Genomic DNA, 56,674 nt, shown 5'->3' with positions numbered 1-56,674 from the left:
AGGCCAGCAGGCTCCGCCGACCTGTTGCAGCGCGACCCCGACGCGGCCGACGGGCCGACCACCGTCGCAGGCCCCGCCGATCCGTGGCGTGATCCGGCCGCTGCGGCCCGTTTGGGCGCTCCCGCAGTGCCGACCCCGGAAGCCGCCCCGCTGCCGAAAGCAGAGCGACTCAGCGCCCGCGAGGTGCTCTTCGGTTCCCGGGTCGCCCCCAAGGCACTGGCCTTGCTCGGGGTGATCGCCCTCGCCATCGGCCTGATCGGCGGCCTGGTCGGCAGGCTGACCGCCGAACAGGCCTCGACTCTCACCTCACGCAAGGTCACGCTGGCCCAGGACGCCACAGACCCGGGGCAGCCGCACAACCAGATCGCCAAGGTCGCCAACGCGGTGCTGCCGTCGGTGGTGTCCATCCGAGTCACCGTCGGCGACAACGGCGCGACCGGTTCCGGCGTGGTGATGGACGGTGCGGGCTTCATCGCGACGAACAACCACGTGGTGTCGATGGCCGCCCAGGACAAGACCAACCGGGCCGCCATCCAGGTGCTCTTCTCCGACGGCACCAAGGTGCCTGCCAACATCGTCGGCCGCGACCCGAAGTCCGATCTCGCGGTGCTCAAGGTCGACGTGAAGAACTTGACGGTCGCCAAGCTCGGCAAGTCCGGCGATGTGCAGGTCGGCGACGAGGTGCTTGCCATCGGCTCGCCGCTCGGGCTCAGCAAGACCGTCACCTCCGGCATCGTCAGCGCGCTGCACCGGCCGGTGAAGCTGCAGGGCGAAGGCAGCGACACCAACGCGGTGATCGACGCGGTGCAGACCGACGCCTCGATCAACCCGGGTAACTCCGGTGGCGCGCTCGTCGACATGGACGGCCGCGTGATCGGCATCAACACTGCGATCCGCAGCGAGACAGGCGGTTCCGTGGGTCTCGGCTTCGCGATCCCGGTGGATCGGGTGACCCAGGTGGTGCAGACGCTGATCCGGGACGGCCAGGTGCACCATGCGACGCTCGGTGTCTCCACGCGGAACAAGACCGTGAGCAATGAAGTGTTCTCGGGCGCTCAGGTCGCCGATGTCGTGACCGGTGGTGCTGCGGATCGGGCCGGGATCGTCGAGAACGACGTGATCATCAAGGTCGGTGATCGGGAGGTCACCAGCGCCGAGGAACTGACGGTCGCCGAGCAGTTGAACGAGATCGGCAAAACCGTGACCGTGCAACTCATCCGGGACGGTCGCCGCGTCGATGTCTCGGCGACGCTCGGCTCCGACTGAAGCAGTCCCACACCGCGAATCCGGTACTGGCACAACATCGGCAGTGCCACAAACATTGGCAGTCGCGCGGCCCGCGCTGCGCGATAGTGTCGCTCCCAGTGAGGAAACTCTCACGTCCATGGGAGGGAATTCGACATGATTCGTGCCATTCGAGCTCTGCTGGTCGCTGCGGTCGTCAGCTCAGGTCTCCTGATGTGCTTCGCGGCACCGGCGTCTGCAGCGGTAACCAGCGTCCAATGCCGCGAAAGCGGCGGGCGCGTCATTCAGGTGCGCCACCCGGACAGCATCTGGGTCACGATCGATGTGTGCTCTGGCGGCCCGCACAACGGCGAGGAAGTGCTGGACTGGGTGTAGCCGGAATGGCTTGGCCCACCGAGCCTGCGCGTGCGGGTGGTCACCGATCCGGTGGCCACCCGCACGCGGCTGGATCCCAAGCGTCGGCGAACAACCGGTGGACTGCTGGTGACGCCGGAATCCCACGCAGCCACTGGCCCGCTGGCCGGGTAGCCTGAGACCGTGTTCAGCAACATCGGCTGGAGCGAGATGATGATCTTGCTCGTCGCCGCCCTCGTGATCCTCGGACCGGAGCGACTGCCCGGCGCGGTTCGCTGGACCACGCGCAGCCTGCGTCAGGTGCGCGATTACGCCAGCGGCGCCACCGCACAGCTGAAGGACGAGCTCGGCCCGGAGTTCGAAGACCTCCGCAAGCCGCTGGCGGATCTGAACGAGCTGCGCGGCATGACGCCGCGCTCGATGGTGACCAAACATCTTCTCAACGGTGACGATTCGATCTTCCGCAACCTGGAGGACGCGCTGCCGGACAAGAAAGATATCTACGGCACCAACAGCGGCATGCCGGATTACCCGATGCCCAAGCCGGAAAAGCCGTTGGAGCACAACGAACGTCCGCCGATCGACACCGACGCGACCTGAGTCCGCGCGACCCCTACCTGCGGAGTTCACCCCCGTCGGCAGCTATGGCCGCTCGAATACCACCCCGCCGACTCAGCCCGCGGAACTGGCGCACTCGAGTCACGAGAAGGGGTCAGTGTCAAGAAGTCTAGACACCAGGACCTGTCCAGCTGTCTAAACTTCGTCCATGTCGGCCGATGACGTGGCGCGAGTTTTCGCGATCGAAGACAAGGTCGAGCGACTGAAGGCGGCCACCGATGGAGTGGCGGCGGCCCAGCAGACGATCAACGAACTCACCAGGATCCGTCGCGCGGTGATTCGCGAGCTACACGCCGAAGGCTGGACCTTTGCCAGAATCGGTGCGGCAGCCGGACTTTCCCGCGCGCGCATCCATCAGGTGAGCACGCAGGGCCCCGCACCGGAAGGTTTGTTCTTCGGGCACGGGACGCTCACCGTGCTGGTGCCTGAGGTCAGGGCGGGGCGGGTGATCGGCGCACCGGATCCGGCCGCCTCGCATCGTCTGGTCGAGTTGCTCCGCGAACTCGGCTTCACCGCCTCGATCGAGCACTTCCTGCCGGGCCGCCCGGTCGACCTGAACCGCGACGGCGTGATCGTCGTCGGCGGGCCCGAGCTCTCCCCCAGCCTGCGCCAGCTGATCTCCGCCGATCCGCGGCTACGGCGGGCGGTGGCGCGGGCAGGCGACGCGCGCAGGGGCATCGAGGACCGGGCGGCGCGCCGGGTGTACCGGCCGGGCGGACCCGATCCGCACGACATCGCCTACCTCGCGCGACTACCGCGTCCGGATGGGCGTGGCACGGTGTTGATGATCGACGGCATGCACCCGCCTGGCTCGCTGGGCGCCATCCGTTTGCTCGCGACCCGATTGGCCACCTTGCACGAGCGCGCGGGCACCCACCTGTTCTCGGTGCTCGTCGCCTGCCGGTTCGACCGCGCGACCGGTGAGCCATTGGAGGCCGAGCTGCTCACCCCGGTCTACCGCCACGACCCCGAAACTCGGGTTCCCGCACCGGGTTTGCGGCGCTGAACCAGGTCGGCGAACGGCCACCGCACGCCAGTGGCAGTGATGACTGCCGCGAGGGCAGTGTGTCGCAGGTCACTCACCTCTTCCATTAGGGAAATCTCGGTGCAATGCTTGAATAGCTGGAAGATAACTAAGCGTTGATAGGTGAGCTCAGATGAGTGTTCCAATTTCGATGTCGGCAAGTTCGGCCACCACCGTCCGCACCACGCGTACCCGGGAGCAGACACCTGCCACCACGATCGACTCGGCGACGCCGATCATCAGCACGCATCGGGTCACCTACAGCGATCGGTTGAAGGTCTTCGTCGGCACAGGCGAGACCATCGACAACTTTCTCCGCCCGCTACGCAGGCTCGACGGCTACCACCGCTACTCGGTGCAGCTGACCCGCCTGCCTGCACCGCTCAGCCCCGCAGAGATCACCCCCGAAATCAGCTCCGCCCCCGGACAGAACTACCTGCGTTGCACCGGGTCGGCGGAGGCGCTCGAGCTCGAGCTCCGCACCACCGTCGACAGCGTGACACGCCGATTCACCGTCGGCCGTGCCGGCCACCGCGACGGCGAGCCCGGCATCTGCGTGCAAGTCCCCGACAACATGACCGCGCCGTGGATCTATCCGGACGAGGTGTTCACGGCCGAGGAAGCGGCCGGAATCTTCGCCGCCTACTTCCACTTCGGCACGGTCCCACCCGGCCTCGAGCTCCGCGAGACGGCCGACTGATGAGTTCCCCGAGGAGGCAGTGATGGACCCGTTCATCATCATCGGCGTCGCCGTCCTGGTCATCGGCCTGCTCGGCGTGGTCAGCGCCGTCCGGCGGCGGCCGAACGCGATGGACAACCAGCTGACCGTTGCCGCGGTGCGAGCGCGACTCGCCGAAGAGCAGCGGACCCCGCTGGCCGAGGAGGCGCAGGAACGCCTTGTCGCCCCGCAGCGGGAAACGGCCGGCGCGCAGTCCGGCGACTCCTGAGCGCTCCGGTCCGCCGCACGGCCGAATAGCTTCCGAATAGCTAGGCTGGCAGCAGCCGAGGTTTCTCGGCCAGCCCCGCTCGGGAGAGGAACCGTGCTGATGCGCGCAAAGCTCGAGCAACTCATCGAGCTCGTTGGTCGAGGACCGGTGGCCATGGCCCGGGTCGTCGATACGACAGGTCCCGGCCCGCGCGAAGCCGGCGCGGCCATGATCGTCACCGGCTCCGGTGCGGTCTTCGGATCGCTGTCCGGTGGCTGTGTCGAGGCCGCGGTGGTGGAGTCGGCCAGGCAGGTGCTCGCCACCGGCAACGCGGTGACCGACCGGTTCGGCTATTCCGACGGCGACGGTCTCGCGGTGGGATTGACCTGCGGCGGCGAGATCGAAGTCTTCGTCGAACCGGTGTCGAAGGAACGACTCGCCGTGCTGACGGCGCTGCAGGCGCGGATCGCGGCAGGCGAGCCGGTCGCGCTGGCCACCCGGCTTGACACCACCGCGGAATGGCGGCTGATCCGGCCCGGCACCACCGACGCCTGGCACGGCGTCGACCGCGATGCGCGGGCGCTGCTCGACGCGGGCCGCAGCGGCATCGTCGGGGCCGACGAATGCGAGGCGGACAGCTCCCCACGGCCCCGCGTCTTCGTGCACGTCTTCGCGACGCCTGCGCGGATGATCCTGGCAGGCGCGAACGATTTCGTCCGTGCGCTCAGCCGCACCGGCCGCCAGCTCGGCTATCGGGTGACCGTGGTCGATGCCCGCGAAACCTTCGCCACCGCAGCACGATTCCCGTCCGCCCACGAGGTGGTGGTGGACTGGCCGCACCGGTACCTGCGCACCGAGCACGAGGCGGGCCGGATCGATGGGCGCACGGTGGTCTGTGTGCTCACCCACGACACCAAATTCGACGTGCCGATGATCGCTGCCGCGTTGAGCATCGACGACATCGCGTTCGTCGGCGCGCTCGGGTCCCGCCGCACCCATGCCGAGCGCACCGAACGACTACGCGCGGCCGGGGTCACCGAGAGCAGGCTGGCGCGGTTGAAAAGCCCACTTGGGCTTGATCTCAACGCGCGCACGCCGGACGAGACCGCGATCTCGATCGCCGCGCAGATCCTCGCCGAGCGTGGCGGTGGATCCGCGCGGCCGTTGGAACGCCTGAACGGCCCTATCCACCACTAGTTCTCAGAGCAGGTGTTCCAGGCGAAGCGGGATGTCACGCAGGCGCAGGCCGGTGGCGTGATGGACGGCGTTGACGATGGCCGCAGCGGCACCGACCATGCCGAGCTCGCCGATGCCCTTGACGCCCAACGGGTTCACGATCGGGTCCTCGACTTCGACGAAGGAGATGTCCACCTCGGGGGCGTCGGCGTTGACCGGAAGGAGGTACTCCAGCAGCGAGGCGTTGGCCCAGCGACCGTCGCGGGCGTCGGGGATGCTGCCCTCCATGAGCGCTTGGGACAGGCCCCAATTCATGCCGCCGAGCACTTGGCTGCGCGCCAGCTTGACGTTGAGCACCCGGCCGGGAGCGAAGGCGCCGACCATCCGGCGCACCCGGATCAAGCCGAGCTCCGGATCCACCGCGACCTCGGCGAATTGCGCGCCGAAGCTCATCTTGCCGTAGGGCGCGGGTTCGGCGGCGGGGCGCCAGCTGCCGGTGGTCTCGATGTCCGAGAGCTGGTTGCGCGCAAGGATATCCGCGTAGGCGTCGGCGACCGAGGGGTCCGCGATCAACCGCAGGCGGCCGTCCACTCCTTCGATCTCGTCCGGCGTGCGACCGCGCAACGGCGAGTCGATGTCGGCGACCGCGATGTCGATCAGCTTGGCGAGCAGTTTGGTGCAGGTGGTGTGCACCGCGGAGCTGACCGCGCTTGCGCCGATGGAGCCGACGGTGGCCGCGATGTTCGGGTAGTCGGTGTTGCCGATCTCGAAGCGGATGCGGTCGAACGGCATGCCCATGGCGTCGCAGGCGACCTGCGACATCGCGGTCGCCACCCCGGTGCCGAACTCCTGGGTGCCCGCCTGGACGACCAGGGAGCCGTCCGAACGCAGCCTGGCGTGTGCGCGCTGCGGCTGCCCCGGTTCGTACACCGGGTAGCCCGCGGTGCCGACGCCCCAGCCGATCAGCCAGTCGCCATCGGTGCGCGAGCCGGGTGTCCGATCGGTGCCGTCCCAGCCGAAGCGCTCGGCCGCGAGCCGCAGGCATTCGGGGTAACCGTCTGAGCTCCACGGATTTCCGCTCTCCGGGTCGACGGCGGCGTGATTGCGCAAGCGCAGCTGCACCGGGTCAGCACCGAGTTGGGCGGCGAGCTCGTCGATCGCGCATTCCAGCGCGATCATGCCGGAGGCCTCGCCGGGCCCGCGCATGAACGTCGGCGTCATCGTGTTGCCTTTGATGAGCCGATACCGGCCCTCCCAGTGCGGAATTCCGTACGCCTTGCTCGCCACCTCCAGCGACGGCTCCGCCCAATCGTCGAAAGGTGAAGTGACGGAAAGCTTGTGGTGCCGCAGCCCGGTGAATCGGCCGTCGGCGTCGCAGACCAGGGTGACGCGCTGCTCCTGCTCTTCGCGTAACCCGGTGCCGTAGAACATCTGCTCACGGTTCAGGATCACCCGCAGCGGCCTGCCGAGCTCCCGTGCGATCAGCGGGGCCAGCGTGACATGCGGCCACATCATGGCCTTGGCGCCGAAGCCGCCGCCGACATAATCGGTGACCACCCGCACCTTGCTCGGCGAGATGCCGAGGTACGCGGCGATGGTCAGCTGGCTGGCCACAATGCCCTGGGTGGCGTCGTAGACGGTGACCGAGTCCCCGTTCCACATCGCGGCGGTGACCGAGCATTCGATCGGATTGTGGTGATTGGCGGCGAATCGGAAGGTGGCGTCGACGGTATGTGCGGCGGCCGCCGCCGCACGCGGGAAGTCGCCGCGCGACTGGGACGCCGGGATCATGCCCGCGAAGATGCGGTCGGGCGGGTACTGCTGATCGCGTCCGTCGTCCAGTCGCACCAGCGGCTGCTTCGCCTCGTAGGTGGCCTCGACCAGCCGGGCCGCCTCCTGGGCGATCTCGAAGGTGTCCGCGACGACGACGGCGATCGGCTGCCCGAAGTAGTGGATCGTGGTGTCCTGCATGGGAAAGAAAGTCTGGCCCGGCGCCGCCTGCCCGAACATGGACGGCAACAGCGGCACCGACGCGACCCGCGGCAGGTTCTCGTGGGTGAACACGGCAACCGCGCCGGATCGCATGGCCGCCGCAACGTCGAGGGATGTCAGTGTGCCGCTGCCGATCTCGGCGCCGACGAGGACACCGTATGCCGCGTTGGGCATCGGGATCTCCGCAGTGTACCTGGCCGCGCCGGTCACCTTGGCGTGCCCGTCGATGCGGTCGAGGCCCTGGCCGATCAACTTCGGCGCGGTGGGCGCACTCATTTCCGACCAGCCCGCCGCGCGATCTTCGCCGTCACCGTCTCCAGGGTGCGCACCATGGTTCGTTGTGCCAGTTCGATTTTGAAGGTGTTCATCAGGTGACTGCCGTCGGCGGGCGCGAGCTCGGTGGCGGCGGCCACCGCGAAGTTCTCCTTCGTCGGGGGCTTGCCGAGCAGCACCGCCTCGGCCATCCTGGCTCGCCACGGTTTGGTCGCTACCCCGCCGAGGCCGATGCGGACATCGCGCACCACACCGTCCACCACGTCGAGCGCCACCGCGGCGGACGCGGCGGCGAACTCATAGGATTCACGGTCGCGCACCTTCAGATAGTGCGAGTGCACTCCGAACGGCAACGGCGGCACGTCGATTCGGACGATGAGCTCGTCGGCGGTGATCGGATGTTCGCGCTGCGGCGTGTCACGGGGCAGCAGGAAGAAGTCGTCGAAGGCGATGGCCCTGGTGCCGCGCGGACCCTGCACATGCACAACGGCGTCGAGCGCGGTCAGCGGGATCGCCACGTCGGAGGGGTGCATGGCGAAGCAGTGCTCGCTGGTGCCGAGCACGGCGTTGCCGCGATGTAGTCCCTCCTGCGCACCACACCCGCTGCCAGGATCGCGCTTGTTGCACGCGAACGCGATATCCCGGAATTGTGGGCAGCGCACGCGCTGCATCAGGTTGCCGCCCATCGATGCCATATTGCGGATCTGCGCGGACGCGCCCTTCCACAGCGCCATGGACAGGAACGGAAACCGTTCGACGACACCGGGATCGGCGGCCACCTCGCTCATCCTGACCAGTGCCCCGATCCGCAGTCCGCCGTCCGGCAGGTGTTCCAGATCGGTGAGCGGGAGCCGGTTGATGTCGACGACGTTGTCCGGTTCCATCGCGCCGATGCGCAGCATGTCCACCAATGTGGTGCCGCCGGCCAGGAATACGGTGTTCGGGCGCGCGGTCACCGCCGCGAGCGCCTCGTCCACCGTCTCCGCGCGGGCAAACGCGATGGGCTTCATCGGTTTTCCCCCATCTCGGCGCTGGCGGCCTTTATCGCGTCCCTGATGTTCTGGTAGGCGGCGCAGCGGCAGATATTGCCGCTCATCCATTCGGCGATCTCCGCGTCGCTGCCGGTGTGTCCCTCTTCGATGCATTTGATCGCCGACATGATCTGTCCCGGTGTGCAATACCCGCATTGGAAGCCGTCGCAACTGATGAAGGCGCGCTGCACCGGATGCAGTTCCTCGCCGCTGGCCACGCCCTCGATCGTGGTGATCTCGCGTCCTTCGGCGCTCAATGCCAAGGTGAGACAGGACAATTCACGCTTGCCGTCGACCCACACGGTGCACGCGCCGCACGCACCCTGGTCGCAGCCCTTCTTGGTGCCGGTGAGGCGCAGGTATTCGCGAAGGGCGTCGAGCAGGCTGACCCGGGGTGACAATGCCACCGGAAATACGTGACCGTTCACGCGCAACGTCGCCAGGGTGTAATCCGGACCGGCAAACTCCGGTTGCCGCGTGTCCTGCTTGGGAAGCTCACCAATAGTCATAGACGTATCTCCTGCTCATGAGTGCGCAGCGGTAGCGACATCTCGACGTACAGAATTCGAAACTAAGACTCGCCTCCACACTAGCGTCCAGTCAGCAAACTCGCAGGACAACTAATGATGTGCGGATCGCATCCTTTGGCGGGCCGCCGAATTCGATGCCGAATGCCGCGAACCCGGGCGCCAGCGGCACCCGGGTTCGCGGATCAGCTACGGCTCAGGCCGCCGCCCATGCCGGGCGCAGCGTATTCATCGGCGGCCGATCGGCCAGCGACACCTCGGTGCTGTGCGCGGTGAAGGCGTCGCCGATCAGCGGGAACTGGGTGAGCGCCGCGCCGGAGTCCTGCACGCCGCTACGGCCGAGCGCCGTGCCGAGGATCTGCCTGCTCATCACGCCGAGATCGGCGAGCGGGCGGTTACGGTGCGCACGCACGCCCAGGTTGACCTGCCCGATCGCGGACAAGCCGAGCTGGTCATAGGTGTCGAGCAGCAGCCCGATCTCCACGCCATAGCCGGGGGCGAACGGCACCGAGGTGAGCAGCTCCCTGGTGCCCGCGTACTCGCCGCCCAGCGGCTGCAGCACCTGGGACAGCTCGGGACGCAACGCGGCGAGCAGCGGGCGGGCGACCAACTCGGTGACCCGGCCACCGCCGTGCGCGTCCACCGCGCCGCCCTGCCGCAGTGGCCTGCGGTAGTAGGCCTTGACCAGCTGCATGTCGTCGACGGTGAGCAGCGGGCCGAGCAGTCGCGGCACGAACTGCGGATCCGGGTCGATGAGATCGGAATCGACGAACGCGATCAGGTCGCCGCCTGCCACGGCCAGCGAGCGCCACAGCACCTCGCCCTTGCCTGGCACCGGGTCCAGCTCGGGCACCGCCTGTTCACGGCTGATCACCTCGGCGCCTGCGGCCGCGGCCCGTTCGGCGGTGGCGTCGGTCGAGCCGGAATCGAGCACGATCAGCTCGTCGACGAGGGTGCCGAGCAGCGGCCGAATGCTGGCCACCACGTCGGCGACAGTGTCTTCTTCGTTCAATGCGGGCAGCACCACGGAAACGGTGCGACCGTCCTTGGCGGCGACGAGCTCGTCGACCGACCAGTTCGGGGTATCCCAGGTGTTTGTCGTCGCCCAGTCGGGGCGGTATTCACGGCTGTGGGGGTGGTGGAAGTTCATACCAAACCTCGCAGGGTGCGTACTGGGGGCCGGATGCCCTGGATCGCGGCGATCATGTCCACGACGCGCCGGGTCTCGGCGACCTCGTGGACCCGGAAGACACGTGCGCCTGCGGCCGCCGACCATGCGGTTGCTGCCAATGTGCCCTCCAATCGTTCGGAAAGATCGACACCTAGAGTCTCCCCGATAAAGTCCTTGTTGCTCAGTGCCATCAGGACAGGCCACCCGGTTTTTACAAGAACGTCCACTCCACGCAATAACTCGAGACCGTGATAAGTGTTCTTGCCGAAATCATGGGTCGGATCGATCAGAATCGAATCCGCGCGCACGCCGGCGGCGGCCGCGTTTTCGGCAGCGTGCACCAAGGTATCGGTCACCTCGGCCACCACATCGGCGTACCGAACCCGGTGCGGGCGGGTGCGCGGCACCAGTCCGCCGGTGTGGCTGCACACGATTCCGACACCGTGCTCGGCCGCTACCCGAACCAGGTCCGGGTCGGCGCCCGCCCAGGTGTCGTTGATCAGATCGGCGCCCTCGCGGACCGCGGCCTGCGCTACGTCGGCCCGCCAGGTGTCGATGCTGATCAATAGCTCCGGATACTTCGCGCGGATGGCAGCGACGAACGGGATCACCCGCCGCGCCTCTTCCTCGGCATCGACCAGCGCACCAGGACCCGCCTTCACGCCGCCCACATCGACCAGATCGGCGCCTTCGTCCACCGCCCGCACGACGGCGTCCATCGCCGCGGCATCGGTGAAGGTGGCCCCTTTGTCGTAGAACGAGTCGGGAGTGCGATTCACGATGGCCATGACCAGCGCTCGATCCGTCGCCACCGGCTTGCCACACAAAGTAGGAAGCGGCAAACCGGCAGTGCTGAACATCCTCTGACTGTACCGAGTCATGTATCTGTGTCCCCAGGTGCAGCCTTGTCGCCTGATTCGCACCCGTTCTCGGGATCCGCACTGGTTACGGACCTCACGAATGGCACGGCCGACGGGGCGTGCGTCGGCTCAGTTCCGGGGCGCGCGGCCTGCGGCGACGTCCTCGGGATAGGTGGAGTAGGCGGGGATGTAGCCGTTTGCGCGGCCGGAGAGCACGTAGAGGGTGCTGTGCGGGTCCGGACTGTAGCCCTGCTTGCGCAGGTCGACCTTGCGGCTCTTGAAGGTGGAGGTGTGCTCCAGTTCCGGGACGACCCGGAGGAACAGCGGCACGGCGTACGCGGGCAGCCGCTGATAGACCAGCGCGGCGAGCGCGCGGCCGTCGAACACCGCATCGTGATGCAGCGTCAGCGCGGCCATGCCCGCCTTGCCGTCGGCGCCGGGGAGGTCGACGCCGTAGACCACGGCCTGGTCGATGGCGTCGGACTGGGTCAGCGCGCCCTCGACCTCGGTGGTCGCCACGTTCTCGCCCTTCCAGCGGAAGGTGTCGCCGAGCCGGTCCACGAACGCGATGTGATGCCAGCCCTGATCACGGACCAGATCGCCGGTGTCGAACCAGACATCGCCGTCGGTGAAGCCGTCGCGGACCAACTTGGCCTCGGAGGCGGCCTTGTCGGTGTAGCCGTCGAACGGCGAGCGGCCGGTGACCTTGGACAGCAGCAGCCCGACGCCGCCGGTACGCACCTTGCGCAGCCGTCCTTTGCTGTCCCGCTTGGCTTTTCCGGTCTCTTCGTCGTACTCGACCACCGCATACGGCAGCGGGCCGAACCCGGCGGTGCGATCGACGCTGAACGCGTTGACGAAGGCGATATTGGCCTCGCTCGCGCCGTAGAACTCGACAATGCGCCGAATGCCGAAGCGCTGCTTGAACGCATCCCAGAGTTCCGGGCGCAGGCCGTTGCCGACCGCGAGCCGGACCTTGTGCTGCCGGTCGGTCGGCTTCGGGTCCTGGGTGAGCAGGTAGCGGCACAGCTCACCGATATAGATGAACGCCGTCGCTTCCTCGCGGATGACCTCGTCCCAGAACCGGGACACCGAGAACTGCCTGCCGAGCGCGAGTGTCGCGCCGGAGCAGAGCACCGACGACAGCGCGACCGTCAGCGCGTTGTTGTGATAGAGCGGCAGGCAGCAGTACAGAGTGTCGTTGGTACGCAGGCGAATACCGAGCCCACCGAGCCCGACCATGCTCTTGGTCCAGCGCAGGTGCGACATCACGCTGGCCTTCGGCAGGCCGGTGGTGCCCGAGGTGAAGATCAAGAAGGCCCGCTCCTTGGCCCTGATGTCCGCGCAGATCGGCGGATCGGTGTCTTCCTCGCCCTGCGCCGCGGCGTGGAGATCGCTGCTGGACAACACATTCGGCAGTGGCCCAGGCAGTGAGTCCAGCGCCTCCTTGCACTCCTCGCCGACGACGTTGAGCACGCTCTGCAACAGACCGATGCTGTGTGCGAGCACCTGGTCCCGCTGATGATGGTTGAGCAGGCCGACGGTCGCGCCGAGTTTCACCGAAGCCAGTACCACGAACAAGGTTTCGGGCCGGTTGGTCATCAGCACGCCGACCACGTGGCCGCGGCGCACACCGCGCCGGTCGAGCACGCGCGCGTACTTGTTCACCTCGGCATTGGCCTCGCCATAGCTGTAGACGGTGCCTTCGAAGCGCAGGAACGGACGGTTCGGATACTTGTGCGCGGCCCGCTGGAAGTAGCGCCCGACCGACGACCTGTCGTCCGGCTTGACCAGCAGACCTGGCGCATTGCGGAGCATTCCCGGACCATCGAGCGCCATCGCGGGAAGGTGTTTGGCCAAGTCGAATAATCGCACCGTAGAACGGCCGTCGGAACTCACAGTCAGGCTCTCCTCATGAGGGGTGTAGCTCACGCCTCCAATGCCGCGAAGGCGGAAGAAAGATCGGTGACCACGGTGATGCGGTCGAGGGCGGCCTGGGGCACGAACTTACGGTCGTAGAGTTCATCGATCCACCGGAACAGGCCGCGGTAGAAGCCATCCGGGTCCAGCACCACCACGGGCTTATTGTGCTGTCCCAGATGGCCTCCGGTCCAGCTTTCGAAAAACTCTTCCAAGGTGCCAATTCCGCCAGGCAAGGTAAGGAAGGCGTCGGCCCGATCCTCCATGATCTGCTTGCGCTGCCGCATGGTGTCTGTGACAACCAGCTCGTCGGCGTCCACGTCGGCAACTTCCCTGTGCACCAGGTGTTTCGGGATCACCCCTACGGTGTTCGCGCCGCCGGTGCGCGCCGCGACGGCCACCGCGCCCATCATCGAGACGTTGCCGCCACCGGATACCAATTGCCAACCACGCCTGGCGATCTCGGCACCCACCTCGGTGGCGAGCGCCAGATAGTTCGGGTCGACGGTACTCGCGGAGCAGTAGACACACACTGCATAGGGCTGCTCGCCCATCACTTCACCTCCATCGGCGACGCACACGTCGCGGAACCACGGAATCAGACAGCTGCGGGGGCGCGCCCCCGGTCACCACAGGTCTTCGGTGCCGATCGCATCCTCCGCCGCGCCCGCCTCGGCGGTGGCCAGGATGATCTGCACCGCCTCCTCGATGCTGTCGGTCACGTGCAGCAGGCCGAGGTCGCCCGGCGAGATCTTGCCGGAGCCGCCGAGCGAATCGCGCAGCCAGTCCACCAGCCCGGCCCAGTACCTGCTGCCGAACAGGATGATCGGGAAGCGGGTGATCTTGCGGGTCTGCACCAGCGTGAGCGCCTCGAACAGCTCGTCGAGGGTGCCGAAGCCGCCGGGCAGGCAGATGAACGCCTGCGAGTACTTCACGAACATCGTCTTGCGGACGAAGAAGTAGCGGAAGTTGATGCCGAGGTCGACCCACTCGTTGAGGCTCTGCTCGAACGGCAGCTCGATGCCGAGGCCGATCGAATAGCCGCCCGCCTCGCAGGCGCCGCGGTTGGCGGCCTCCATCGCGCCGGGGCCACCGCCGGTGATCACCGCGAAGCCCGCCTTGGCCAGCGCGGCGCCGAGGGCGCGGCCCGCCTCGTACTCCGGATGATCGGGCCCGGTGCGCGCGGAACCGAAGACGGTGACCGCGCGCGGCACGTCGGCGAGCGCGCCGAAGCCTTCGACGAATTCGGCCTGAATGCGCAGCACCCGCCACGGGTCGTTGTGCACCCAGTTGGCGTCGCCGCGCTGATCCAGCAAATTCCGGTCGGCGGTGCCGACGCCGTCCATCCGCTCGCGCCGGAAGACGATCGGCCCACGGAACTTGGCTTTCGGCTTCGTCGTATTGGCGACCTCACGGTCGGCGGCGTCGGTGGACATGCCGACCACGCTACCGGGAGATCGGCACCGGCAACCTGGTGGACAGGAGAAGTCGTCCGACGTTCAGCAGGTCGATTCTGCGCCGAGACGGCGCCGCAACGTGGTGGTCAGCCGCATGTGGTCCCGGTGGCCGAGTGCCGAAGCTCATCCTGACTTTCCGGTCAGGTAGTCGCGCAGCATCGCGGTGACGGCGGTGATCTGGTAGACCGGGACGTGCTCGTCTCGCTTGTGCGCGAGGTTCGGGTCGCCGGGGCCGAAGTTCACCGCGGGGATGCCACGGGCGGCGAAGCGGGCCACATCGGTCCAGCCGTACTTGGCGCGCACGCCACCGCCGCCGTGGCTGTTCACCGAGGCGACCAGATCCTTGGCGGCCGGGGCGGACAGGCCGGGCAGCGCGCCGGGGGCGGAGTCGGTGACTTCGAAGGTGAGCTCCAAGCCGGTGAAGACCTCGCGGACGTGCTCGACGGCCTGCTCGACCGTGCGGTCAGGGGCGAAGCGGAAGTTCACCTCCAGCTCTGCGGCATCGGGCACCACGTTGCCTGCCACGCCGCCCGCGACGCGAACCGCGGACAATCCCTCGCGGTAGACGCAGCCGTCGATGTCGACCTCGCGGGCACGATAGTCGGAGAGCCGCTGCAGGATCGGGGCCAGGGCGTGAATAGCGTTGTCGCCGAGCCAGGCTCGCGCCGAGTGCGCGCGCACCCCCGCGGTGGACAGCCGAACACGCAGCGTCCCTTGGCAACCCGCCTCGATCCAGCCGCCGGACGGCTCGCCGAGCACCGCGAGATCACCGGAAAGCCACTGCGGCAGGTCGCGCTCGATGTGGCCGAGACCGTTGAATTCCGAGGCGATTTCCTCGCAGTCGTAGAAGATCAGCGTCAGGTCGTGCACCGGATCGGCGACCGTCGCGGCCAGGTGCAGGAACACCGCGTCGCCGGACTTCATGTCGACCGATCCGCACCCGTAGAACACCCGCTCCCCCGCCGGGTTCACCGCGAAATGACCAGGCACGTTGTCCGCGATCGGCACGGTATCGAGGTGGCCTGCCAGCACCACCCGCGTCGGCAACCCGCGATTCGTCCGCGCCAGCACCACATTCCCGTGCCGCAGCACCTCGAACCCGGTCGTCTGCTCGCGCAGCGCCTGCTCGACGACGTCGGTGATCTGCGCCTCGTCCCTGGACACGCTCGGGATATCGACGAGGGCAGCGGTCAACGTAATCGGATCAGCACGCAGGTCGATGGTCACGTCCCCACCCTACGACCGTGCACACGGCCGCACCTCCGATAGGCACACCGCGGGGCTGTGGTGCCGTGGCACACAGCGGAGGAGGAGGGTCACCGTCGGCGGCCGCGGGTCGGTAACCTCTGTGAACGTGAGTACTCAGGGAGCAGCAGCAGTCGGTATCGCCAACGTGACCGCGGACGGGACCGTCCTCGACACCTGGTACCCGAGCCCGGAGCTCGGTGACTTCGCCGAGACCGGGACGAAGCGGATCGACGACGCGCCCGCCGAGTACGCGGCGCTGCTCGGCGTCGACGAGGCACGCGGCGTCGACGTGGTCGCGGTGCGCACCACGATCGCCGACCTGTCCGCCGCACCCGTCGACGCGCACGACGTCTACCTGCGCCTGCACCTGCTCTCGCACCGGCTGGTCCGCCCGCACGAGGTGAACCTGGACGGGCAGTTCGGGCTGCTCAGCAACGTGGTGTGGACCAACCACGGACCGGCGGCGGTCGACGGCTTCGAAGCCACCCGCGCCAAGCTGCGCGCCCGCGGCCCGGTGACCGTGTACAGCATCGACAAGTTCCCGCGGATGGTCGACTACGTCGTTCCGTCCGGTGTGCGCATCGGCGACGCCGACCGGGTCCGCCTCGGCGCGCACCTCGCCTCCGGCACCACCGTGATGCACGAGGGCTTCGTGAACTTCAACGCGGGCACCCTCGGCGCCTCCATGGTCGAGGGCCGGATCTCCGCGGGTGTGCTGGTCGGCGACGGCTCCGACATCGGCGGCGGCGCCTCGACCATGGGCACGCTGTCCGGCGGCGGCACCACGGTCATCTCGATCGGCGAACGCTCCCTGCTCGGCGCCAACTCCGGCCTCGGCATCCCGCTCGGCGACGACTGCGTCGTCGAAGCAGGCCTCTACCTGACCGCAGGCACCAAGGTCACCGGCCCGGACGGCACCGTCGTCAAGGCCGCGACGCTCAGCGGCCAGAACAACCTGCTGTTCCGCCGCAACTCGCTGACCGGCGGCGTGGAAGTGGTGCCGCGCAAGGGAACCGGCATCGAGCTGAACGCCGCACTGCACGCCAACGACTGAGCGGCACAGCAGGTTAGGTGAGGCGTTTCTTCTGGACCTTGCCCATGGCGTTGCGCGGGAGCGAGTCGACCACGCGGATCTCCCTCGGGCGTTTGTGCACCGAGAGTTGTTCGGCCACATAGGCGATCAGGTCTTGCTCGATCGAATCGGCTGCGGCGCCGCGCAGGACGACGAAGGCGACGACGCGTTGGCCGAGATCGGGGTCGGGCAGGCCGACGACGGCTACCTCCGCGATGTCCGGGTGCCCGAGCAGGACGGTCTCCACTTCGCCTGCGCCGATGCGGTATCCGCCGGACTTGATGAGGTCGACCGATTCCCGGCCGACGATGCGGTGGAAGCCTGCCGCATCGATCACGGCGACGTCGCCGGTCTTGAACCAGCCGTCGTCGGTCCAGCTTTCCGCGGTGGCCTCTGGTCGGTTGAGGTAGCCGTCGAACAGCATCGGGCCGCGCACCTGCAGGCCGCCGATGCTTTCGCCGTCGTGCGCGACATCGGCGCCTGCTTCGTCGCGCAGCCGGGTCTGCACGCCGCGCACCGGGGTGCCGACCCAGCCGGGGCGGCGTTCGCCGTCGGCGCGGGTGGACAGGGTGATCATGGTTTCGCTCATGCCGTAGCGCTCGACAGGCGCATGACCGGTGAGTTCGCGCAGCCGCTCGAAGACGGGGACGGGCAGCGGCGCACTGCCGGACACGAGCAGCCTGGCATCGGCCAATTGCTTTGCCGCGTCCTGGTCTTCGACGATGCGTGACCAGACGGTCGGCACGCCGAAGTACAGCGTGCCGCGCGCGGCGGCGTAGGCCTGCGGTGTCGGTTTGCCGGTGTGCACCAGTGGGCTGCCGACCCGAAGCGGACCGAGCACGCCGAGGACGAGGCCGTGCACGTGGAACAGCGGAAGTCCGTGCACCAGTGTGTCGTTCGCGGTCCACGCCCAGGCGTCGGCCAGCGCGTCGAGGCCTGCCGCGATGGCGCCGCGGCTGAGCACAACACCTTTGGGCAAGCCAGTGGTCCCTGACGTGTACAGCACGAAAGCCGTAGTGGCCGAACCCGGTTCGGGGTAGGTATGCCATGACCTGGCGTGCACCCGCACCGGAATCGCAGGCAACGCGCTGTCCGCAGGCGCCTTTCCAAGCCATGCCTGCGCGCCGGAATCGGCCAGGATATGGGCGAGTTCGGCGGTCCCCGAGTCCGGCGGCACCGGAACCACGGTCACCCCGGCGATGAGGCAGCCGACGATCGCGAGCACCGTGGTCACGGTCGGCTCGGCAAGCACCGCGACCCGCTCGGCCCTGGCGACCCGCTCGGCGACCGAGGTGGCGGCGCCGAGCAGATCGCTGCGCGACAACGTCGCCCCGTCGATGGTGATGGCATTCGGGATATCCGCACCGCCTGCGACGGCGAGCGGATCCAGGGAACTGAGCAGCAGCGGCGTACCGAATGACATGCGCCCAAACTACTTCGCCCGGCCGGACACACCCAGGCAACCTCGGCCGATCACAGGTGGATCACCCTCGAGAAGTGACGGTTGACACACCCGATGAGGCGGTGAGAAGGTTCATGCATAGCCTTCTCAATGAGACAGGGGTCAACGATGACCAGGCCATATCGCGCATCGACGCACGAACCGCGAGAGAACGGCGGGCGCACGCAGCCGCCGGACGATTTCGACGTCGCGGAGCTCCTCGACGGCTTCGCCGCCTTTCTCGGCGGCACCGCGAACGTCATCATGCAGTTGAGCACCCCGCCGGTCGGCTACGGCGTGGTGGAAAGCACCGTCGACAGCGGCAAGGTCATGCTGCATCCGATCAAGCGGTTGCGCACCACCGTCACCTATCTCGCCGTCGCGATGTTCGGCACCGCCGACGAGCGCTCGGATTACCGTGCGGCGGTGAACCTTTCGCATCGACAGGTGCGGTCGACCGGGTCGAGTCCGGTGCGGTACAACGCCTTCGACCCGGCACTGCAGCTATGGGTGGCCGCCTGCCTGTACTGGGGCGCGCAAGACATGTACGAGCGCATGCACGGGCCGATGGACGAGGCGACCGCCGACGCCTTCTACCAGTTCAGCGCCCGCTTCGGCACCACGCTGCAGATGCCTGCCGAGATGTGGCCCGCCGATCGACATGCCTTCGCCGAGTACTGGGCGAAGCACCTCGCCGCCACCACCATCGACCCGCCGATCCGCGCCTACTTCAACGACCTGATCGACCTGAAGATGCTGCCGCGCCCCGCCCAGCTCGCCTTCGGCCGGGCGCACCGATTCTTCGTCATCGGCCTGCTGCCGCAGCATCTCCGCGACCAGATGGGCTGCGCATGGAGCGAGCGCGACGACCACGCGCTCGACCGCATCATGCGTGCCGTCGGCACCACCCAGGCGTTGCTGCCGCGGCCGGTGCGGCTGCTTCCGGTGAATGCCTATCTCCTCGATCTGCGCATCCGCCGCCGTCTCGGCCTGCGCCTGGTCTGAGCGCCTGGGCAGTTGATCAACAATCGCGTGTCGCGATCGCGTTTTCCCCGCCGCGCAGTGTTATCTCGAAGGGCACGAAGAACACCGTTTGTCTCGACGAGCACAGCACCCGAAGCAATGGGGGGCCGAGCCAGGAGGAAACGATGGGCTATCGGACCGTTGCGATCGCGGCAGCCGCCGCGGCGACGTGTTGCGCGTTCACCGCGGCGATCGCGCACGCGGAGAGCTATGAGCTCGACGGCGTCCCCGCACGGACCGCGATCTCGGTCCGCTCCCCCTTCGGCGCGCAGTGGAGCACCGCGAACGAGCACGAGCAACGGGCCAGCCTGTCGCTGATCAAGCTCTACCTCGCCGATTATGCGCTGCGCCACGGTGACGGGTCGCGCGCGGACCGCGACCTCGCCGAGCGGATGATCCGCTACTCGGACGACAGTGCGGCGACCACGATGGCGGCGAAGTACCCGCAGTCGATCAATGCCGTTGCGGCGGAATACCATCTGGCCGACACGCACGCGGCGGACGACTGGGGCGCCGCGACAACGAGCACCGCGGACGTGGCCGACTTCCTCGACACGAAGAAGCGCACCGAACCCGCGTCACCGATCTTCGAATGGATGGCCGCCGCAGGCGAGATCGCAGTCGACGGCACCGAACAGGATTGGGGCACCGCACGTTTGCCGTTCGTCCTCGGCACCAAGTGGGGGTGGTCCGATGTCGGCGCGCCCGATGTCGCGTCGGCCTCGTTCGGCCCAGGCTTCACAGTGGCGGCGCATAGCCACGGTTCGGCGGACGACCAGACCGCCGACCTGCTCGAGGCGCTACCGAGGGCCACGCGCGAACTGCTTGCCGCGCACTGAGTTCAGGACCGGTGCGGAGTGCTCGGCACCCGGAACGACACCACCACATGATCACGCGCGAACTGCCGGATCGCCGCATCGTCGTGCAACGGAATCACCGTTTGCGGCGTCAGTGCGAGCGACAGCGCGGTGCGGGCGATCATCTCCGCCAACGGTTCCGGGTCGTAGTCGGGCAGCTTGCCCTCCTGCTGCAACCTGCTGATGAACTCGGCCAGATAGTCCCTGCCGAGTTCGAGGACCGGCGCGCCCTTGACGGTGAGGTAGGGCAGCACCAGCTCGGGCTCGGTGGCGAGCAGCCGGTGCACGAGCTCGTTGTCGCGCAGGCCCTTGATGAACGCGGCGAACAGTTCGACGATCTGCGCTTCCGCGCTGGCGTCCCGATCGACCTGCCGTTGCAGCGCCGCGTCGACGCCCTCGACGAACTCGCGGGTCTGCCGCAGCCCGACCGCCTCGATCAGGTCCGATTTGCTGGCGAACCGCCGATACAGGGTGGCCAGCGACAGCCCACAGCGCCGGGCGACCTCGACCATGCTGGTGCGTTTGATGCCGAAGTCGAGGAAGGCCAGCATCGCGGCATCGAGCACGCGCGCCTGGTTGCGATCCTCCGGGCCGGCGTTCCGCACCAGCGGCAGCAGTTTGGTCAGCCTCGACATGCCTTCCACCCTATCCGCGTCGACGAAACGATGACACAAACATCCTCGCAGAGCTTCACGCCGGATGCCGGATATCAGGCCCATTGACAGGGATTCCGAGACAATGAGATGGTGAGGGCATAATCTTCTCACCGTTCGCTCATCGGAGAGCGGGCGGACACAGAAAGACGGGGTCGACGATGACCGCACCGCTGTACGCCGCGAACGATCCGAATTCGAGCCGGTCCGCACGCCCGGCAACCACGACACTCACGCCGGACGACGTCGGGCAGTACCTGGACGGTGTCACGGCCTTCCTCGGCGGCACCGCCAATGTCATCGTGCAGCTCAGCCTGCGCCCGGTCGGCCGCGGCGTGCTGGAGAGCACCGTCGACAGCGGCAAAGTGACGCTGCATCCGATCAAACGGCTGCGCACCACGCTGAGCTACATCGCGGTCGCCCTGCTCGGCACCGAGGACGAGCGGGTGGCCTACCGCGAGGCGGTCAACGTCTCGCACCGTCCGGTGCGCTCCGGGCCGGACAGCCCGGTCAAATACAACGCCTTCGATCCCACATTGCAGCTGTGGGTTGCCGCGTGCCTCTACTGGGGCATCGACGACCTGTACACCCGCATGCACGGGCCGATGGACGCCGACCTCGCCGACGACTATTACCGCTACTGCGCGCGACTCGGCACCACCCTGCAAATGCGTCCGGAGCTGTGGCCCGCCGATCGTGCGGCGTTCCAACAGTATTGGGACGAGAACCTCGCACTGCGGAGTATCGAACCGGCGCTGCGCGACTACTTCAACGACTTGATCGACCTGAAGATGATGCCCAAGCCGATCCAGTTCACCTTCGCCAGGCTGCAGCGCTTCACGGTCACCGGGCTGCTGCCGCAGCACCTGCGCGACGAGATGCAGCTGACCTGGACCGACAATGATCAGCGCCGCTTCGATCGGATGATGCGCGGCATCGCCGCCGTCACCAACCGAATGCCCAAGCAGGCGCGGATGTTTCCGCTCAACGCCTACCTGTTCGACCTGCGCAGGCGGATGCGGCTCGGCAAGCCGCTGGTCTAGTCAGGACTTGCTGACCAGCGCACGCAGGAAGAACGTGAGGTTGGCGGGTCGCTCCGCCAACCGCCTGGTCAGATAGCCGTACCACTGGCTGCCATAAGGCACGTACACCCGCACCGCTTTGCCCGCCGCAGCGAGCCGCACCTGCTCGCCGTCCCGAATGCCGTACAGCATTTGGTGCTCGAATCGACCTGGGCCACGGCCTGTTTCGGTGACCAGCTGCTCGGCGGCGGCGATCACGGCCGGATCGTGCGATGCCACCATCGGGTAGCCGTCGCCACGCATCAGGATCGCCAGGCAGCGCAGATAGGAGTCGGTGACCTCGGCCGACCGCTGGAACGCGACCTCGTGCGGCTCCCGATAGGCCCCCTTGCACAACCGGATTCGCGAGCCCGCGCCGGACAGATCCCGACAGTCCACCTCGGTGCGGTGCAGATACGCCTGCACAACCGCCCCCAGCCAAGGGAATTCGCCGCGCAGCTCGGTGACCGTCGCCAAAGTGGCCGCGGTGGTGGTGTGGTCCTCGGCGTCCACCGTCACCCACACGCCGGCCTGCGCCGCCTTGGTGCACAGGATGCGCAGGTTCTCGGTTGCGATCGTCGGTCCGTCTTCGGGCAGCGCCTGCCCCAGCGCGGAAAGCTTCACCGACACCTCCACCGGCGCGGCCTCGATGCCGGCCAGCGGCGGCCGCTCCAGCGCCGCTAAATCGTTGATCAACGACAGATATTCGGCCACTGTCGCATCGGCCTGCGCGCGGTCGGTGGTGTTCTCCCCGAGAAAGTCCACGCTCACCATCCGGCCGCTGTGCAACAGCTGCTGCGCGACGGTGATCAGGTCGTCCCTGGTCTCCCCTGCCACGAACCGGCGCACGATATCGGAGGTGACCGGAATGCCGGTGAGCGCCCGTTTCAGTCGCGGCGACCCCGCCGCCGCGAGAATCACCGGCCGCAACGGATTCACCAGCGCCCCCTGCTCATTCGTCACCCGCCATGTGCGGGTAGCGGTAGCCGGTGGGCGGCACGAAGGTTTCCTTGATGGTGCGCGGGGCGACCCAGCGCAGCAGGTTCAGCGGGGAGCCCGCCTTGTCGTCGGTGCCGGAGGCACGGGCGCCGCCGAACGGCTGCTGGCCGACCACCGCGCCGGTCGGCTTGTCGTTGATATAGAAGTTGCCCGCCGCGAATCGCAGTGCGGCGCCCGCCTGTTCGATCGCCGCGCGGTCTCGCGCGAACACCGCGCCGGTCAGTGCGTACGGTGTCGCCGACTCGGCCTCGGCCAGGATCGCGGCGTACGCACCGGGTTCGGCGTCGTCGTACACGTACACCGAAAGGACCGGCCCGAAATACTCGGTCGCGAACGACTCGTCGTGCGGATCGTCGGCCAACAGCACCGTCGGCTGGACGAACCAGCCCTCGCTGTCGTCGTAGGTGCCGCCGACCGGGATGGTGATCCCGGCGTCCCTGGCCCGCCGGATGGCGGCGGCGTTCTTGTCGAACGCGCGCCGATCGATCACCGCCCCACCGAAATTCGACAGATCGGCCACGTCGCCATAGCTCAGCTCGCCGGTCAGCTGCAGGAAGTCGTCACCCATCGTGCGCCACACCGACCGCGCGATATAGGCGCGGGAGGCGGCCGAGCACTTCTGTCCTTGATATTCGAAGGCACCACGAATCAGCGCTGCCCGCAAGGCATCCGGATCGGCGGACGGATGCGCGACGATGAAATCCTTGCCGCCGGTCTCCCCGACCAGTCGCGGATAACCATGGTACCGGCCGATATTCGCGCCGACCTGCTGCCACAGGTACTGAAAGGTCTTGGTGGAGCCGGTGAAATGGATGCCTGCGAGCCGGGGATCGGCCAGCGCCACCTTCGACAGGTCGATGCCGTCGCCGGTCACCATGTTGATCACACCGGGCGGCAGGCCCGCCGCCTCAAGCAGCCGCATCGTGTAGAACGCGGACAGCGTCTGCGTCGGCGACGGCTTCCACACCACGGTGTTGCCCATCAACGCGGGCGCGGTCGGCAGGTTCCCGGCGATCGCGGTGAAGTTGAACGGCGTGATCGCGTAGACAAAGCCTTCCAACGGCCGATAGTCGAGCCGGTTCCACACCCCGGCGCTCGATTCCGGTTGTTGCGCCATGATCTGGCGTGCGAAGGCGACGTTGAACCGCCAGAAGTCGATCAGCTCGCACGGCGCGTCGATCTCGGCCTGCTGCGCCGATTTCGACTGACCGAGCATGGTCGCGGCGGCGATCGTCTCGCGCCACGGACCCGCCAGCAGGTCGGCGGCACGCAGCAGGATCGCCGCGCGTTCGTCGAACGGCAGCGCCCGCCAGCCGGGTGCGGCCGCGGTCGCGGCGTCGATCGCGCCTTGTGCCTCCGACGGTGTGGTGTCGGTGTAGGTGCCGAGCACGTGACGGTGCCGGTGCGGTGCGACGACGGTGTGCCGCTCGCCGCTGCCGGGCCGGTGTTTACCGCCGATCACCAGCGGAATCTCGACCGAGTCCGCGGCGATCTCGGCAAGCTTGGCGACAAGCCGTTCCCGCTCGGGACTGCCCGGTGCGTAGGAATGCACGGGCTCGTTGACTGGAACAGGAACAACCGTGACAGCGTCCATACTTCAGGCTAGCGCTCCCCCGCTGCCGGGAGAGCGCTGCCGATCGTCAGCGGCGGGTGGCGTGTCGTCGCGGGTCTGCGGTGGCGCGCAGCTCAGCCCGCGGTCAATCGCTGCGCCGCGGTGGCGATGCGCTCGTCGGTCGCGGTAAGGGCGATGCGGACGTGTTCGGCGCCGGTGGGGCCGTAGAAGTCGCCGGGGGCGGCGAGGATGCCGCGGTCGGCGAGCCAGTCGAGAGTGGTTCGGCACGGTTCACCGCGGGTGGACCACAGGTAGAGGCCGGCCTCCGAGTCGTCGATTCGGAAACCTGCCGCCGCCAAGGCCTTTCGCAGCACATCCCGGCGGGCGCGGTACCGCTCCCGCTGCTGCGCCTCGTGCGTGTCGTCGCCGAGCGCAGCGGTCATCGCGGCTTGGATGGGGAACGGCATCATCATGCCCGCGTGTTTGCGCACCTCGAGCAGCTCGGCGACCAGCGCAGGGTCGCCTGCGACGAAGCCTGCGCGATAGCCGGCCAGGTTGGAGGTCTTCGAAAGCGAGTGCACGGCAAGCAGGTTCGTGTGGTCGCCGCCCGAGACCTCGGGATCGAGGATGGACACCGCCCGTCCGTCCCACGTCAGGCCGAGGTAGCACTCGTCGGAGGCGACGACAACATCGCGCGCCCTGGCGAATTCGACGACCTTGCGCAGATGGTCGACGCCGAGCACCCGTCCCGTCGGGTTCGACGGCGAGTTCACGAAGATCAACGCGGGCGTCCGAGGGCCGAGCTGGGTCAGTCCGTCGGCGCGGGCGACCTGCGCACCGGCCAGCAGCGCGCCGACCTCGTACGTCGGATAAGCGACCTCGGGGATCACGACCAGATCGTCGGCACCGAGGCCGAGCAGCCGAGGCAGTCCGGCGATCAGCTCCTTGGTGCCGATCACCGGCAACACCGCCGCCGGGTCGAGTCCGGTGATCCCGTAGCGCCGTGTGAGCGAGTCGACCGCGGCCGCGCGGAGCTCGGGCGTGCCGTGCGTGGCCGGATAACCGGGCACGGCGGACGCCGAACTCAGCGCCTCCCGAATCAGCGGGTCGACCCGATCCACCGGCGTGCCAACGGACAAATCAACGATGCCACCCGGATACGCCGCCGCCTTGGCCTTCACCGAAGCGATGGTGTCCCAGGGAAAATCAGGGAGCAGACTGCTGACCCGACGACGTGCGGGCACGGAGCTACTCACTCGCCATGGGCGGTAGTTCCTTGATGAACGGCGGGTCGTAGTCGACCTTGCCGACCTTGGTCGCGCCACCGGGCGAACCGAGCTCGTCGAAGAAGTCGACGTTGGCGTTCACGTATCCGCTCCACTGGTCCGGGGTGTCGTCTTCGTAGAAGATCGCCTCCACCGGGCACACCGGCTCACATGCACCACAGTCCACGCATTCGTCGGGATGGATGTACAGCATGCGACCACCCTCGTAGATACAGTCCACGGGGCATTCTTCGATGCATGCCTTGTCCTTCACGTCAACGCACGGTTCAGCGATGATGTACGGCACTGCCGTTCTCCTAGTCTGTCCTCACCTTGCGGGGATAGTCCGCCCAGCGAAACCCTATCCGGACACCCCACGCTACTCCGGGTCAGCCTTGCCTAACTTCCGATGTTCCGCACGACACTGAGGTTGTCCGAAAGCACCGCCCGGAGCTGGGCATTCCGCGCCCGGCCTCGTCACTATCGGTCCACCGAGTCCGTGGCCGGCCCGCCGACGCTCGAATTCGATCGCAACGGCAGGCCCCGACTATCGTCGGCGACGGCTCGCGGCCGTTACCCGGCCAGCCTACGCCGTCAGCCGACCGAAAGTGGCAACGCCGAAACCTTGTGTTGCGGAACGCCGTACGTCGTGGTCCGTTCTCGAGCCGGGCGACCGATGCCAGCGGCGATATCGACGAGCTCGGCGACCGTCTTGGCCGACCCGTGCTGGGAGCCCGCCATCCGGGAGATGGTTTCCTCCATCAGCGTGCCGCCGAGATCGTTGGCGCCGCTGTTGAGCATCACTCTGGTTCCGGTGGTGCCGAGCTTCACCCAGCTGGTCTGGATGTTGTCGATCCGCCCGTGCAGCATGATTCGTGCCAGCGCGTGCGCGGCCCGGTTGTCCCGGATGGTCGGGCCGGGCCGCGCCGCGCCCGCCAGGTACAGCGGGGCGCTCTGGTGCACGAACGGCAGCAGCACGAATTCGGTGAAACCGCCTGTCTCGTCCTGGATTCCACGCAGCACGCGCAGGTGGCCGACCCAGTGCTTCGGGTTGTCCACGTGGCCGTACATCATCGTCGAGCTGGACCGAAGGCCGACCTGATGCGCGGTGGTGATCACCTCGATCCAGGCCGAGGTCGGCAGCTTGCCCTTGGTGAGCACCCAGCGCACCTCGTCGTCGAGGATCTCCGCCGCGGTGCCGGGGATGGTGTCGAGCCCGGCCTCCTTCAGTGCCACCAGCCAATCGCGGATGCTCTGCCCGCCGCGCGAGGCGCCGTTCACGATCTCCATCGGGCTGAAGGCGTGCACGTGCATCGACGGCACCCGCTGCTTCACCGCGCGCACGATGTCGGCGTAGCCGGTGACCGGCAGATCGGGATCGATGCCGCCCTGCATGCAGACCTCGGTGGCACCGTCGACGTGCGCCTCCCATGCCCGGTCGGCGACCTCGTCCGTGCTCAGCGTGAACGCGTCGGCATCGCCCTTGCGCTGGGCGAACGCGCAGAACCGGCAGCCGGTGTAGCAGATGTTGGTGAAGTTGATGTTCCGGTTCACCACGTAGGTGACGTCGTCGCCGACGGTGTCGCGGCGCAGCTGGTCGGCCAGCGCGGCGACCGCCTCCAGATTCGCGCCGTCGGCCGTGGCCAGCGCCAAATACTCGGCGTCGGTGAGCCCGGCCGGATCCTGCTCGGCCGCACGCAGCGCGGCGAGCACATCCGAATCGAGCCGCTCCGGCGTCGCGACGGCGAGATCGCGGGCCTGCTCCCTGATGGTGTCCCAATCGCCGAACGCGCCGACCACGTCCTGGCCGAGCGCGGAATCGCTGCGGCTCTCGGTGTTGCGGCCCTCGGTATCGATCGAGGTGTTCAGGTCGACGCGCCCTGCGGATTCCCAGGACTGGTCCGGTTCCTGCCACGGCAGGCCGACCGGCATCGCGTCCGAATTGGCCAGGCCGGTGGCCGGATCGGTCAGCGCGGCGACGTGCACGCCGATCCGCGGATCGATCCACGGGCTCCCCGCGCGCACATATTTCGGATGCGCGGAGGTGCGTTCCACCAGTTGATATCCGGCCGCCTCGGTGATCTCGCGCAGCGTGTCCAGATTCGGCCACGGCCGCTCCGGGTTCACGTGGTCCACCGTCACCGGTGACACGCCGCCCCAGTCATCGATGCCCGCGTCGATCAATGCCTGGCAGTCCTCGTGCGACACCAGGTTCGGCGGCGCCTGCACCGGCACGTCCGGCCCGAGCAGCAGCCTGGTCACCGCGATGGTGGCCAGGAATTCCTCGATGCCCGCGTCGGGGACGTCGCGCATCGCGGTGTCGTCCTTGGCGCGGAAGTTCTGGATGATGACTTCCTGGATATGCCCGAAAGCCTTGTGCTGCTTGCGAATCGCCATGATCGACTCGGCACGTTCGGTCAGTGTCTCGCCGATGCCGACCAGGACGCCGGTGGTGTACGGGACCGAAAGGCGGCCCGCGTCGGTGATGGCGCGCAGCCGGACCGCTGGGTCCTTGTCCGGGCTGCCGTAGTGGCAGTTGCCCTTCTCGGTGAACAGCCTGGTCGCGGTCGTCTCCAGCATCATGCCCATCGACTGGGCGACCGGCTTGAGCCTGGAGATCTCCTCCCACGACATCACACCGGGATTCAAGTGCGGCAGCAGGCCCGTCTCCTCCAGCACCATGATCGAGACGGCGCGCAGGTAGTCGAGGGTGGAGTCGTAGCCGCGCTCGTCGAGCCACTGCGCGGCCTCCGGCCAGCGGTCCTCGGGGCGGTCGCCCAGCGTGAACAGGGCCTCCTTGCATCCGAGCGCCGCACCGCGCCGCGCGATGTCGAGCACCTCGTCCGGCTCGAGGAACATGCCCTTGCCCTCGGCGCGCAGCTTGCCCGGCACGGTCACGAACGTGCAGTAGTGGCACTTGTCCCGGCACAGCTTGGTGAGTGGGATGAAGACATTGCGCGAGTAGCTGATCGTTTTCGGGCGCCCCGCCGATTCGAGCCCAGCATCACGCACCCTGGCGGCACTGTGGCTCAGGTCGATCAGGTCGTCGCCGGTCGCGTGCAACAGCACCGCCGCCTCGTCCACGTTCAACGTGACACCGTCACGGGCCCGTCGCAACGCCCGGCGCATGGCCGATGGAGAAGGCGGTGCGGATGGGACGCTCGGGTTAGCTAGATCAGTCACGGTCTCGATCATGCGCTACACATCCGGAACTGTCTCCCTCCAGTGCTGACGACTGAGCGTAACGACCGCAACGCTGCGGACCGATCAGCCCACGCTCATCACGGCGCCCTGGACAGCGAGGCACCATGTGAGCGTTGACAACTGCTTGCGGCTCGGCACTATTCCTGCGGGCCCTTGGATATTCCCGGCGGCGGACGCGTATTCGACGCCGGGTGCGCGCCGCGCCGCACTCGTTCGGCGTCCCCACCAGCGCGACTTCATGGAAGCATGGGCAGCATGTCGCAGCCGCGCACGATTCTGGCCGATCCGGCCTGGCGTCCCAGTCCGAAGGCCAAACTCCTGTGGTCCGTGCAGGCCGCACTCTTCTGGATGTTTCCGTTCGCGGGCCTGATCGTCTGGGCGGTGCTCGACGCAGGCAATCGCGGTTGGCAGCTCACGGTCCTGCTGGTGGTGCTCGCGCTCGCGGCACTGAATATCGGGGCGGTGCCGTGGTGGCGATACGCGGTCCATCGCTGGGAGGTCACCGAGGAGGCCGTGTACACCAGGGTCGGCTGGATCACCCAGGAGAGCAGGGTGGCGCCGATTTCCCGAGTGCAGACCGTCGACACCGAACGTGGACCGCTGGAGCGGCTGTTCGGGCTGGCCACCGTGACGGTGACCACGGCGTCGTCCGCGGGCGCGGTGCGCATCGAAGGCCTCGACTTTCCGGTGGCCGAGGAGACGGTGACGCGGCTGACCAGGATCGCCGCCCAGCATCGAGGCGATGCGACATGAGTGAGCACAGCGAGCGAACCGAGAACACCGCCGAGCCCCTGTCTTCCGTTGCACCGCAGACGGATCAGCCATGGGCGCGGCTGGACAAGCGAATGTTGCTGGTACATCCGGTCACCGAGGTGGTCAAGTTCATCCCGGTGCTGATCGGTTCGGTGATCCTCGGCACCAGCAGCGGCAACCACGGGTGGAGCATCATCCCGCTGGTGCTGATCGTCGGGTTCGCCCTCACCCGCTGGTTCACCACCACCTATCGGGTCGGGCCGACCCATGTCGAGTTGCGCACCGGACTGATTCAGCGCAAGAAGCTGTCGGTGCCGCGCTCCCGAATCCGTTCGGTGGATATCGAAGCCGACCTGCTGCATCGGCTGCTCGGGCTGGCGGTGCTGGCCATCGGCACCGGACAGCAGGCGGATTCGGGTGAGAAGTTCAAGCTGGACGCGCTCGACGCACGGTTGGTTCCCGAGCTGCGGGCCGCGCTGCTCGCGCACACGGCCGCACCGAACAGCGTTGCCGGACAACCGGTTACCGACGCGGACCCGAATGATGCCGCGGCACAAGAAGATCAGGCGAGCCCACCGGCCCGTGAGATCGGGCACTGGCAGCCGCGCTGGGTGCGGTACGCGCCTCTGTCCTTGACCGGTTTCGCGATCATCGCACCGATCGTCGGCCTCGCCTTCCAGTACGGCGTCGGGCAGGTGTTGTTCCGCTCGGACGCGGTGCGCCGGGTGGAGAACGGTGGCGCGATGATCGTCGCGATCAGCGCGGTCGCCCTGGTCGTCGTGATCGTGCTCGTGGTCAGCGCCGCCGCCTGCGCCCGGTATCTGGCAACGTATTTCGGCCTGACCGTCCTCGATGACAGCCGGACCCTGCAGCTGCGGCACGGCCTGTTCACCACCCGCCAGATCACCTTGGATCTGGCGCGCTTCCGCGGCGCGACGGTGAACGAACCACTGCTGCTGCGGCTGGCCGGCGCCGCCGAACTCGAGGCCATCATGGTCGGCGAGAACCCGAGGCAGAAGATCCTCCCGCAGGCCCCACGCCCGGCGATCGAGCACACGCTCGGCCACCTGCTCGCGCCGAATGACCTCCAGGACAAGGTCATTGCCCCGCAGCCGATCGCACATCCCGGCAGCGCCCCGCTGCTCGCGCACGGTGCGGTCGCGCGCCGCAGGCGGTACAACCGCACGCTCGCGCCGATCGCCGTCGCCGCGGCCGTCATGCTGATCGTTTCGCTTGCGGGCGTTGCGTTTTCGCCATGGTGGTGGTGCGTGCCGATCCTGCTCGTCCCGTTGGCGATCGCGCTGGCCGAGGATCGCTACCGCGGCCTCGGTCACACCGTCCTGCCCGAAACCGCCACCGGCCCAGCCTGGTTGATCACCCGCTCCGGCTCATTGGACCGGGACCGGGATTGTCTGGAGGCTCCCGGCGTGATCGGCTGGACCGTCCGGCAAAGCTTCTTCCAACGTCGCGCGGGCGTCGCCACCGTCGTCGCGGCCACCGCGGCGGGCAAGAAGCGTTATCACGTGCTCGACATCGAACTCGACCAGGCGTGGGCGCTCATCGATTCGGTCACGCCCGGCCAACTCGGCGACCGGACAAGCCGACTCGACAAACGCTAGTGCCTCGCCACGGACGGGCGGTGCGGCCGAGGTACTAGGTCCGGCTCAACACCGCGGTGTTGAGCCGGAGGTAGAGGTACACCAGCGGTGGCACCAGTCCGCAGAAGAGCAGCAGCAAGGTGCGCCAATCGCTGGCGAGCATGATGTCGCCGCCCGGCCCGGTGGTCGCGCAGACCAGGAAGCCGAAAGTCCATGCGGCCAGCGGCAAGAACATCGCCGCGACGCGCTGCGAGACGCTGCGCACGCCCATCACGAGGAGCACGTTCACCACACCGGCCAGCACGCCGGCGAGCGGAACCGAGATGCTGCCGACGTAGGTGGGCAGGTACATGACCTCCAGCGCGAGCGTGATGAACGCGTCGAGCACCAGCACCACGAGGATGACCGTGCCGAGCGGGCCCGGCGACGTCTGCGCCTTGGCGATCACCGTGGCTTGATCGTCGATGGTCGCCCTCACGGCACCGGAGGGAAGCCGAGAAGGGTCAGGAGGTGACTCTGCATCTCGACGAATCCGTGCAATGCCGACAGGTACAGCTCGTGCTGCGCGGGCCAGTTCGGCTTCATGCTCTCGACGAACGCCACGATCGCGTCCTGGACCGACCAGTTGTACTGCATGGGAGCGAGTCTATTCCGGCACTGTCGCGGCCGGGACCCGCATGATCACTTCTCGCCGTCCATCGGGATGTTCGCGACCACCGGGAACTCACCGGTGTAGCCCATCCGCTCCTCGGCGATGGACAGCACCCGCTTGCGCGCCACCAGCCAGCCGACGATCAGCATCGGGATGATCAGCGCCAGCGACGCGACGGTCCAGGTGCCCACCGGATAGTCGAAGCCGGTCAGCACCACCACGAAGAACAGGAACACCAGCGTGAGCAGGCCGGTGTAGGGCGCACCGAACATGCGGAACGCCGGGCGCGTCACCTTGCCCTCTTTGGCCCACCGCCACAGCTGCAGCTGGCACAGCACAATGGTGGCCCAGGAGGCGACGATGCCGAGCGAGGCCATGTTCAGCACGATCTCGAAGGCCTGGTCCGGCACCACACCGTTCAGCGCGATGCCGATGAGTGCGATCCCGCTGGTCAGCAGGATGCCGCCGTAGGGAACGCCGTTGCGGCCCATCACACCGGTGAACTTCGGCGCGCTGCCGTTCATCGACATCGAGCGCAGGATGCGTCCGGTCGAATACAGCCCGGCATTGAGGCTGGAGAACGCGGCGGTGAGCACGACGAGGTTCATCACGCTGCCGATGCCAGGCACGCCGAGCATGGTGAAGAAGGTGACGAACGGGCTTTCCTTGGCGGTGTAGGCCGTGTACGGCAGCAGCAGGGCGAGCAGCACCAGCGAGCCGACGTAGAAGATCGCGATGCGGGCGATCACCGAGTTGATGGCGCGCGGCATGATCTTGGCCGGGTTCTCGGTCTCGCCTGCCGCGGTGCCGACCAATTCGACGGCGGCGTAGGCGAACACCACGCCGGAGACCACGACGACCAGCGGCAGCACCCCGGTCGGGAACAACCCGCCGCTGTCGCTGATCACGCTCGGCCCGGTCGGGTGCCCCTGCACGGTGAACCGGCCGATGAGGAAGATCGTGCCGATGATCAGGAACGCGCTCAGCGCGAACACCTTCACCAGCGCGGCCCAGAACTCCATCTCGCCGAACCACTTCACCGAGATCAGGTTGATGCTGAGCACCAGGACCAGCGCGATGAGCGCGAGCACCCACTGCGGGACACTGCTGAACCCGGACCAGTAGTGGAAGTACTGGGCGATCGCGGTGGTGTCGGCGATGCCGGTCATCGACCAGTTGAGGAAGTACATCCAGCCGGCCACGAACGCGGCCTTCTCGCCGAAGAACTCGCGCGCATAGGAGACGAACGAGCCGGACGAGGGCCGGTGCAGCACCAGTTCGCCGAGGGCACGCAGGATCAGGAAGGCGAAGAAGCCGCAGACGCCGTAGACGAGGAACAGGCCGGGTCCGGCGTTGGCGAGCCTGCCGCCTGCCCCGAGGAACAGGCCGGTGCCGATGGCGCCGCCGATGGCGATCATCTGCAGCTGTCGAGGCTTGAGACTCTTGTGGTATCCCGCGTCCTCATCACTCAGATGAGACCTGTCGCCGACCGCCGTCATGAACCGCTTCGCCCTCCACATCGAGAATTCGAGATCACGGGAACGGTACCCGGCGTACCGGATAGGTCAAACAGCAACCCTCAGGCTACAGATATCCGCAGCTCAGCGGGCGTTCAGGAAGTCATTCGGTAATTTCGCCTAAACATGGCAGGAACTACGGCGAGAGTCTGCGGCCATTGATGGAAGTTCGTTAATCGAGTCCGGCGAAGAGATCATGTTCGCGGCCGTCCGACCCGACCTGGCCCCGCCGACCACGCACGAGCACGTAGTGCTCCTCCGGCAGTACCGGTTGAGCAACATTGTTGGTGAGCGCGAATTCCCGGCCCGACGGCGCCACCGTGAGTTGCGTGGCGTGGGCGCGCAAGGCGGCCCGCTTGGCGGCCAGCACGTCGGACACGTCGATGGTGGTCGTCACCGTGTGGCTGGGGACGCACGCGAGCTCGCCGTCCGCGGGCAGTCGCCAGCCCGCGGGCAGTCGGCCGGGCAGCCCGTCGACCGTGCGCTTGGCCAGCGCGGCCGTGTGCTGACGCAGCATGTCCGCGTCGGTGACGGTCCAATAGAACTTCGGGATGTCCCAGCCGCGGTCGGCGGCGACATGCACGGCGGCCGTGGCGATCTGGTGCGCCCGAATGTGGTCGGGATGCCCGTAGCCGCCGTTCGGGTCGTAGCCGATCACCACCTCGGGCCGCAGCTCCAGCAGCACCTCGGTCAGCGCGTCCACCGCTTCGGCGCCGGATTGCACGAACACCCTCGGCTTTTCGGCCGCGGGCGTGCCCGCCATGCCGGAATCGCGCCAGTGGCCTGCACCGCCGAGGAACCGCGGCGGCCCGGCATCGAGCGCCGCCAGCGCGCGCGTCAATTCGAGAATGCGGTAACCGCCGAGTTGATCGGCGCGGTCGGCGGTCAGCTGCGCCCACTCGTCGCCGACGACCTCGCCCTCCTCGCCGAGGGTGCAGGTCACCACGGTCACCGGCACGCCACGACGGCGGTAGTGCGCGATAGTGCCGCCCGTGGTGATGGATTCGTCGTCCGGGTGCGCGTGCACCAGCAGCAGGCCGCCGGTCACGGGATCTTTCGCCACTGTCCGGCATCGCCGAAGATGCCGACCTGGATGCTGCCGCTCAGCGACGCGCCGTCGACCCGAGGTCCGGCCGCGGCGACCAGGTTGTCCTGCACGATCGGCAGCACGGTGGCCAACGCCCACAGCCTCGGCTCGGCGTCGGCGAGCACCCGGCCCGGATCGATGCCGCGCAGTCCCTCGTCGATCGCAGGCTGCAGACCGGGGTCGCAGACCCCGGACAGGTTGGCGGGTGCGCGCCGCACCAGGTCCGAGTTCGGTTGCGCGGTACCGGTTCCCGTGCCGAGCTCGGGCGGCGGGCAGCCGTAGCGAGAGGCGAGCACCGTAGCCGGGTCGGAGCCTGCCCGTTCCCAGCCGACGATCGCGTCGGTGCTGCCCTCGACCAGCTCACGCCCGTACAGCTCGTCGGCCGCGATGCTGCGCACCGTGGCATCGATTCCCGCACTGCGCAATTGGTCGGCCGCGGTGTTCGCGACCGCGATGGCGGTGGTGTCGCCGTCCACCGCGCCGATCCGAATCGACAGGGATTTACCGTTTTTCGCGATCGGCCGCGGCGTCGGCGCGGGCGAGGTCGGCGAGTTGACCGGCGGCGGCTCCGGCGCGCGGCCATACCCTGCCTCCGCGAGCAACGCGAACGCTTCCTCGGGAGGCAAGCGCGGCGGCGCGGTCGGCTGATAGCCCGGATCGGACGGCGAAAGGATCTGCGCGCGAACCGGATCCACCCAGCCGCCGGTCTGCGCGCCGACCGTCGCGAGCAGCGCGGGATCGAGCAGGGCGAGCACCGCGCGCCGGACCCGGATATCGCTGACCGGCCCGGTGCGGCCGTTGAGTGCGAGCTGCAACGTCCGCGACTGCGGCATGATCGCGGTGCGGATCGACGGGATCGCCGCGAGCTGCGCCTGCGTGGCGACGCCGCCGTGCACCAGCGTCATCTGAGCGTCGTTGGTACGCAACGACTCCGCCAGCTGCGCAGGCGTGCCGCCACGACGCAGCAGGATCTCGTCCGGCGCCGCGGGCGTGCCCCAGTAGCGCGCGTTGCGCTCCAGCAGGATTTCCTCACGCCGCGGATCGATGTTCTTGATCGAGAACTGCCCGCCGGACACCCGGATCCGCTTCACCCAGCCGTCCTGGAACCCGCCGGGCCCGTCCTTGGCCAGATGCGAGGGCAGCAGGTTGGCGAACAGCTGCTGCCACGCCGGATAGGGCTCGCGCATGGTCACTTTCACCAGCTTGCCGCCCTCGGCGGAGTCGATGTCGGTGATCAATCGATAGCCTGCGGAGTCGACAACCCCCGGCTGCGCGATCATCTGCTGCCACAGGAACTCGAAGTCCTCCGCCGCGATCGGTGCGCCGTCGGACCAGTTCGCTTCGTCACGGAGCTTGTAGGTGATCGTGAACGGCTCCTGCGCGGTCACCTCGGCCGATGCGATCAGCGAGGTGTCGGGCACCCAGTCGGTCGCGCCCGGCGCGGCCGGACTCGGCACCGGCCGGAACGGGCTCGGCAGCACCATCGAACCGAGCGCAGCGGTGACCGGCGACTGGTCCGACCGCAGGTGCGGATTGAACCCGATGCCGATGGTGTCGACCGCGACGACCACCGTGCTCTTGCCCGGTTTGGCCGGTGTGGTTTTCGGGCTGTCGGTACTTTCGATGGGCGGTGGCGGGTTCGCCGTGCAACCGGCGAACACCGTCAACGACGCCGTCACGATGATCAGTACTGCGCGCCAGGTCGCGCGTCGAGATCCCTCCGAGCTCACGATGCGCACTCTACTGAGGGCTGAGCGTCAGCGCCGGAGGAGGCAGCGCAGCGTTACCACGCAGGCGCAGCGAAGCCCTCGAATCAGACACTGCGGCGACTACAGCGCAGCCCGGTCCCGAGCCTTCCGTCGCGACAGTTCGCGGCCGCGCTCGGTCGCGCCGAGAATCACCTTGCGCACCCGGACCACCTCCGGCGTGACCTCGACGCACTCGTCGTCGGCACAGAACTCCATCGCGGCTTCCAGATCCAGCTGCAGCGGCTTGGCCAGCGTCTCGAACACGTCCGCGGTCGAGCTGCGCATGTTGGTCAGCTTCTTCTCGCGCGTCACGTTGATGTCGAGATCCTCGGCACGCGGGTTGATGCCGACGACCATGCCCTCGTAGGTGTCCGCGCCCGGCTCGACGAAGAACTGGCCGCGGTCGGCGAGCTGGATCATCGCGAACGGGGTCACCGAACCGGCCCGGTCCGACACCAGCGCGCCGGTGTGCCTGGCCCGGATCTCGCCAGCCCACGGCGCGTAGCCGTGCGAAACGGCATTGGCGATGCCGGTGCCTCGGGTCTCGGTGAGGAAGTCGGTACGGAAGCCGATCAGGCCGCGCGACGGGACGATGAACTCCATCCGCACCCAGCCCGCGCTGTGGTTGGCCATCTGGACCATCTTGCCCTTGCGGGCGGCCAGCAGCTGGGTGACGGCGCCGAGGTACTCGTCGGGACAGTCGACGGTGAGCTCTTCGTACGGCTCGTGCACCTTGCCGTCGACCTGCTTGGTGACCACCTGCGGCTTGCCGACGGTCAGCTCGAAGCCCTCGCGACGCATCTGCTCGACCAGGATGGCCAGCGCGAGTTCGCCGCGGCCCTGGACCTCCCAGGCGTCCGGGCGGCCGATGTCGAGCACGCGCAGCGACACGTTGCCGACCAGTTCCTGATCGAGGCGCGACTTCACCATGCGGGCGGTGAGCTTGTGGCCCTGCACCCGGCCGACCAGCGGCGAGGTGTTGGTGCCGATGGTCACCGAGATGGCAGGCTCGTCGACCGTGATGCGCGGCAGCGCAACGGGATTCTCGAGATCGGCGAGCGTATCGCCGATCATGATCTCCGGGATGCCTGCGATGGCGACGATGTCACCGGCCACCGCGACCTCGCCCGGCTGGCGCTCGACGCCGATGGTCTGCAGCAGCTCGGTGATCTTCACCTGCTTGGTGCCGTCGCCGTGCATCCAGGAGACGTTCTGGCCCTTGCGCAGCTCGCCCTGGTAGATGCGGACCAGTGCGAGGCGACCGAGGAACGCCGAGGCATCGAGGTTGGTCACGTGCGCCTGCAGCGGCGCGGCCGGGTCGCCCTTGGGCGCCGGGATGTTGTTGAGCAGCACCTCGAACAGCGCGTCGAGGTTTTCCGCGTCCGGCGCGTGCCCGTTCTCGGGACGCTCCTTGGACGCCTTGCCTTCGCGGCCGGAGGCGTAGAGCACGGGCAGGTCGAGCGCGAGCTCGGCGGCCTCGGCGGCGGAATCGTCCAGATCGGAGGCCAGGTCGAGCAGCAGGTCGTGGCTCTCCTCGACGACCTCCTCGATCCTGGCGTCGGGACGGTCGGTCTTGTTGACGACCAGGATCACGGGCAACGACGCGGCGAGCGCCTTGCGCAGCACGAAGCGGGTCTGCGGCAGCGGGCCCTCGGAGGCGTCGACCAGCAGCACGACACCGTCGACCATGGAGAGGCCGCGTTCGACCTCACCACCGAAGTCGGCGTGGCCCGGCGTGTCGATCACGTTGATGACGGTCACGGAGCCGTCGGGGTGATGCCGATGCACCGCGGTGTTCTTGGCGAGAATGGTGATGCCCTTCTCGCGCTCCAGATCACCGGAGTCCATGACCCGGTCGACGAGCTCGGCACGCTCGGCGAAGGCGCCGGATTGGCGGAGCATGGCGTCGACCAGCGTCGTCTTACCGTGGTCGACGTGGGCCACGATGGCGACGTTGCGAAAATCGCGCGCAGACGACACGCTGAATCCTCCTGCTGTTAGGTGTAGGTACCGGCCGACCCCTGCAAACAGGTGGAGAATGGAAACTCACCGGGCATTGCGGCCATATACACCCTACCCGCGATCGGGTCACCCCAAAGTTTCAGGCGTTCGACTTAGGGTATGCTAACCGACGTGGGCAAGGTCAAAGCATCCAAGGTTTCCAGCTTGAAACCCAAGAAGAAGTGCTGTCGTAAGAAGACGCGCTGCGTGAAATGCCCTGTCGTCATTATGCGGATGAAGAAGTGCGAAGCCGCAGGCATCTGCGGTAAAGACCTCAAAAAAGCACTCAAGCAGGCGCGCGCCGCCTGACGTTTTCCTACGCTACCGGCTCGCCCGACTGGGAGCCCGCACCGACCGGTGGCGCAATGACGGATATCACTCTCGGGGTAGGTGTAGAACCGGAGCTATGAGCGCTCCCCTGCTGACCGAGTCCGAACTCGCCGAGGCGTTGACCGGACTTCCCGAGTGGACCAGAGACGGCGACGTCCTGACCCGCACCATCCAAGCAACCAGCTTCCTGACCGGCATCGAGCTCGTCAGGGAGGTCGCCGCGGCCGCGGAGGCCGCGAACCATCATCCGGACATCGACATCCGGTGGCGCAAGGTCACCTTCGCGCTGTCCACCCATGACTCGGGCGGGCTCACCGCACTCGACGTCGACCTGGCGCGCCAGATCGACGGATTCGCGGCCGAGCTGAGCTGAGCGGTCGCTACGCGGCGCGCGCGGTGTCGGCACCGGCAACGCGCGCGGCCGTCTCGTCCCGGCCGGCTCGCGTGCGGCCCGACCAGATCACCCAGCCGAAGAACACCAGCGCGCCGAACACGTCGACGGTGCCGAGCCAGGCGAGCACGGCAGGCCGGGGAATCGTCCAGATCGAATCCTGAGCGAACGACAGCACCCACGGCACGCCGATGAGCGTGTTCACCAACCAGTAGCCCGCGATGATCTTGGCACCGCGCACCGCACGCAGCGGCCCGTACAGCAGCCACAGCACGGTCGGCAACAGCCAAACCCAGTGGTGCGACCAGGAAATCGGCGAGACGAGCAGGCCGAAGAACTGCACGATGATCAGCGTGCCCATCCGGTCGTCCGGTTCGAGCGCGCGCCAGGCGAGGAAGGCGAGCACCGTGACCACGAGCACGCCCGCGATCCACCACGGTCCGGATTGCACGTCGTACCCGAGGACTCGGCTCATCGCACCACGCAGCGACTGGTTCCACACCGAGCCCACCGGCCCGATCCGGTCCGCGTCGCCGAGCAACTTGTCGAAGTAACGCCACGCCTCGTGCGGCGCTACCAGGAAACTGATCCCGACGGTCGCGCCGAACACCGCCGCCGAGCACACCACCGCCACCCAGCGCCGCCGGGCAACGAAATACAGCCCGCTGATCGCGGGCGTCAGCTTGATCCCCGCGACGATGCCGACCAGCCCGCCGGACACCCACCAGCGCGAGCTGCGCACCGCGAGCATCGCGCCGAGCACCAGGAAGACGTTCACCTGGCCGTAGTCCATCGTGGTGCGCACCGGCTCCATCCAGAGACCAAGCGCCGTCCAGCCGACGATCGCGGCTCTGCGGCCAGGGTCGCGCGCCGCTTCTTCACCGAGGATCAGCTCGAAAGCTATTCGCACCACGACATATAACGCGGCGATGGTGGCGAGCAGCCAGCCCACCGCGACGACGTTGAACGGCAGATAGTGCAGCGGGAAGAACAGCAGTGCGGCGAACGGCGGATAGGTGAAAGGCAGTGGGAAGTCCGGAGTCTTCTCCGCATAGGTGAAGTCGTAGAGCCGGTCGGTGAGCAGTGACGCCGAGCCGTCGACGTAGACGTGCAGGTCGACCACGTTGATCCCGTTCGGCGAGAACAGCATCCAGGCCAACCTGGCCAGCACGGATAGCCCGAGTGCCAGCACAGCCCATCGGAGGTGACGGTTCAAATCGCAGGCTTTCGACTCGGATGCGGTGCGTCGGCCAGGCACCCGGCAATGCGGGTTTTCGGCGACAAGAACGGACAGCTCCGATTAGATTAACCGCAGCGCGAATCCGCGCGGCTCCGCCCTCGAATGACTGATAACATTTGCATCACCTTTCACACCAGTAACACCTGACGCGCGCTACCGTCTGATAACACTGATCGTCCGCACGACCTGCGGGACGCTGCAGCTGTACACATAGCCGCGATGTCCCTAGAGTGACCCCCGAAACGATGGCTTTTCAGCATCGGCCCAGATGTACCCGAGGTAAGGACGGCTAGACCAGTGCTTCGCACCCGAGGATCGCGGATCGCATTGTCCGCGCTCGCCATCGCGGCGAGCGCCACGCTTGCCGCGCCGACGACAGCAGTCGCCGCGCCCGCGCCCGCGCCTGCGGCGACCCCGATTTCCGTGCCCATGGTGCCCGAAGGCGTCCCGGTCGACGCCCTCGCCGCCCTTGCACCCGCCATCGTCGGCTCGATCGCCGGTCCTGCCGACATCGCGGGCGGCCCCCAGTCGGCCATCCTCGAACAGGCCCGCAATCTGCTTGCCACGCTGCCCTTGCCGCCGCAGATCAAGTCGACGCTGGAACGGATCATCACCTTCCTGGACGGCAGCGGCGGCGGTGGCCCTGAGCTGCCGCAGGAAGGCCCGGTCATCGCGCAGTTCCTCTACCCGACCATCGGCAAGGGCTGCATCGGAGCGACCGCCGATTCGATCGGCACCGCGCTCGCCGTCCCCGGCCCCGCGCAGCTGCCGCCGCCCGGACCGAAGCCGGGCCAGGCAGGTTTCGTGTTCACCGCGCTCGGCACCAAAGCGCCGACGGCCGAACAGAACCCGCCGATGACGGTGCAGTGGATGAACCTGGATACCCGCCAGTCCGGCATCCTGCCGCTGACCGACGAGGCCAAGATCAACCCCGGCGGGCCTGCCACCCTGTCCGCGATCGCCGACACCGGTTTCGGCCGGGTCGTCGCGGTCATCTCCGGGTCGCTGACCACCAAGGCCGCCGACGCGGACCCGCGCACCTGCTCGTTCCTGCCGACCCTGGGATTCTTCACGGTCGCATGAGTTCTCGAACAAAGGCGGCGACTCCAACCGGGTCGCCGCCTTTGTCGTCTCCGCGACATGACGGTGCGGAATCGCGGTGTTGACGCATGACATGGTGGGGATTGTGGTAAACCGCTAAGTATGGCGACGATCGAACATTCGATACGGCCCGGCCGCTCCATCCGGAGCAGGCACTCTCATCGATCGATTCTGTCCTTCCGATCCGAGGGATCCATTCTCTCCATCGGTTCGGCGTATTCGATCCTCTCGATCGGCAGCGTCGGGTCGGTGCTGTCGGTCGGCTCGGTCGGGTCCTTCGGCTCGGCCATCTCCTCGTTTTCGTTCACCAGCCTCGGATCGGCGTTCTCCGGATTATCCCGCTGGTCGCTGTTCTCCTGGCTCGGCGATCACGAGGCCCCCGACAGCAGGCCGACACTGCGGGTCGTGCCCGACGACGAGCCCGATCTCCGCGAAACCCCGCTGAGTCACTGCCAGACCTAGCCTACGCACTGAGCCGCGTCGGCAATGAGCCTTACCACTGGCCGAAGTCGGGCTTCAGTGCGTTGTTGAGGTCGATGCCGATGCCGTCGATGCTGCGCTTGTCGATCTCGAACTGGTGCAGGTGCGCGGCGGGGTGCACGTAACCCGGTTCGGTGCCCCAATTGTGTTGCCAGTACCAGGAACCCAGGCCGGCGGCGGTGGCGAGCTCGATGGTCGGCGCGTTGGCGTACATGCCGGTGTTCTCCTTGCCGAGCACCGACTCCCAGCCGAGGATGTAGGGCATGATCATGGTGGTGAAGTCGAGCGTGCTCGGGTTGTCGTCGATCGAGGCGTAGATCGGCACACCGTCGGGACCGCCTGCGGCCTTGTGCAAGTCGAGCCCGCGCTGCGCGTGCTTCTTGCCTGCCTCCATGCCGCCGCGCCAGTCCGCGGTCGCCGCCTTGCCGAACTGATAGCAGGACACGACGTGCAGACCCGCCGCGTGCAGCTGGTCCACCTCGTTGGCGAGCAGCGGCTTGCCTGCCATCCATTCCGCGCCGGGCCGACGGTCGGAGACATACCGGATCACGCCCAAATGCCCGGCCGCCCTGATCGCTTCGGCCGACGGCACGCCGCCCGCATAGTCGATCAGCGTGCCGAGCGCACCGGTGGCGGACGCTGGCGCCGCCGATGCGGTCACCCCCACCGCGACGGCCGCAGCGGCATAGCCGAATAGCTCACGCCGGGACACAGAATTGGAACGCATCGTAGGACTCCTTCGCGCAACCCCGACCATGGATAGCGTGCCCGGCGCACCTTCCCCAAGATTATGTGCGCGCCGGGAGCCTCGAACGTGCACTCATTTCACCATATTCACATGGGAACCGCCAGACCCACGGGGCATCCATAGTCACATCAGTCACACGGTGGCGGCGGCCCGCCGCCGGATCAGCGTCCGGTGCCCGTGCCGTCGATGCGGGCGGCGACGTCGATCGTCCGGCCGGAGCTGTCCGACAACTCCTTGCTCACCACCCCGGCCACCTGGGCGATGACCTGCTTCTTGATCCCGGCGAGCGCGCCGAGCGTTGCCGCACGCATGCCGTGCGCCTTGAACTCGAGCCGAATATCGTCCGCGTCGGGCGGCGGCACCTCGATGACGACGAGCAGCGGGTCGGCGGCGCGCGCGGTCAGCACGAGCGGCACCTCCACGTCGGCGCGGTATCGGTTGGCCTTGAGCACGTCGACGGTGATGTCCAGGCTCACCGGCAGGGTCAGATCGAAGGACCGAGGCGTGTCCGCCTTGTCGGCCAGCTGCGGCACGCGCACACTCCCGCGCACGGTGAGCGTCGCCGACTTGCGCGGCCCGGTCTTCAACGGGCCGACCTCGATCGGTCGTCCCGCCATCCGCTCCACCACATCGAACACGCGATCTCTGGTCACGATTCGCGAGAAGAACTGGTGCCCGAACTCGTCGTAGCCGATCCAGTCGAACTCGGCCTGCTCCCGATGCGCCGACTTGGTGCCGTTCACCATCGCCTCGACATCGAAGACCCGAGCGCGGCGTGCCTGCGGATCGGCGAGCATGCTGTTCACCCTGGCGGCGACCTCGCGCTGCACCAGGCCTGCGATCGGGTCGAGCAGCATCTCCCAGGCCGCGTCGACGGCCTGGGCGCGGAGCACAAAACTGATGTCGCGCTGGGTGATCGGCGGGATGTCGATGACGATGAGCAGCGGGTCCGCGGTGCGCGCGTGCAGCGTCAGGTCGATCTCGACGCGGGCCTCCAGCCGCAGCTTCTTGCCGCCGAGCATGACCTTCAGCGCCAGCGACACCGGGACGGTCACGTCGAACGTGACGTGCGGGCCGCTGTGCAGCACCGTCGGCGTGCCGACCTTGCCCTCGGCGACGAAGCCTGCGAGGCCGGCCGGGCCGATCGAGAACGGGCCGATCGCAATGCCTCGACCGGTCATCCCGGACACCGCGGCCTCGATGCGGTCCTTCGTCACCGCGTGGGTGACGAAGCGTTCCCCGAAATCGGCATAGTCGATCCAGGCCGGATCGCTACTCGGTTCGTCGGTCGGCTGCATCAGATTTTCCGAAACCCTCATCTCTGAACGGACACCCGAGAGGGTACGCGACCGACATGGCCCGAAACTTGCCCGCGGCTGAACCCGAGATCCCCGTCCTGTCGATGAGGGGGAGACAGGGCGGGGATCGGCGACAGCGCTGCCGGGCGCCGTCGCATCCATCGTAGGGCCATTCCCGGTCCACCAGGTCACGCATATCGGACAGCTCGACGGCAAGAATCGTCACAGTCGACCAAATCCGTCGACGCCGGCTACCCAGGTCGGCGCGACCCGGTTCCCGGCAGAAACCCAGTGGCGGGCGGCACCGAGCCCGAGGTAGACTCTCTACCATTCCGTTCCCGGAGGGTAGATTGCCATGGGTCTGAATATTAAGAATGAGAGGGTTCACGCCTTGGTGCGTGAGGCCGCAGAGCGGACCGGGATGTCCCAGACAGGCGTGATCGAGGAGGCTCTGAAACGTATGTTGCAAGAACTTGATGCCGAGCGCGAAACCGAACAACACAACAGGAAGAAACGGATCATGGAGATCCTGGCAGACATAGACGCCAGGATGACGCCCGAATTCCGCGCCACGCTCACCACCGACGACCTCTACGACGATCAGGGGATGCCCGCATGATCGTAGACGCATCAGCGGTGCTCGCCATCCTTCAGCGCGAACCGGAGCGGGTTGCGTTCGTCGACGCACTCGATTCGGCCAAGAGCCGAAAGATGTCGGTGGTCAATCACTTCGAAGTCGCCATCAAGGTGGATCGCAGCCCCGATCCGATCATCACCCGGAAGTTTGCCGAGTTGATCGAAGACTCGGATATCGAGGTCGTTCCGATTTCACTGGAGCAAGCCGTGATCGCACGGGAGGCCTACCGCGACTTCGGCAAGGGCAGCGGCCACAAGGCACAGCTCAATCTCGGCGATTGCTTCGCCTACGCACTCGCCACCGTCACCAAGAAACCGTTGCTGTACAAGGGCAACGACTTCGTGCACACCGACATCAGATCTGCTGTCTGACATCGGAGCTTGATTCCGGGCGGCCGCCAAGCCGCCCGGAAAACCGTCCGCCCGAGGCCCCCGCGACGTTCCCTCCGGATCGAAGCCCACTCGCGCCGCGCGCCGACCGCCGCGCCGAACCGGACGAAATACCGTCCGGCCGAGCCTGATCCGCGCTAGTCTCCCCAGGACACCGGCGACGGGGAGGATACGACCCTGGACACGCTGTGGACTTTCGTGGTGCACCGGCGACATCAGCTGCTCATCGACTCCTACCTGCATGTGTCGGCGGTGCTGCAGTCGGTGCTCATCGCCACGCTCGTTGCGGTGCTCATCGGCATAGCGGTGCATCGCAGCCCACTGGGCTCCTCGATCGCCACCGCGCTCGCCAGCGCCATTCTCACGGTGCCGTCCTTCGCGCTGCTCGGACTGCTGATTCCGGTGCTCGGGCTCGGCGTCGGCCCCACGATCAGCGCAATGGTGCTCTATGCGCTGCTGCCGATCCTGCGCAACACCATCATCGGGCTGTCCTCGGTGGATCCCGCGGTCACCGACGCGGCCCGCGGGGTCGGGATGAACCGGGTCCGGGTCCTCGCGGCCATCGAACTTCCGCTGGCCTGGCCCGCGATCCTGGCCGGAATGCGGGTCAGCACCCAGCTGACCATGGGCATCCTCGCCATCGCCGCCTACGCCAAGGGGCCTGGGCTCGGCAACCTGATCTTCTCCGGGCTGGCGCGGCTCGGCAGCCCGAACGCGGTGCCGCAGGCACTGGTCGGCACGGTCCTGATCGTCGTGCTCGCACTGGTCCTTGACGGGATCTACGTCCTCGTCGGACGTCTCACCACCTCGAGGGGAATCCGTGACTGACACCGAAACGCGTTCCGGCAGTAGCACATCGGCGGTGTCAGGCGCGGAGATCGTGCTCGATGCCGTCACCAAACACTATCCAGGCCAGCGTGATCCGGCCGTCGACCGGGTGTCGATGACCATCCCCGCAGGCGAAATCGTCGTGCTGGTCGGGCCGTCCGGCTGTGGCAAGACCACCACCATGCGGATGATCAACCGGCTGATCGAGCCGTCCTCGGGCACCATCACCATCGACGGCCGCGACGCCGCATCGATGAATCCGGACCAGCTGCGCCGCGGCATCGGCTATTCGATCCAGCAGGCCGGGCTGTTCCCGCACCTGACCGTCGCCAAGAACGTCGCGACGGTGCCGGGGCTGATCGGCTGGGATCGCAAGCGGATCACCGAGCGCACCGACGAGATGCTCGACCTGGTCGGCCTCGATCCCGACACCTACCGTGGCCGCTACCCGCGTCAGCTGTCCGGCGGTCAACAGCAACGCGTCGGCGTGGCCCGCGCGCTCGCCGCCGACCCGCCGGTGCTGCTGATGGACGAGCCGTTCGGCGCGGTCGATCCGATCACCCGCGGCCTGCTGCAGGACGAGTTGTTGCGGCTGCAAGGCGAATTGGGCAAGACCATCGTCTTCGTCACGCACGATTTCACCGAGGCGGTCAAGCTCGGCGACCGAATCGCGGTGCTGGGCAACCAGTCCCGGATCCTGCAGTACGACACCCCCGCGGCGATCCTGGCCGAGCCCGCCGACGACACGGTCGCGGGCTTCGTCGGCGCGGGCGCCTCGCTCAAGCAGCTCACGCTCACCCGGGTGCGCGATGTCGAACTGGGGCAATGCCCGACCGCCGTCGAGGACGAGCCGGTCGAGGTCTTGCGTTCGGCGCTTGCCGACAAAGAGTGGCCGTGGTCGCTGGTGCTCGACCAGCAGCGGCGGCCGCTGCGCTGGGTGTCGAGCGAGCATCTCGCGCACGCACAGTCCTTGCGCGGCATCGGAACTCCGATCGGCGAGCCGCTGTCGTTGCAGTCGACGCTGCAGGATGCGTTGGAGGCCTTGCTCTCCGACCAGACCGCGAACGCGGTGGTCACCGGTAAGCGCGGCGAGTACGCCGGGCTGATCAGCATCGACACCCTGGTCGCCCACCTCTCGGCGCTGCGCGCCGAGCACGGAACCGGCCGCGCCGCAACGGATGACGCGCCATGACCGCAGCCACCGAGGCCGCACTGACGGCGGCGGCCGCGCCCGCCGCGCAGCGCAGGGCCGAGCGCATCCGATTGTTCTTTCAGCCGGTGATCGTGCTCGCGCTCACCGCAGGTGTGCTGGTGTGGGCCTTCGCCAGAGACCTCACCATCACCCAGCAGGCCAGCCTGAACGCGGACAACATCGTAAGCGTCACCTGGCAGCACGTGCTGATCTCGGCCACCGTCGTGCTGATCGTCATCGTGGTCGCGGTGCCACTCGGCACCCTGCTGACCCGCCCCCGATACCGCCGCCTCGCCCCGATTTTCGTCGGCATCGCCAATATCGGCGCGGCCGCGCCCGCCATCGGCCTCATCGTGCTCTTCTATCTCGTCACCCGTACCACGGGGTTCTGGATCGGCGTCGCGCCGGTCGCGTTCTATTCGCTGCTTCCGGTGCTGCGCAACACGATCCTCGGCTACCAGGAAGTGGACAGCACCCTCATCGATGCCGGGCGCGGGCAGGGCATGTCGGCGCTGACGGTGTTGCGCCGCATCGAGTTTCCGCTCGCGGTGCCCTACATCCTCGCCGGTCTGCGCACCTCGCTGGTGCTCGCGGTCGGCACCGCGACGCTGTCGTTCCTGGTGAGCGCGGGCGGTCTCGGCATCCTGATCGACACCGGCTACAAGCTGCGCGACAACGTGACGCTGGTGGTCGGCGCCGTGCTCGCCGTCGCGCTCGCACTGCTCGTCGACTGGCTCGGCGCGCTCGCCGAACAGTTCCTCGGGCCGAGGGGGTTGAAGTGAGCCGGTGGTCGCGGGCGCTTGCGCTGGTCAGCGGGCTGGTCCTGATCGCGGGGTGCGGCCTGGAATCCGGTGGCGCGGTGCCGCTGCGGGTGGGCCCTGGCAGCATCGGCCCGATCCCCGAGCTCGACGGGGTGAACATCACCGTCGGGTCGAAGGACTTCACCGAGCAGAACATCCTCGGCTACCTCATCGAGTTCGCCATGTCGGCGGCGGGCGCGCAGGTGCGCGACCTCACGAACATCCAGGGCTCCAACAGTCTTCGTGACGCCCAGCTGCACGGGCAGATCGACGTCGCCTACGACTACACCGGCACCGGCTGGGTGAACTACCTCGGCAAGGAGCAGCCGATCCCGGACGAGGTCGGTCAGTTCGAGGCCGTGCGCGAGGCCGATCGGGCCGCGCACGGCATGCTGTGGACCGCGATGGCGCCGATGAACAACACCTATGCGCTGGTGACGAGTTCGCGCACCCAGCAGGAGACCGGCGTGCGGACGCTGTCGGATTACGCGAAGCTGGCCAACTCCGATCCGAGCGCCGCGGCCATCTGCGTCGGCACCGAATTCAATGTGCGCCAGGACGGACTCCCCGGCCTGACCCGCAAATACGGGATCGACGCTGGCAAGGTGCCCAAGCAGATCGTCACCGATCAGGTGGTCTATCAGGCCACCGCCGATGCCAAGCAGTGTCGGTTCGGCTCGGTCGCCGCCACCGACGGGCGCATACCAGCGCTGAATCTGGTGCTGCTGCAAGATGATCAGGGCTTCTTTCCGAAATACAATGCGGCGGTGGTGATGCGGCAGTCGTTCGCCGACGCGCATCCGCAGATCGCCACCGTGCTCGCGCCGATCTCCCAGCGGCTCACCAACGAGACCATCACCGAGCTGAATCGGCAGGTGGACGTCGAGGGACGCGAGCCTGCCGATGTCGCCAGGGACTGGATGGTCGCCGAGGGCTTCGTCACCGCTCGGTAGGTCTGGGGCACAACACTTCTCACTGGTGACACCAACGCGGTGCACGGCACTCGCCGCGCACCGCGTCAGCTCACATCCTCGGGTCGCGGCCGAGGTAGCTCAGCAGCTCGGCGACCGCCGAGCCGTCGGACTTGCCCTCGACGACCGCCGCGTAGGCGCCCCACTGGCGCAGCGGCTCAACGATTTCTGCTTCCTCTCCGCTGCCCGGCGCGGGATGCGCGGTGCGGGCGGCGGTGAGCAGGTGCCCGGCCAGCTCGTCGGTCAGCGGCGACGGCTGGCCGGTGGCGATCGCGATGTCCCATGCGTGCACCGCGGCGTCCAATGCGCACATCACGGCGGCGACCGGGGTGGCCAGTGCGCCGTGCGGCAGCGGGGTCGGCACGGTCGCGGTGTCGTCGGCGACCGTCGCCCAGGCGGCGGCGACCTGCTCGACCGCATCCTCGACCAGCGCCTGCGGCGCGCCGTCGAGATGGCCGGACGGCGCGAACGGGTTGTCCGACGGGCCGTTGCCGATGCCGAGGGACGCGGCGAAGCCGAGCTGATCGCCCGCGGCGTGCTGCAGCACCTGCGTCACGTTCCATTCCGAGCACGGGGTCGGCAGCTGCCACTGGTCGTCGCGGACGCCGGCGACCACGGTCGTCAGTGCGCGGTAGGAGTCGGCGAGCACGTCGCGCCACACCGGGCTGAGGGTGGCGATTGCGGAGGTAGCGGAGGTGGCGTTCATGTCAGTTCCTTTGTGGGTTGTTCTTGCTTCTGACATCAGCCTATGTGGCCATTAGGCTAGTTTCGTTCCTAATTTTTCGGAGGTGAAATGTGACGCCGACCACACTGCGCGTGCTGCGGTTGCTGGCCCTGCTGCAGGACCGCGCCCACACCGGGCGAGAACTGGCGGAGCGGTTGTCGATCACCGACCGCACGCTGCGCCACGACATCCAACGCCTGCGCGACCTGGGCTATCCGGTACAGGCACAGCGGGGCGCGGTCGGCGGCTATCGGCTCGGTCGCGGCACCACCATGCCGCCGCTATTGCTCGACGACGACGAGGCTGTTGCCGTCGCGGTGGCCGTCGGCCTGGCCGAGGACGGGGCCACCGGGATCGCCGATATCAGCGAGAATGTCAGCCGGGCGCTGGCCAAACTCGACCAGATCCTGCCGAAACGCTTGCAGCGCAAGGTGACCGCGCTCCGCGAGGCCACCGCGATCGGACCGGCAACCACCGGATCCAGAGAACCGGACGCCCCGGTCCCTGCCGCGGTGCTGACCACGCTCGCAAGCGGTATCCGCGACGGCGCCACCGTCCTGCTCGACCAGGACGACACCGAGCACACCGAGGAGATCGAGCCCTATCGGCTCATCAACTGGCAGCGCCGCTGGTACCTGGTCGCCTACCACCTCGAAACCCATTCCTGGAGTGCGATTCCCGTTGCCAGAATCCAGCGGGCGAGCGCGGGCAGCCGCCGCTTCGCACCCCGCGCCCTCCCCGACGACGACCTGGTCGCCTTCGTCATGCGTCATATCGCCAGCACCGGCTGGAAGGTGAATGCCAGGGTCACCGTCCTGGCCCCGGCCGAAACCGTCATCGCCCGCATCAATCCCGCGGTCGGCGTGGTGGAAGCGGTCGACGCGAACACCTGCATCCTGCTGACCGGCGCCGACGCCATGGAGACCATCGCCATCTACCTCAGCATGCTGATGATGGATTTCCGTGTCGACGGCCCGCCGGAACTCGTCGACCACATCCGCACCATCGCCCGCCGCTACACCGCCGCCGTGCCGCCGGAATGACAAAGAGGCCGGCCCGAGCGAACTCGGGTCGGCCTCAGTGCTTTTCGGGTCAGGCGTGCCCGACCGTTGTCGCCGCGTCCGCCGCCTTGCGCATCGGGATCAGGGCGGTGAGCACGATCGCCACAATGGCGGCGGCCGTCGCGATGAGGAAGGTGGTGTGGAATCCGTCGCGGGACGGGAACACGTGCGGACCGAGCTGCATGGTCATGTGCGCCAGCACCACGGCCATCACGGCCGACGAGGTGGACGTGCCGACCGAACGCATCAGCGAGTTCAGTCCGTTCGCCGCGGCCGTCTCGGTGACCGGCACCGCTCCCATGATCAACGCGGGCATCGCCGCGTAGGCCAGGCCGACACCGGCCGCCACGATCATCGAGGCAAGCATGATCTCCCAGACGCTGTTCATCAGCACCACGGCACACAGGTAGCCCGCCGCGATCACCGCGGAGCCGAGCGCGAGAGTGATCTTCGGGCCGCGTGCCGCCGACAGCTTGGCCGACACCGGCGAGAGCAGCATCATCACGAATCCGGTGGGCGCCAAGGCCAATCCGGCGTTGACCATGGAGAGGCCGAAGCCGTAGCCGGTCTGCTCGGGCGCCATCAGCAGCTGCGGGAAGGTCAGCGACATGCCGTACAGCGCGAAGCCGACCGCGATGGAGGCGGCGTTGGTGAACAGCACCCGCGGCCGCGCCGAGACCCGCAGGTCGACCAGCGGCGAACGCTGCCTGAGCTCGAACGCGCCCCAGCCGAGGAACACCACCGCCGACACTGCGAACAGGATCAGCGTTTTCCCGCTGGCCCAGCCCCAGTCCGCACCCTTGGTGATCGGAATGAGCAAGGCGAGCAAGGCAATCGAGAGACCGACCGCGCCACCGAAATCGAAACGTGCGGGAGTGCGCACCGGCGACTCCGGCACGAACACGAAAACCAGTGCGGCACAGACGACGCCGAGACCGGCCGCGGTCCAGAACAGCATGTGCCAGTCCGCGTTCTGCGCGATCGCTGCGGCAAGCGGCAGCCCGAGCGCGCCGCCGACGCCGAGCGTCGCGCTCATGATCGCCATCGCCGAACCGACCTTCTCGGCGGGCAATTCGTCGCGCATGATGCTGATGCCCAACGGAATCGCGCCGACCGCGGCACCTTGCAGCGAGCGCCCGACGATCTCGGGAACCAGCGAGGAGAAGCTCGCGCAGACGACCGAGCCCGCGATCAGCGCGAGCAGATTGACGAACAGCACCCGGCGCTTGCCGAACATGTCGCCGAGCCTGCCACTGATCGGCGTCGCCACCGCGCCGGCGAGCAGCGTCGCGGTGACCACCCATGAGGCGTTGGACGCCGAGGTGTTCAGCAGGGCGGGCAGTGTCGGGATGATCGGGATGACCAGCGTCTGCATCAGCGACACGACCACGCCGACCATGCCGAGGGTCGCGATGAGGACGGCAGACTTGGGACGCCGTCGGTCGTCGGTATCGGAGACGGTCGAGGACGCGTCGGCAGCAACACTCACGAATGTGCACGCTACACACGTTGTGTATGGTGCACAATTTAATATCGCCGTGATGCACACGACATAGTGAGGACCATGTCCGAATCCGGTCTTGCCACCGACGCAGCGCTGACCCGCCTGGTGTTCGAGCTGACCCTGCTCGCCAGGCACTTCCCCGCGTCGATGTTGCGCCGCCCAGGCTTCCAGCTCGACCGCTCGGCCTTCCTGATCCTGACCAGACTCGAATTCGACGCACCGCTGAGCCTGAAGGAGCTGTCCGAGGCCTTCCAGCTCGACATCTCCACGATCAATCGTCAGGTCGCCGCCATGCTCAAGCAGGGCCTGGTCGACCGCGTCCCCGACCCGGACGGCGGCATCGCCCGCAAGATCCAGGCCAGCGCCGCGGGCAAGGCGGCACTCGCCGCGGATCGCCTGCAGTGCCGCGAGGGCATCGGCACGGTGGTCGCCGAGTGGCCCGACACCGATGTCGAACAGCTGAGCAGGCTGATCGCACAGTTCAACCAGTCCGTCGAGCACATCGAGGACAATCCGTGGCCACGCCTGCCCGAGGTCCGCTGACCGGTCCCACGCGTGCGGCGGTTCGCCGTCGCCGCCCGTACGATCATGCTGTGAGGCTGGGTGTTGGTCTGGTCGCCGTCGCGGTGCTTGCGACCGCGGGGTGTGATTTCGCCGAGGCGGACGCATGGTCGGACTGGACCGTCACGGTGTACTACACCCCGGTCGAGTCGTACCACGACGGACCGCGCGAGACGGTGCACGGCTGCTCCGATCTCGCGTGCACCGACCCCGACGCCGAACTCGGCACACTGCCAACGGATTTCATCGAGGCCGTGCGCGACGAGGGCACCGGCCGGATCACCAGCGGCGAGCACGCGGGCGCATACCTGAACTGGTCCTACGACACCGGCTTCTGGCTCGACACGCAGCCACGCGACGCCGCGGGCGAGGTGCTGCGGCCGTTCCAGAGCGCCGCCGCCGACGACCTCACCCCCGGACTTCGCCTGCGCCTCACCGACTGCGGCATCCTCAACACCGCGGACCCCGACACCTGCGCCAAATTCCAGGCCGCCGAGTGGTCCATCGCGGACGGCTTCGCCCCGAGCCTCGGTGGCGCCCGCCACCTCGACCTGTACATCGGCGAGGAATCCTCCGAAAACTTCACCGAGAGCCCCGATTACGTGTTCTTCCTCGGCGCCACCTTGGCGCCGCTGTCCTAGTCGGCATGCTCGGCGGTTGCCATGCCGCAGCCGTCGGCACGCCCGCAGGTTGCCCGGGGGCCGCTGGTGGGCAACGGACGGGAAATACGACACCGGATGAACTAATCCGAAAGAATGGTCGAATACCGAAAGGTATTGAATACCAAGGGGTATTCAATACTGCGAGGTATTCTTGCGGCGCTGTCCGGGGGAAATGGCTGCTGCCCCCGAGATTCTGCCGATTTGGTCTTACATCTTTCCGGCAAATTATGTAGCGTCGCCAGTGCTGAAACTTCGATTGACAAGCGGTGGCGAAACCTTCAGATGACAAGCGGTAGCGCGGTATTCGGTATTGACGGCTGTCTGGAACGCATCATGGACATCCCCGGCGCGCACAGCGTGACCCTGGTGGACAGCGCGAGCGGACTCGCGATCGCCGCCGCCGGGCGACACGAACTCATCGACGCCCACGAAGCCGCCGCCACCACGACCGACGTGGTCCGGGCCGTCCTGGACTGTCCGGCACTCGCGACCGACCGCGACGGCGACGACATCGCCGAGATCATCGTCAGCGGACCACGGGGATTCCATCTGCTGAATCTGGTGAACGGCGACTTCGACGGCAGACTTTTCGTGCACGTACTATTCGACGAAACCGGCAATCTGGCGATGGCTCGATTCCAACTCCGAGCAATTCTCGCCGAATTGACCGAGGACGGCCATGAGCGGTGAACTCGCGGTCGAACTGCGTAGGCTCGAAAAGGAAGGCCGCACCGGAGTACTTCGCATGCGCGACGGTGCATTTCATCTCACCGACGGTGCGATCGCCTCGGCCGACTGCCGCTGCACCACCGGCCTCGATCGGCTCGTCGTTGCCGCGGGCGTGGCGAATATCGACGACTGGCGCCAGGCAGAAGCCGGGCATCCCGATGGTGTGCTGGGCCGTCCCCGGCTGGAAGCCCTGGCATTGCTGTCGGTTTTCGACGCCGCCTACTTCCTGCTCGGCTCCCCCGCCGACGTCGAATTCCGGCCTGCGCCGCCGCACTGGCTGGCGACGGTCTGTCATGTCACCCCACACGCCATCGTGCAGGAGTGTGTGCGGCGCGGCGACCCGGATTCCGGACCGTGGCCCGCCGCACTCGTCGATCGCGCGCCCGTCGTTCCCGCCCAACGGATTCGGCGCAAGCGCGTCGTGCTCACCGCGGGCCAGGCCGAGGTGCTCGCCACCGCCGACACCCGGCGCAGCATCAGCGGGATCGCCCGCGACCTCGGCCGGACCACCTACGGCTGCCTGATGGCGGTGCGTGACCTGACGACAGCGGGACTGATCGAGCCACCCCCCGTCTTCGCCAGGCCCGCGATGACCGTCGACCCGGCGCGCGCCGAGCTCGTGCCGAGCCTGTCCGTGGCCGCCGAAACCGCACGGCCGCTGCGCCGTCGGGTGCGCCAGCCCGTGTCGATGCCTGTCGAGACGGACCCGATCGACCACCACCTCCTCGTCCGGCTGCGGGCAGCTTTGGAGGAGCTTGCGTGACCGCGCGGAAGAAGATGCTCGGCGAATTGATGGGAAGGTTGACCAAGGTGGCGATGTCCGAACCCGAACAGAATGCGGTGGTGCTCGCGGAGCTGAAGTTGCTGCGCGAACGGGCCCCGCAGCTGACCGGCGTGCTGGTGGCATCCAGTGACGGGCTGCTCGTCGCGCACGATCTGCCCACCCATCTCGAACCCACCGCGATGGCGGCGATGGCCGCGGCACAGCTATCGCTGTCGCATCGGCTGGCCACCACCGCCCACGGCGGCGGCTTCCACGAGGTCGTGGTCCGCGGCACCGCAGGTTACGTCGTGATCTACGCGGCGGGCTGGACCTCGTTGACCGTGCTCGCCGGCCCAGAAGTGAACGTCGGACGGCTCCACCTGGAGTCACGTCCGGTGGCCCGTGCCGTCGCCGAACATCTCGCGGCGATGGCGAACGACTCCGGAAAACACCGGACAACAAACACCGACCGAAAGGAACGAATATGAGCAATATGGATCTGGCGCTCAAGGACATGATGGTGATCGACGGCGCGATCGGCGCCGCCGTCGTCGACTACAACAGCGGCATGGCGCTCGGCATGCTCAGCAGCTCAAAGGCTTTGGACCTGCAGGTGGCCGCGGCGGGCAATACCGAGGTGGTGCGGGCCAAGATGCGCACCATCGACCAGCTCGGCATCAAGGAAGATATCGAGGACATCCTCATCACGTTGTCTGCCCAGTACCACGTGATCCGGCCGATGACCGGCCGAAAATCCAAGGGCCTGTTCCTCTATCTCGCACTCGACCGCGGCCGGGCCAACCTCGCGATGGCCAGGCACCGCCTCAAGGGCATCGAAGAAGAGTTGGAGGTATAGCCATTCGCGAAGTGCGACAACGGGTTCGGCGCGGCAAGCAGCCCACCTTGCCGCCCCGGTCCAATCCCGGCGGCAGTGCCACGGCCTAGTCGGCGCTGAAGGTCACACCGAAACGCTCACCCAATTGGCCGAGCGCGACCGGATCGCCGAAGACCAGCTCCGCGCTGAAGTCCTCGTCCACCGGTTCGACGGTGCACCACCGCGCGGACGAGCCGACAGCAACGAGACCGAATGTGTAGGTGGCGAACACCAGGGAAGCTTCGACGGCTTCGTCGTCACCGGGATAGACGGGCCAGCTCACCCGGTTTCCGTTGCAATCGAACTCCAGCGAGTCCGGCCGCAGCGCGACATTCGTGATGGTGATGAGCCCGCGGGTGCACGCGGCGATGCGTTGCAACTCCTCCGCGTACCAGATCTCCCTCGCGTCGTCATCTACTCGATTGATCCCCCGAAAAGCCTTGTAGTCGTAGGCATATCGGATTCCGAGGTCATCGAGCAGGCCCAACAGCGCCTCCCGATCGGAGTAACCGAAGTACTCCAGCGTCTCGTCGAAGACCTCCTGGTCCATGCGGCGCTCGGGCTCCGAGGGATCGACGAGCCCGAGCTCGACGACCATCCTCGCCACCTCACGAACGGTGATTTCTGCTGCCAACCCCATGGTGTCCTCCCACATACCGATCGGCCGTACCCGGCAGACGGTATCGAACACCTACGACAGAAACCGCGCGAAAAAGCTGTTCCCAGGGCTGGATTCAGGTCGCGTTGGCGTAGACGCCGGGGGTGATGCCGTAGCAGCGGCGGAACCAGCGGATCAGGTGGGCCTGGTCGGCGAAGCCCGCTTCGGTGGCCGCCGCGGCGATCGGGCGGCCCGCGGCGATCAACCGCCGGGCGGCGCGGAGTCGGAGGATGCGCTGGTATTCGCTCGGGGCCATGCCGTAGCAGGCGCGAAAGGCGCGGTACATGGCGAAGCGGCTGCAGCCTGCGACGGCGGCGAGATCGTCCATGGAGAGCGGGTCGAGGTAGCGGTCGGCGAGGGTGGCGCGGACGCGCCGCGCGATATCGGTGGCCGCGCCGCCGCGGACGACGGCTGCCGAACTCACCAGC

General features: G+C 67.6%; 59 protein-coding genes (1 of these 59 cut by a window edge). 30 read left to right on the top strand and 29 right to left on the bottom strand.

Annotation, left to right across the window (positions count from 1 at the left end; genetic code table 11):
* The 7 genes from NA11_RS24055 to NA11_RS24025 all read left to right on the top strand — a co-directional run.
* On the top strand, positions 1–1,266 hold the 3' portion of the coding sequence (locus NA11_RS24055) for a trypsin-like peptidase domain-containing protein (protein WP_069164237.1). Its footprint begins 291 nt before the window's first position; only the last 1,266 of its 1,557 coding nucleotides appear in the window; the start codon falls outside the window, past its left edge; its stop codon occupies positions 1,264–1,266.
* A gap of 135 nt (positions 1,267–1,401) precedes the next feature.
* Positions 1,402–1,620: a hypothetical protein gene (locus NA11_RS24050; RefSeq protein ID WP_069164236.1), complete on the top strand. Its 219-nt coding sequence runs from the start codon at positions 1,402–1,404 to the stop codon at positions 1,618–1,620.
* Between the two features lie 162 nt (positions 1,621–1,782).
* A complete protein-coding gene (tatB, locus tag NA11_RS24045; RefSeq protein ID WP_069164235.1) occupies positions 1,783–2,199 on the top strand; it encodes a Sec-independent protein translocase protein TatB in 417 nt (138 codons plus the stop codon).
* 166 nt (positions 2,200–2,365) lie between these two features.
* Positions 2,366–3,223, top strand: coding sequence for a hypothetical protein (locus NA11_RS24040; protein WP_069164234.1), 858 nt, complete (start codon positions 2,366–2,368; stop codon positions 3,221–3,223).
* A gap of 151 nt (positions 3,224–3,374) precedes the next feature.
* Positions 3,375–3,941 (top strand): hypothetical protein, encoded by a 567-nt coding sequence (locus NA11_RS24035; protein WP_141717800.1) that lies wholly within the window; start codon positions 3,375–3,377, stop codon positions 3,939–3,941.
* 22 nt (positions 3,942–3,963) lie between these two features.
* Complete coding sequence (locus tag NA11_RS24030) at positions 3,964–4,188, top strand: tetraspanin family protein (RefSeq protein WP_069164232.1); 225 nt, start codon at positions 3,964–3,966, stop codon at positions 4,186–4,188.
* A 99-nt stretch (positions 4,189–4,287) separates the two neighbouring features.
* Positions 4,288–5,364 carry an XdhC family protein gene (locus NA11_RS24025; RefSeq protein WP_069164284.1) on the top strand — a complete coding sequence of 359 codons (1,077 nt, stop codon included), beginning with the start codon at positions 4,288–4,290 and terminating at the stop codon, positions 5,362–5,364.
* 3 nt (positions 5,365–5,367) lie between these two features.
* Here the strand turns inward: NA11_RS24025 and NA11_RS24020 are convergent, their stop codons facing one another.
* From NA11_RS24020 to dapE, 9 genes are all read right to left on the bottom strand, one after another.
* On the bottom strand, positions 5,368–7,611 hold the full coding sequence (locus NA11_RS24020) for a xanthine dehydrogenase family protein molybdopterin-binding subunit (RefSeq protein WP_069164231.1): 2,244 nt from the start codon (positions 7,609–7,611) through the stop codon (positions 5,368–5,370).
* Positions 7,608–8,618, bottom strand: coding sequence for an FAD binding domain-containing protein (locus NA11_RS24015; protein ID WP_069164230.1), 1,011 nt, complete (start codon positions 8,616–8,618; stop codon positions 7,608–7,610). Before NA11_RS24015 ends, NA11_RS24020 begins: the two co-directional genes overlap by 4 nt.
* A complete protein-coding gene (locus tag NA11_RS24010) occupies positions 8,615–9,148 on the bottom strand; it encodes a (2Fe-2S)-binding protein (protein WP_439957092.1) in 534 nt (177 codons plus the stop codon). The genes NA11_RS24015 and NA11_RS24010 overlap by 4 nt, the downstream gene beginning before the upstream one ends.
* A gap of 214 nt (positions 9,149–9,362) precedes the next feature.
* On the bottom strand, positions 9,363–10,316 hold the full coding sequence (locus tag NA11_RS24005; protein ID WP_069164229.1) for a glucosyl-3-phosphoglycerate synthase: 954 nt from the start codon (positions 10,314–10,316) through the stop codon (positions 9,363–9,365).
* Positions 10,313–11,197 (bottom strand): dihydropteroate synthase, encoded by an 885-nt coding sequence (folP, locus tag NA11_RS24000; RefSeq protein WP_069164228.1) that lies wholly within the window; start codon positions 11,195–11,197, stop codon positions 10,313–10,315. The genes NA11_RS24005 and folP overlap by 4 nt, the downstream gene beginning before the upstream one ends.
* Before the next feature lie 129 nt (positions 11,198–11,326).
* Positions 11,327–13,096 carry a long-chain-acyl-CoA synthetase gene (locus NA11_RS23995; protein WP_069164282.1) on the bottom strand — a complete coding sequence of 590 codons (1,770 nt, stop codon included), beginning with the start codon at positions 13,094–13,096 and terminating at the stop codon, positions 11,327–11,329.
* A 29-nt stretch (positions 13,097–13,125) separates the two neighbouring features.
* Positions 13,126–13,671: an LOG family protein gene (locus NA11_RS23990; RefSeq protein ID WP_069164227.1), complete on the bottom strand. Its 546-nt coding sequence runs from the start codon at positions 13,669–13,671 to the stop codon at positions 13,126–13,128.
* Between the two features lie 72 nt (positions 13,672–13,743).
* Positions 13,744–14,553: an LOG family protein gene (locus tag NA11_RS23985; protein ID WP_069164281.1), complete on the bottom strand. Its 810-nt coding sequence runs from the start codon at positions 14,551–14,553 to the stop codon at positions 13,744–13,746.
* A 144-nt stretch (positions 14,554–14,697) separates the two neighbouring features.
* Entirely contained in the window at positions 14,698–15,801 is a 1,104-nt protein-coding gene (gene dapE, locus NA11_RS23980; protein WP_069164226.1) for a succinyl-diaminopimelate desuccinylase, read from the bottom strand.
* Between the two features lie 127 nt (positions 15,802–15,928).
* Here dapE and dapD point away from each other — a divergent pair, with 127 nt between their 5' ends.
* Positions 15,929–16,876 (top strand): 2,3,4,5-tetrahydropyridine-2,6-dicarboxylate N-succinyltransferase, encoded by a 948-nt coding sequence (gene dapD / locus NA11_RS23975; protein WP_069164280.1) that lies wholly within the window; start codon positions 15,929–15,931, stop codon positions 16,874–16,876.
* 13 nt (positions 16,877–16,889) lie between these two features.
* Here dapD and NA11_RS23970 read toward each other — a convergent pair whose 3' ends face one another.
* Positions 16,890–18,317, bottom strand: a complete 1,428-nt coding sequence (locus tag NA11_RS23970) for an acyl-CoA synthetase (protein WP_174567719.1) — start codon at positions 18,315–18,317, stop codon at positions 16,890–16,892.
* Between the two features lie 147 nt (positions 18,318–18,464).
* On the opposite strand from NA11_RS23970, the gene NA11_RS23965 reads away from it, so the two are divergent.
* Positions 18,465–19,340, top strand: a complete 876-nt coding sequence (locus NA11_RS23965) for an oxygenase MpaB family protein (protein WP_069164225.1) — start codon at positions 18,465–18,467, stop codon at positions 19,338–19,340.
* 143 nt (positions 19,341–19,483) lie between these two features.
* A complete protein-coding gene (locus NA11_RS23960) occupies positions 19,484–20,197 on the top strand; it encodes a serine hydrolase family protein (RefSeq protein WP_069164224.1) in 714 nt (237 codons plus the stop codon).
* Positions 20,198–20,199: 2 nt separating this feature from the next.
* Here NA11_RS23960 and NA11_RS23955 read toward each other — a convergent pair whose 3' ends face one another.
* The gene (locus tag NA11_RS23955) at positions 20,200–20,850 is read right to left on the bottom strand and encodes a TetR/AcrR family transcriptional regulator (RefSeq protein WP_069164223.1); all 651 of its coding nucleotides are present in this window, start codon (positions 20,848–20,850) and stop codon (positions 20,200–20,202) included.
* A gap of 179 nt (positions 20,851–21,029) precedes the next feature.
* Here NA11_RS23955 and NA11_RS23950 point away from each other — a divergent pair, with 179 nt between their 5' ends.
* Entirely contained in the window at positions 21,030–21,911 is an 882-nt protein-coding gene (locus NA11_RS23950; RefSeq protein WP_069164222.1) for an oxygenase MpaB family protein, read from the top strand.
* Here the strand turns inward: NA11_RS23950 and NA11_RS23945 are convergent, their stop codons facing one another.
* The 5 genes from NA11_RS23945 to NA11_RS23925 form a co-directional block, all read right to left on the bottom strand.
* The gene (locus NA11_RS23945; RefSeq protein WP_069164221.1) at positions 21,912–22,892 is read right to left on the bottom strand and encodes a proline dehydrogenase family protein; all 981 of its coding nucleotides are present in this window, start codon (positions 22,890–22,892) and stop codon (positions 21,912–21,914) included.
* A complete protein-coding gene (gene pruA, locus NA11_RS23940; protein WP_069164220.1) occupies positions 22,882–24,522 on the bottom strand; it encodes an L-glutamate gamma-semialdehyde dehydrogenase in 1,641 nt (546 codons plus the stop codon). Before pruA ends, NA11_RS23945 begins: the two co-directional genes overlap by 11 nt.
* 92 nt (positions 24,523–24,614) lie before the next feature.
* Positions 24,615–25,724: a succinyldiaminopimelate transaminase gene (gene dapC, locus NA11_RS23935; RefSeq protein WP_069164219.1), complete on the bottom strand. Its 1,110-nt coding sequence runs from the start codon at positions 25,722–25,724 to the stop codon at positions 24,615–24,617.
* Between the two features lie 4 nt (positions 25,725–25,728).
* On the bottom strand, positions 25,729–26,052 hold the full coding sequence (gene fdxA, locus NA11_RS23930) for a ferredoxin (protein ID WP_014987978.1): 324 nt from the start codon (positions 26,050–26,052) through the stop codon (positions 25,729–25,731).
* Between the two features lie 287 nt (positions 26,053–26,339).
* Entirely contained in the window at positions 26,340–28,940 is a 2,601-nt protein-coding gene (locus tag NA11_RS23925; RefSeq protein ID WP_069164218.1) for a bifunctional FO biosynthesis protein CofGH, read from the bottom strand.
* 264 nt (positions 28,941–29,204) lie between these two features.
* Between NA11_RS23925 and NA11_RS23920 the strand changes: the two genes are divergently transcribed.
* Positions 29,205–29,702 (top strand): PH domain-containing protein, encoded by a 498-nt coding sequence (locus tag NA11_RS23920; protein ID WP_084655018.1) that lies wholly within the window; start codon positions 29,205–29,207, stop codon positions 29,700–29,702.
* Positions 29,699–31,321: a PH domain-containing protein gene (locus NA11_RS23915; RefSeq protein ID WP_069164216.1), complete on the top strand. Its 1,623-nt coding sequence runs from the start codon at positions 29,699–29,701 to the stop codon at positions 31,319–31,321. Before NA11_RS23920 ends, NA11_RS23915 begins: the two co-directional genes overlap by 4 nt.
* A 34-nt stretch (positions 31,322–31,355) precedes the next feature.
* On the opposite strand, the gene NA11_RS23910 is transcribed toward NA11_RS23915, so the two are convergent.
* From NA11_RS23910 to typA, 6 genes are all read right to left on the bottom strand, one after another.
* The gene (locus NA11_RS23910; RefSeq protein ID WP_084655013.1) at positions 31,356–31,778 is read right to left on the bottom strand and encodes a hypothetical protein; all 423 of its coding nucleotides are present in this window, start codon (positions 31,776–31,778) and stop codon (positions 31,356–31,358) included.
* Positions 31,775–31,936, bottom strand: coding sequence for a hypothetical protein (locus tag NA11_RS45785; RefSeq protein ID WP_167837710.1), 162 nt, complete (start codon positions 31,934–31,936; stop codon positions 31,775–31,777). The genes NA11_RS23910 and NA11_RS45785 overlap by 4 nt, the downstream gene beginning before the upstream one ends.
* A 45-nt stretch (positions 31,937–31,981) precedes the next feature.
* On the bottom strand, positions 31,982–33,451 hold the full coding sequence (locus NA11_RS23905; protein WP_069164215.1) for an amino acid permease: 1,470 nt from the start codon (positions 33,449–33,451) through the stop codon (positions 31,982–31,984).
* 190 nt (positions 33,452–33,641) lie between these two features.
* Positions 33,642–34,532: an N-acetyl-1-D-myo-inositol-2-amino-2-deoxy-alpha-D-glucopyranoside deacetylase gene (gene mshB / locus NA11_RS23900; RefSeq protein WP_069164214.1), complete on the bottom strand. Its 891-nt coding sequence runs from the start codon at positions 34,530–34,532 to the stop codon at positions 33,642–33,644.
* Positions 34,514–36,286 (bottom strand): ABC transporter family substrate-binding protein, encoded by a 1,773-nt coding sequence (locus NA11_RS23895; protein WP_439957091.1) that lies wholly within the window; start codon positions 36,284–36,286, stop codon positions 34,514–34,516. The genes mshB and NA11_RS23895 overlap by 19 nt, the downstream gene beginning before the upstream one ends.
* 99 nt (positions 36,287–36,385) lie before the next feature.
* Complete coding sequence (gene typA, locus NA11_RS23890) at positions 36,386–38,284, bottom strand: translational GTPase TypA (protein ID WP_069164212.1); 1,899 nt, start codon at positions 38,282–38,284, stop codon at positions 36,386–36,388.
* A gap of 153 nt (positions 38,285–38,437) precedes the next feature.
* Between typA and NA11_RS45780 the strand changes: the two genes are divergently transcribed.
* Complete coding sequence (locus NA11_RS45780) at positions 38,438–38,614, top strand: hypothetical protein (RefSeq protein WP_167837709.1); 177 nt, start codon at positions 38,438–38,440, stop codon at positions 38,612–38,614.
* 97 nt (positions 38,615–38,711) lie between these two features.
* Positions 38,712–39,008, top strand: coding sequence for a 4a-hydroxytetrahydrobiopterin dehydratase (locus NA11_RS23885; RefSeq protein ID WP_069164211.1), 297 nt, complete (start codon positions 38,712–38,714; stop codon positions 39,006–39,008).
* Positions 39,009–39,015: 7 nt separating this feature from the next.
* Here the strand turns inward: NA11_RS23885 and NA11_RS23880 are convergent, their stop codons facing one another.
* On the bottom strand, positions 39,016–40,218 hold the full coding sequence (locus NA11_RS23880) for a mannosyltransferase (protein WP_069164210.1): 1,203 nt from the start codon (positions 40,216–40,218) through the stop codon (positions 39,016–39,018).
* Between the two features lie 345 nt (positions 40,219–40,563).
* Here NA11_RS23880 and NA11_RS23875 point away from each other — a divergent pair, with 345 nt between their 5' ends.
* Positions 40,564–41,349: an Rv1157c family protein gene (locus NA11_RS23875; protein WP_069164209.1), complete on the top strand. Its 786-nt coding sequence runs from the start codon at positions 40,564–40,566 to the stop codon at positions 41,347–41,349.
* A 120-nt stretch (positions 41,350–41,469) separates the two neighbouring features.
* On the top strand, positions 41,470–41,829 hold the full coding sequence (locus NA11_RS23870) for a hypothetical protein (protein ID WP_069164208.1): 360 nt from the start codon (positions 41,470–41,472) through the stop codon (positions 41,827–41,829).
* Between the two features lie 31 nt (positions 41,830–41,860).
* Here the strand turns inward: NA11_RS23870 and NA11_RS23865 are convergent, their stop codons facing one another.
* Together NA11_RS23865 and NA11_RS23860 are read right to left on the bottom strand one after the other, a co-directional pair.
* Positions 41,861–42,574 carry a DUF1906 domain-containing protein gene (locus NA11_RS23865; RefSeq protein WP_069164207.1) on the bottom strand — a complete coding sequence of 238 codons (714 nt, stop codon included), beginning with the start codon at positions 42,572–42,574 and terminating at the stop codon, positions 41,861–41,863.
* A 182-nt stretch (positions 42,575–42,756) separates the two neighbouring features.
* The gene (locus tag NA11_RS23860; protein ID WP_069164277.1) at positions 42,757–43,893 is read right to left on the bottom strand and encodes a hypothetical protein; all 1,137 of its coding nucleotides are present in this window, start codon (positions 43,891–43,893) and stop codon (positions 42,757–42,759) included.
* 355 nt (positions 43,894–44,248) lie between these two features.
* Between NA11_RS23860 and NA11_RS23855 the strand changes: the two genes are divergently transcribed.
* From NA11_RS23855 to NA11_RS23830, 6 genes are all read left to right on the top strand, one after another.
* Positions 44,249–44,512 carry a type II toxin-antitoxin system VapB family antitoxin gene (locus NA11_RS23855; protein ID WP_069164206.1) on the top strand — a complete coding sequence of 88 codons (264 nt, stop codon included), beginning with the start codon at positions 44,249–44,251 and terminating at the stop codon, positions 44,510–44,512.
* The gene (locus NA11_RS23850; protein WP_069164205.1) at positions 44,509–44,901 is read left to right on the top strand and encodes a type II toxin-antitoxin system VapC family toxin; all 393 of its coding nucleotides are present in this window, start codon (positions 44,509–44,511) and stop codon (positions 44,899–44,901) included. Before NA11_RS23855 ends, NA11_RS23850 begins: the two co-directional genes overlap by 4 nt.
* Positions 44,902–45,096: 195 nt before the next feature.
* Positions 45,097–45,747: an ABC transporter permease gene (locus NA11_RS23845; protein WP_069164204.1), complete on the top strand. Its 651-nt coding sequence runs from the start codon at positions 45,097–45,099 to the stop codon at positions 45,745–45,747.
* A complete protein-coding gene (locus NA11_RS23840; RefSeq protein ID WP_069164203.1) occupies positions 45,740–46,939 on the top strand; it encodes an ABC transporter ATP-binding protein in 1,200 nt (399 codons plus the stop codon). Before NA11_RS23845 ends, NA11_RS23840 begins: the two co-directional genes overlap by 8 nt.
* Positions 46,936–47,721, top strand: a complete 786-nt coding sequence (locus NA11_RS23835) for an ABC transporter permease (RefSeq protein WP_069164202.1) — start codon at positions 46,936–46,938, stop codon at positions 47,719–47,721. Before NA11_RS23840 ends, NA11_RS23835 begins: the two co-directional genes overlap by 4 nt.
* Entirely contained in the window at positions 47,718–48,692 is a 975-nt protein-coding gene (locus NA11_RS23830) for a glycine betaine ABC transporter substrate-binding protein (protein WP_069164201.1), read from the top strand. The genes NA11_RS23835 and NA11_RS23830 overlap by 4 nt, the downstream gene beginning before the upstream one ends.
* Positions 48,693–48,762: 70 nt before the next feature.
* Here the strand turns inward: NA11_RS23830 and NA11_RS23825 are convergent, their stop codons facing one another.
* Positions 48,763–49,416: a TIGR03086 family metal-binding protein gene (locus NA11_RS23825; protein ID WP_069164200.1), complete on the bottom strand. Its 654-nt coding sequence runs from the start codon at positions 49,414–49,416 to the stop codon at positions 48,763–48,765.
* A gap of 89 nt (positions 49,417–49,505) precedes the next feature.
* Here NA11_RS23825 and NA11_RS23820 point away from each other — a divergent pair, with 89 nt between their 5' ends.
* Positions 49,506–50,477 (top strand): helix-turn-helix transcriptional regulator, encoded by a 972-nt coding sequence (locus NA11_RS23820; RefSeq protein WP_069164199.1) that lies wholly within the window; start codon positions 49,506–49,508, stop codon positions 50,475–50,477.
* Positions 50,478–50,526: 49 nt separating this feature from the next.
* Here NA11_RS23820 and NA11_RS23815 read toward each other — a convergent pair whose 3' ends face one another.
* Entirely contained in the window at positions 50,527–51,984 is a 1,458-nt protein-coding gene (locus tag NA11_RS23815) for an MFS transporter (protein ID WP_218023373.1), read from the bottom strand.
* Positions 51,985–52,059: 75 nt separating this feature from the next.
* Here NA11_RS23815 and NA11_RS23810 point away from each other — a divergent pair, with 75 nt between their 5' ends.
* The 6 genes from NA11_RS23810 (at position 52,060) to NA11_RS23785 (ending at position 55,570) form a co-directional block, all read left to right on the top strand.
* Positions 52,060–52,542, top strand: coding sequence for a MarR family winged helix-turn-helix transcriptional regulator (locus tag NA11_RS23810; protein WP_069164198.1), 483 nt, complete (start codon positions 52,060–52,062; stop codon positions 52,540–52,542).
* A 50-nt stretch (positions 52,543–52,592) separates the two neighbouring features.
* Entirely contained in the window at positions 52,593–53,201 is a 609-nt protein-coding gene (locus NA11_RS23805; RefSeq protein ID WP_245746126.1) for a hypothetical protein, read from the top strand.
* A 303-nt stretch (positions 53,202–53,504) separates the two neighbouring features.
* On the top strand, positions 53,505–53,912 hold the full coding sequence (locus NA11_RS23800) for a roadblock/LC7 domain-containing protein (RefSeq protein ID WP_245746125.1): 408 nt from the start codon (positions 53,505–53,507) through the stop codon (positions 53,910–53,912).
* Positions 53,902–54,714 carry a hypothetical protein gene (locus NA11_RS23795; protein ID WP_069164197.1) on the top strand — a complete coding sequence of 271 codons (813 nt, stop codon included), beginning with the start codon at positions 53,902–53,904 and terminating at the stop codon, positions 54,712–54,714. The genes NA11_RS23800 and NA11_RS23795 overlap by 11 nt, the downstream gene beginning before the upstream one ends.
* Positions 54,711–55,202, top strand: coding sequence for a roadblock/LC7 domain-containing protein (locus tag NA11_RS23790; RefSeq protein WP_245746124.1), 492 nt, complete (start codon positions 54,711–54,713; stop codon positions 55,200–55,202). The genes NA11_RS23795 and NA11_RS23790 overlap by 4 nt, the downstream gene beginning before the upstream one ends.
* On the top strand, positions 55,199–55,570 hold the full coding sequence (locus tag NA11_RS23785; protein WP_069164196.1) for a hypothetical protein: 372 nt from the start codon (positions 55,199–55,201) through the stop codon (positions 55,568–55,570). Before NA11_RS23790 ends, NA11_RS23785 begins: the two co-directional genes overlap by 4 nt.
* 85 nt (positions 55,571–55,655) lie before the next feature.
* Here NA11_RS23785 and NA11_RS23780 read toward each other — a convergent pair whose 3' ends face one another.
* Positions 55,656–56,228, bottom strand: coding sequence for a hypothetical protein (locus tag NA11_RS23780; RefSeq protein ID WP_141717799.1), 573 nt, complete (start codon positions 56,226–56,228; stop codon positions 55,656–55,658).
* Positions 56,229–56,322: 94 nt separating this feature from the next.
* The coding region (locus NA11_RS23775; protein WP_141717798.1) for a helix-turn-helix domain-containing protein at positions 56,323–56,674 on the bottom strand (352 nt) is incomplete at its 5' end.

The organism is Nocardia altamirensis NBRC 108246 (genome assembly GCF_001612685.1).
Classification (GTDB): domain Bacteria; phylum Actinomycetota; class Actinomycetes; order Mycobacteriales; family Mycobacteriaceae; genus Nocardia; species Nocardia altamirensis.
This window is presented reverse-complemented; position numbering and strand designations above follow the sequence as displayed.

Bases quoted from the DNA above. Each gene is read 5' to 3' on its own strand.
- NA11_RS23855 (WP_069164206.1), top strand. From the start codon at position 44,249: ATGGGTCTGAATATTAAGAATGAGAGGGTTCACGCCTTGGTGCGTGAG.
- NA11_RS23990 (WP_069164227.1), bottom strand. From the start codon at position 13,671: ATGGGCGAGCAGCCCTATGCAGTGTGTGTCTACTGCTCCGCGAGTACC.
- NA11_RS23795 (WP_069164197.1), top strand. From the start codon at position 53,902: ATGAGCGGTGAACTCGCGGTCGAACTGCGTAGGCTCGAAAAGGAAGGC.
- NA11_RS23810 (WP_069164198.1), top strand. From the start codon at position 52,060: ATGTCCGAATCCGGTCTTGCCACCGACGCAGCGCTGACCCGCCTGGTG.
- NA11_RS23985 (WP_069164281.1), bottom strand. From the start codon at position 14,553: ATGTCCACCGACGCCGCCGACCGTGAGGTCGCCAATACGACGAAGCCG.
- NA11_RS23920 (WP_084655018.1), top strand. From the start codon at position 29,205: ATGTCGCAGCCGCGCACGATTCTGGCCGATCCGGCCTGGCGTCCCAGT.
- NA11_RS23825 (WP_069164200.1), bottom strand. From the start codon at position 49,416: ATGAACGCCACCTCCGCTACCTCCGCAATCGCCACCCTCAGCCCGGTG.
- NA11_RS23965 (WP_069164225.1), top strand. From the start codon at position 18,465: ATGACCAGGCCATATCGCGCATCGACGCACGAACCGCGAGAGAACGGC.
- NA11_RS24015 (WP_069164230.1), bottom strand. From the start codon at position 8,618: ATGAAGCCCATCGCGTTTGCCCGCGCGGAGACGGTGGACGAGGCGCTC.
- NA11_RS23905 (WP_069164215.1), bottom strand. From the start codon at position 33,451: ATGACGGCGGTCGGCGACAGGTCTCATCTGAGTGATGAGGACGCGGGA.
- pruA (WP_069164220.1), bottom strand. From the start codon at position 24,522: ATGGACGCTGTCACGGTTGTTCCTGTTCCAGTCAACGAGCCCGTGCAT.
- NA11_RS24025 (WP_069164284.1), top strand. From the start codon at position 4,288: ATGCGCGCAAAGCTCGAGCAACTCATCGAGCTCGTTGGTCGAGGACCG.
- NA11_RS24030 (WP_069164232.1), top strand. From the start codon at position 3,964: ATGGACCCGTTCATCATCATCGGCGTCGCCGTCCTGGTCATCGGCCTG.
- NA11_RS23785 (WP_069164196.1), top strand. From the start codon at position 55,199: ATGAGCAATATGGATCTGGCGCTCAAGGACATGATGGTGATCGACGGC.
- NA11_RS23865 (WP_069164207.1), bottom strand. From the start codon at position 42,574: ATGCGTTCCAATTCTGTGTCCCGGCGTGAGCTATTCGGCTATGCCGCT.
- NA11_RS45785 (WP_167837710.1), bottom strand. From the start codon at position 31,936: ATGCAGTACAACTGGTCGGTCCAGGACGCGATCGTGGCGTTCGTCGAG.
- NA11_RS23915 (WP_069164216.1), top strand. From the start codon at position 29,699: ATGAGTGAGCACAGCGAGCGAACCGAGAACACCGCCGAGCCCCTGTCT.
- NA11_RS23950 (WP_069164222.1), top strand. From the start codon at position 21,030: ATGACCGCACCGCTGTACGCCGCGAACGATCCGAATTCGAGCCGGTCC.
- folP (WP_069164228.1), bottom strand. From the start codon at position 11,197: ATGTTCAGCACTGCCGGTTTGCCGCTTCCTACTTTGTGTGGCAAGCCG.
- NA11_RS24005 (WP_069164229.1), bottom strand. From the start codon at position 10,316: ATGAACTTCCACCACCCCCACAGCCGTGAATACCGCCCCGACTGGGCG.
- NA11_RS23860 (WP_069164277.1), bottom strand. From the start codon at position 43,893: ATGCAGCCGACCGACGAACCGAGTAGCGATCCGGCCTGGATCGACTAT.
- NA11_RS23780 (WP_141717799.1), bottom strand. From the start codon at position 56,228: ATGGGGTTGGCAGCAGAAATCACCGTTCGTGAGGTGGCGAGGATGGTC.
- NA11_RS23960 (WP_069164224.1), top strand. From the start codon at position 19,484: ATGGGCTATCGGACCGTTGCGATCGCGGCAGCCGCCGCGGCGACGTGT.
- NA11_RS24050 (WP_069164236.1), top strand. From the start codon at position 1,402: ATGATTCGTGCCATTCGAGCTCTGCTGGTCGCTGCGGTCGTCAGCTCA.
- NA11_RS23835 (WP_069164202.1), top strand. From the start codon at position 46,936: ATGACCGCAGCCACCGAGGCCGCACTGACGGCGGCGGCCGCGCCCGCC.
- NA11_RS23970 (WP_174567719.1), bottom strand. From the start codon at position 18,317: ATGTCATTCGGTACGCCGCTGCTGCTCAGTTCCCTGGATCCGCTCGCC.
- NA11_RS23800 (WP_245746125.1), top strand. From the start codon at position 53,505: ATGACAAGCGGTAGCGCGGTATTCGGTATTGACGGCTGTCTGGAACGC.
- NA11_RS23850 (WP_069164205.1), top strand. From the start codon at position 44,509: ATGATCGTAGACGCATCAGCGGTGCTCGCCATCCTTCAGCGCGAACCG.
- NA11_RS23955 (WP_069164223.1), bottom strand. From the start codon at position 20,850: ATGTCGAGGCTGACCAAACTGCTGCCGCTGGTGCGGAACGCCGGCCCG.
- NA11_RS23885 (WP_069164211.1), top strand. From the start codon at position 38,712: ATGAGCGCTCCCCTGCTGACCGAGTCCGAACTCGCCGAGGCGTTGACC.
- NA11_RS24010 (WP_439957092.1), bottom strand. From the start codon at position 9,148: ATGACTATTGGTGAGCTTCCCAAGCAGGACACGCGGCAACCGGAGTTT.
- NA11_RS24035 (WP_141717800.1), top strand. From the start codon at position 3,375: ATGAGTGTTCCAATTTCGATGTCGGCAAGTTCGGCCACCACCGTCCGC.
- NA11_RS24020 (WP_069164231.1), bottom strand. From the start codon at position 7,611: ATGAGTGCGCCCACCGCGCCGAAGTTGATCGGCCAGGGCCTCGACCGC.
- NA11_RS23870 (WP_069164208.1), top strand. From the start codon at position 41,470: ATGGCGACGATCGAACATTCGATACGGCCCGGCCGCTCCATCCGGAGC.
- NA11_RS24040 (WP_069164234.1), top strand. From the start codon at position 2,366: ATGTCGGCCGATGACGTGGCGCGAGTTTTCGCGATCGAAGACAAGGTC.
- NA11_RS23925 (WP_069164218.1), bottom strand. From the start codon at position 28,940: ATGATCGAGACCGTGACTGATCTAGCTAACCCGAGCGTCCCATCCGCA.